The 56,365-nt window shown below is 62.8% G+C and carries 53 protein-coding genes, 1 tRNA gene and 1 pseudogene (1 of these 55 running past the window's edge); 30 read left to right on the top strand and 25 right to left on the bottom strand.

From position 1 onward, the window contains the following. The 6 genes from rpoB (MEMAR_RS01430) to MEMAR_RS01455 all read left to right on the top strand — a co-directional run. A protein-coding gene (gene rpoB, locus MEMAR_RS01430; RefSeq protein WP_011843154.1) for a DNA-directed RNA polymerase subunit B crosses the window boundary here: on the top strand, positions 1–666 show its 3' portion. The gene continues 1,149 nt to the left of window position 1, outside the view; the window shows 666 of its 1,815 coding nt (coding positions 1,150–1,815); its start codon lies off the left edge, out of view; the stop codon is at positions 664–666. Positions 667–687: 21 nt separating this feature from the next. After that, complete coding sequence (locus tag MEMAR_RS01435) at positions 688–3,336, top strand: DNA-directed RNA polymerase subunit A' (protein WP_011843155.1); 2,649 nt, start codon at positions 688–690, stop codon at positions 3,334–3,336. An 8-nt stretch (positions 3,337–3,344) separates the two neighbouring features. Further along, complete coding sequence (rpoA2, locus tag MEMAR_RS01440; protein ID WP_394295774.1) at positions 3,345–4,505, top strand: DNA-directed RNA polymerase subunit A''; 1,161 nt, start codon at positions 3,345–3,347, stop codon at positions 4,503–4,505. Positions 4,506–4,516: 11 nt separating this feature from the next. After that, a complete protein-coding gene (locus tag MEMAR_RS01445; RefSeq protein ID WP_011843157.1) occupies positions 4,517–4,804 on the top strand; it encodes a 50S ribosomal protein L30e in 288 nt (95 codons plus the stop codon). Between the two features lie 3 nt (positions 4,805–4,807). Further along, positions 4,808–5,257, top strand: a complete 450-nt coding sequence (locus MEMAR_RS01450; protein WP_011843158.1) for a NusA-like transcription termination signal-binding factor — start codon at positions 4,808–4,810, stop codon at positions 5,255–5,257. Positions 5,258–5,518: 261 nt separating this feature from the next. Further along, positions 5,519–6,886 carry a hypothetical protein gene (locus tag MEMAR_RS01455; RefSeq protein WP_143706293.1) on the top strand — a complete coding sequence of 456 codons (1,368 nt, stop codon included), beginning with the start codon at positions 5,519–5,521 and terminating at the stop codon, positions 6,884–6,886. A 61-nt stretch (positions 6,887–6,947) separates the two neighbouring features. Here the strand turns inward: MEMAR_RS01455 and MEMAR_RS01460 are convergent, their stop codons facing one another. The 3 genes and pseudogenes from MEMAR_RS01460 to MEMAR_RS12605 all read right to left on the bottom strand — a co-directional run. Further along, positions 6,948–7,985, bottom strand: coding sequence for a DUF1786 domain-containing protein (locus MEMAR_RS01460; protein WP_011843160.1), 1,038 nt, complete (start codon positions 7,983–7,985; stop codon positions 6,948–6,950). A gap of 212 nt (positions 7,986–8,197) precedes the next feature. Further along, positions 8,198–10,168 carry an anaerobic ribonucleoside-triphosphate reductase gene (gene nrdD, locus MEMAR_RS01465; protein WP_011843161.1) on the bottom strand — a complete coding sequence of 657 codons (1,971 nt, stop codon included), beginning with the start codon at positions 10,166–10,168 and terminating at the stop codon, positions 8,198–8,200. A 10-nt stretch (positions 10,169–10,178) separates the two neighbouring features. Continuing rightward, positions 10,179–10,529, bottom strand: a pseudogene (locus MEMAR_RS12605) (nucleotide-binding protein); the annotation flags it as partial. A 313-nt stretch (positions 10,530–10,842) separates the two neighbouring features. On the opposite strand from MEMAR_RS12605, the gene MEMAR_RS01470 reads away from it, so the two are divergent. Both MEMAR_RS01470 and MEMAR_RS01475 read left to right on the top strand, forming a co-directional pair. After that, entirely contained in the window at positions 10,843–11,247 is a 405-nt protein-coding gene (locus MEMAR_RS01470) for a roadblock/LC7 domain-containing protein (RefSeq protein ID WP_245526628.1), read from the top strand. After that, positions 11,247–11,882: a response regulator gene (locus MEMAR_RS01475; RefSeq protein ID WP_011843150.1), complete on the top strand. Its 636-nt coding sequence runs from the start codon at positions 11,247–11,249 to the stop codon at positions 11,880–11,882. Before MEMAR_RS01470 ends, MEMAR_RS01475 begins: the two co-directional genes overlap by 1 nt. An 83-nt stretch (positions 11,883–11,965) precedes the next feature. Here the strand turns inward: MEMAR_RS01475 and MEMAR_RS01480 are convergent, their stop codons facing one another. Further along, a complete protein-coding gene (locus MEMAR_RS01480) occupies positions 11,966–12,397 on the bottom strand; it encodes a phosphate-starvation-inducible PsiE family protein (RefSeq protein ID WP_011843151.1) in 432 nt (143 codons plus the stop codon). A 189-nt stretch (positions 12,398–12,586) separates the two neighbouring features. Here MEMAR_RS01480 and MEMAR_RS01485 point away from each other — a divergent pair. The 9 genes from MEMAR_RS01485 (at position 12,587) to MEMAR_RS01525 (ending at position 22,606) form a co-directional block, all read left to right on the top strand. Continuing rightward, positions 12,587–12,660 (top strand) — tRNA-Lys (locus MEMAR_RS01485). A gap of 78 nt (positions 12,661–12,738) precedes the next feature. Further along, complete coding sequence (locus tag MEMAR_RS01490) at positions 12,739–12,990, top strand: DNA-directed RNA polymerase subunit H (RefSeq protein ID WP_011843152.1); 252 nt, start codon at positions 12,739–12,741, stop codon at positions 12,988–12,990. A gap of 43 nt (positions 12,991–13,033) precedes the next feature. Then, entirely contained in the window at positions 13,034–14,575 is a 1,542-nt protein-coding gene (locus MEMAR_RS01495) for a DNA-directed RNA polymerase subunit B'' (RefSeq protein ID WP_011843153.1), read from the top strand. Further along, entirely contained in the window at positions 14,572–16,386 is a 1,815-nt protein-coding gene (rpoB, locus tag MEMAR_RS01500; protein WP_011843154.1) for a DNA-directed RNA polymerase subunit B, read from the top strand. Before MEMAR_RS01495 ends, rpoB (MEMAR_RS01500) begins: the two co-directional genes overlap by 4 nt. Positions 16,387–16,407: 21 nt before the next feature. Further along, a complete protein-coding gene (locus MEMAR_RS01505; RefSeq protein WP_011843155.1) occupies positions 16,408–19,056 on the top strand; it encodes a DNA-directed RNA polymerase subunit A' in 2,649 nt (882 codons plus the stop codon). Positions 19,057–19,064: 8 nt separating this feature from the next. Further along, the gene (gene rpoA2 / locus MEMAR_RS01510) at positions 19,065–20,225 is read left to right on the top strand and encodes a DNA-directed RNA polymerase subunit A'' (RefSeq protein WP_394295774.1); all 1,161 of its coding nucleotides are present in this window, start codon (positions 19,065–19,067) and stop codon (positions 20,223–20,225) included. 11 nt (positions 20,226–20,236) lie between these two features. After that, the gene (locus MEMAR_RS01515) at positions 20,237–20,524 is read left to right on the top strand and encodes a 50S ribosomal protein L30e (protein ID WP_011843157.1); all 288 of its coding nucleotides are present in this window, start codon (positions 20,237–20,239) and stop codon (positions 20,522–20,524) included. A gap of 3 nt (positions 20,525–20,527) precedes the next feature. After that, on the top strand, positions 20,528–20,977 hold the full coding sequence (locus tag MEMAR_RS01520) for a NusA-like transcription termination signal-binding factor (protein WP_011843158.1): 450 nt from the start codon (positions 20,528–20,530) through the stop codon (positions 20,975–20,977). Positions 20,978–21,238: 261 nt separating this feature from the next. Continuing rightward, a complete protein-coding gene (locus tag MEMAR_RS01525; RefSeq protein WP_143706293.1) occupies positions 21,239–22,606 on the top strand; it encodes a hypothetical protein in 1,368 nt (455 codons plus the stop codon). 61 nt (positions 22,607–22,667) lie between these two features. Here the strand turns inward: MEMAR_RS01525 and MEMAR_RS01530 are convergent, their stop codons facing one another. The 3 genes from MEMAR_RS01530 to MEMAR_RS01540 form a co-directional block, all read right to left on the bottom strand. Next, on the bottom strand, positions 22,668–23,705 hold the full coding sequence (locus MEMAR_RS01530; RefSeq protein ID WP_011843160.1) for a DUF1786 domain-containing protein: 1,038 nt from the start codon (positions 23,703–23,705) through the stop codon (positions 22,668–22,670). A gap of 212 nt (positions 23,706–23,917) precedes the next feature. Continuing rightward, positions 23,918–26,113, bottom strand: coding sequence for an anaerobic ribonucleoside-triphosphate reductase (gene nrdD / locus MEMAR_RS01535; protein WP_011843163.1), 2,196 nt, complete (start codon positions 26,111–26,113; stop codon positions 23,918–23,920). Further along, positions 26,110–26,385: a glutaredoxin family protein gene (locus tag MEMAR_RS01540; RefSeq protein WP_342606855.1), complete on the bottom strand. Its 276-nt coding sequence runs from the start codon at positions 26,383–26,385 to the stop codon at positions 26,110–26,112. The genes nrdD (MEMAR_RS01535) and MEMAR_RS01540 overlap by 4 nt, the downstream gene beginning before the upstream one ends. 228 nt (positions 26,386–26,613) lie before the next feature. Here MEMAR_RS01540 and thpR point away from each other — a divergent pair, with 228 nt between their 5' ends. Next, positions 26,614–27,153: an RNA 2',3'-cyclic phosphodiesterase gene (gene thpR, locus MEMAR_RS01545; RefSeq protein WP_011843165.1), complete on the top strand. Its 540-nt coding sequence runs from the start codon at positions 26,614–26,616 to the stop codon at positions 27,151–27,153. Further along, positions 27,150–28,523, top strand: a complete 1,374-nt coding sequence (gene cca, locus MEMAR_RS01550) for a CCA tRNA nucleotidyltransferase (RefSeq protein ID WP_011843166.1) — start codon at positions 27,150–27,152, stop codon at positions 28,521–28,523. Before thpR ends, cca begins: the two co-directional genes overlap by 4 nt. A 28-nt stretch (positions 28,524–28,551) precedes the next feature. Here cca and MEMAR_RS13275 read toward each other — a convergent pair whose 3' ends face one another. Beyond that, positions 28,552–29,946 (bottom strand): PAS domain S-box protein, encoded by a 1,395-nt coding sequence (locus tag MEMAR_RS13275; RefSeq protein ID WP_011843167.1) that lies wholly within the window; start codon positions 29,944–29,946, stop codon positions 28,552–28,554. Between the two features lie 433 nt (positions 29,947–30,379). Between MEMAR_RS13275 and MEMAR_RS12615 the strand changes: the two genes are divergently transcribed. Beyond that, positions 30,380–30,619, top strand: a complete 240-nt coding sequence (locus tag MEMAR_RS12615) for a hypothetical protein (protein WP_011843168.1) — start codon at positions 30,380–30,382, stop codon at positions 30,617–30,619. A 423-nt stretch (positions 30,620–31,042) separates the two neighbouring features. On the opposite strand, the gene MEMAR_RS01565 is transcribed toward MEMAR_RS12615, so the two are convergent. The 8 genes from MEMAR_RS01565 to MEMAR_RS01600 all read right to left on the bottom strand — a co-directional run bounded on the left by MEMAR_RS01565 (position 31,043) and on the right by MEMAR_RS01600 (position 38,230). Next, positions 31,043–31,792, bottom strand: coding sequence for an ABC transporter permease (locus MEMAR_RS01565; RefSeq protein WP_011843170.1), 750 nt, complete (start codon positions 31,790–31,792; stop codon positions 31,043–31,045). Positions 31,793–31,794: 2 nt separating this feature from the next. Then, a complete protein-coding gene (locus MEMAR_RS01570) occupies positions 31,795–32,814 on the bottom strand; it encodes an ATP-binding cassette domain-containing protein (protein ID WP_011843171.1) in 1,020 nt (339 codons plus the stop codon). 3 nt (positions 32,815–32,817) lie between these two features. Further along, the gene (locus MEMAR_RS01575; protein WP_245526629.1) at positions 32,818–33,090 is read right to left on the bottom strand and encodes an AbrB/MazE/SpoVT family DNA-binding domain-containing protein; all 273 of its coding nucleotides are present in this window, start codon (positions 33,088–33,090) and stop codon (positions 32,818–32,820) included. Next, positions 33,087–33,626, bottom strand: coding sequence for a class I SAM-dependent methyltransferase (locus MEMAR_RS01580; protein ID WP_245526630.1), 540 nt, complete (start codon positions 33,624–33,626; stop codon positions 33,087–33,089). Before MEMAR_RS01580 ends, MEMAR_RS01575 begins: the two co-directional genes overlap by 4 nt. 269 nt (positions 33,627–33,895) lie before the next feature. Next, a complete protein-coding gene (locus MEMAR_RS01585; protein WP_011843174.1) occupies positions 33,896–34,915 on the bottom strand; it encodes a Coenzyme F420 hydrogenase/dehydrogenase, beta subunit C-terminal domain in 1,020 nt (339 codons plus the stop codon). A 5-nt stretch (positions 34,916–34,920) separates the two neighbouring features. Continuing rightward, positions 34,921–35,658 carry a GltB/FmdC/FwdC-like GXGXG domain-containing protein gene (locus MEMAR_RS01590; protein WP_011843175.1) on the bottom strand — a complete coding sequence of 246 codons (738 nt, stop codon included), beginning with the start codon at positions 35,656–35,658 and terminating at the stop codon, positions 34,921–34,923. Between the two features lie 5 nt (positions 35,659–35,663). After that, complete coding sequence (locus tag MEMAR_RS01595; protein ID WP_011843176.1) at positions 35,664–37,181, bottom strand: glutamate synthase-related protein; 1,518 nt, start codon at positions 37,179–37,181, stop codon at positions 35,664–35,666. Next, positions 37,178–38,230 carry a class II glutamine amidotransferase gene (locus tag MEMAR_RS01600; RefSeq protein ID WP_011843177.1) on the bottom strand — a complete coding sequence of 351 codons (1,053 nt, stop codon included), beginning with the start codon at positions 38,228–38,230 and terminating at the stop codon, positions 37,178–37,180. Before MEMAR_RS01600 ends, MEMAR_RS01595 begins: the two co-directional genes overlap by 4 nt. A gap of 102 nt (positions 38,231–38,332) precedes the next feature. Here MEMAR_RS01600 and MEMAR_RS01605 point away from each other — a divergent pair, with 102 nt between their 5' ends. Then, positions 38,333–39,661, top strand: a complete 1,329-nt coding sequence (locus MEMAR_RS01605) for a glutamine synthetase family protein (protein ID WP_011843178.1) — start codon at positions 38,333–38,335, stop codon at positions 39,659–39,661. Positions 39,662–39,743: 82 nt separating this feature from the next. On the opposite strand, the gene MEMAR_RS01610 is transcribed toward MEMAR_RS01605, so the two are convergent. The 3 genes from MEMAR_RS01610 to MEMAR_RS01620 all read right to left on the bottom strand — a co-directional run bounded on the left by MEMAR_RS01610 (position 39,744) and on the right by MEMAR_RS01620 (position 41,383). Next, the gene (locus MEMAR_RS01610; protein ID WP_011843179.1) at positions 39,744–40,061 is read right to left on the bottom strand and encodes a hypothetical protein; all 318 of its coding nucleotides are present in this window, start codon (positions 40,059–40,061) and stop codon (positions 39,744–39,746) included. A 1-nt stretch (position 40,062) separates the two neighbouring features. Then, complete coding sequence (locus tag MEMAR_RS01615; protein WP_011843180.1) at positions 40,063–40,965, bottom strand: Mrp/NBP35 family ATP-binding protein; 903 nt, start codon at positions 40,963–40,965, stop codon at positions 40,063–40,065. A 139-nt stretch (positions 40,966–41,104) separates the two neighbouring features. After that, on the bottom strand, positions 41,105–41,383 hold the full coding sequence (locus tag MEMAR_RS01620; RefSeq protein ID WP_011843181.1) for a ubiquitin-like small modifier protein 1: 279 nt from the start codon (positions 41,381–41,383) through the stop codon (positions 41,105–41,107). Between the two features lie 187 nt (positions 41,384–41,570). Between MEMAR_RS01620 and MEMAR_RS01625 the strand changes: the two genes are divergently transcribed. After that, positions 41,571–43,370 carry an aldehyde ferredoxin oxidoreductase family protein gene (locus MEMAR_RS01625; protein ID WP_011843182.1) on the top strand — a complete coding sequence of 600 codons (1,800 nt, stop codon included), beginning with the start codon at positions 41,571–41,573 and terminating at the stop codon, positions 43,368–43,370. Positions 43,371–43,376: 6 nt separating this feature from the next. Here the strand turns inward: MEMAR_RS01625 and tsaA are convergent, their stop codons facing one another. Beyond that, positions 43,377–43,814, bottom strand: a complete 438-nt coding sequence (gene tsaA, locus MEMAR_RS01630; protein WP_011843183.1) for a tRNA (N6-threonylcarbamoyladenosine(37)-N6)-methyltransferase TrmO — start codon at positions 43,812–43,814, stop codon at positions 43,377–43,379. A 4-nt stretch (positions 43,815–43,818) separates the two neighbouring features. Next, entirely contained in the window at positions 43,819–44,247 is a 429-nt protein-coding gene (locus MEMAR_RS01635) for a ribonuclease HI family protein (RefSeq protein ID WP_011843184.1), read from the bottom strand. Positions 44,248–44,387: 140 nt separating this feature from the next. On the opposite strand from MEMAR_RS01635, the gene MEMAR_RS01640 reads away from it, so the two are divergent. The 3 genes from MEMAR_RS01640 to MEMAR_RS01650 all read left to right on the top strand — a co-directional run bounded on the left by MEMAR_RS01640 (position 44,388) and on the right by MEMAR_RS01650 (position 46,144). Then, complete coding sequence (locus MEMAR_RS01640) at positions 44,388–45,092, top strand: phosphoribosyltransferase (RefSeq protein ID WP_048063712.1); 705 nt, start codon at positions 44,388–44,390, stop codon at positions 45,090–45,092. A gap of 68 nt (positions 45,093–45,160) precedes the next feature. Beyond that, positions 45,161–45,628, top strand: a complete 468-nt coding sequence (locus MEMAR_RS01645) for a YbhB/YbcL family Raf kinase inhibitor-like protein (RefSeq protein ID WP_011843186.1) — start codon at positions 45,161–45,163, stop codon at positions 45,626–45,628. A gap of 57 nt (positions 45,629–45,685) precedes the next feature. Further along, positions 45,686–46,144: a YbhB/YbcL family Raf kinase inhibitor-like protein gene (locus tag MEMAR_RS01650; RefSeq protein ID WP_011843187.1), complete on the top strand. Its 459-nt coding sequence runs from the start codon at positions 45,686–45,688 to the stop codon at positions 46,142–46,144. A 44-nt stretch (positions 46,145–46,188) separates the two neighbouring features. Here the strand turns inward: MEMAR_RS01650 and MEMAR_RS01655 are convergent, their stop codons facing one another. Beyond that, positions 46,189–46,641 (bottom strand): CBS domain-containing protein, encoded by a 453-nt coding sequence (locus tag MEMAR_RS01655; protein ID WP_011843188.1) that lies wholly within the window; start codon positions 46,639–46,641, stop codon positions 46,189–46,191. Positions 46,642–46,762: 121 nt separating this feature from the next. Between MEMAR_RS01655 and MEMAR_RS01660 the strand changes: the two genes are divergently transcribed. Then, positions 46,763–47,692 carry a DUF475 domain-containing protein gene (locus tag MEMAR_RS01660; protein ID WP_011843189.1) on the top strand — a complete coding sequence of 310 codons (930 nt, stop codon included), beginning with the start codon at positions 46,763–46,765 and terminating at the stop codon, positions 47,690–47,692. Between the two features lie 85 nt (positions 47,693–47,777). Beyond that, positions 47,778–48,353, top strand: coding sequence for a flavin reductase family protein (locus MEMAR_RS01665; RefSeq protein ID WP_011843190.1), 576 nt, complete (start codon positions 47,778–47,780; stop codon positions 48,351–48,353). A 37-nt stretch (positions 48,354–48,390) separates the two neighbouring features. Here MEMAR_RS01665 and MEMAR_RS12875 read toward each other — a convergent pair whose 3' ends face one another. Then, positions 48,391–48,672, bottom strand: coding sequence for a hypothetical protein (locus tag MEMAR_RS12875; protein WP_143706295.1), 282 nt, complete (start codon positions 48,670–48,672; stop codon positions 48,391–48,393). Positions 48,673–48,711: 39 nt separating this feature from the next. Here MEMAR_RS12875 and MEMAR_RS01670 point away from each other — a divergent pair, with 39 nt between their 5' ends. Beyond that, complete coding sequence (locus tag MEMAR_RS01670) at positions 48,712–49,503, top strand: hypothetical protein (protein ID WP_011843192.1); 792 nt, start codon at positions 48,712–48,714, stop codon at positions 49,501–49,503. 26 nt (positions 49,504–49,529) lie between these two features. Here the strand turns inward: MEMAR_RS01670 and MEMAR_RS01675 are convergent, their stop codons facing one another. Further along, positions 49,530–50,648: a TIGR04084 family radical SAM/SPASM domain-containing protein gene (locus MEMAR_RS01675; protein ID WP_011843193.1), complete on the bottom strand. Its 1,119-nt coding sequence runs from the start codon at positions 50,646–50,648 to the stop codon at positions 49,530–49,532. Between the two features lie 98 nt (positions 50,649–50,746). On the opposite strand from MEMAR_RS01675, the gene MEMAR_RS01680 reads away from it, so the two are divergent. Both MEMAR_RS01680 and MEMAR_RS01685 read left to right on the top strand, forming a co-directional pair. After that, complete coding sequence (locus tag MEMAR_RS01680; RefSeq protein ID WP_011843194.1) at positions 50,747–51,082, top strand: cupin domain-containing protein; 336 nt, start codon at positions 50,747–50,749, stop codon at positions 51,080–51,082. 232 nt (positions 51,083–51,314) lie between these two features. Beyond that, on the top strand, positions 51,315–54,074 hold the full coding sequence (locus MEMAR_RS01685; RefSeq protein ID WP_011843195.1) for a cation-translocating P-type ATPase: 2,760 nt from the start codon (positions 51,315–51,317) through the stop codon (positions 54,072–54,074). Here MEMAR_RS01685 and MEMAR_RS01690 read toward each other — a convergent pair. Beyond that, a complete protein-coding gene (locus MEMAR_RS01690) occupies positions 54,032–55,939 on the bottom strand; it encodes a beta-propeller domain-containing protein (RefSeq protein WP_011843196.1) in 1,908 nt (635 codons plus the stop codon). The genes MEMAR_RS01685 and MEMAR_RS01690 overlap by 43 nt on opposite strands. Positions 55,940–56,365 lie beyond the last annotated feature (426 nt).

Here is a 56,365-nt window from a genome sequence, read left to right on the forward strand (position 1 = left end):
TTCACCGAGTCGGGCATGACGCCCGACCTGATCATCAACCCCCACGCCGTCCCGAGCCGTATGACCATCGGGCACATGCTCGAGATGCTGGGCGGCAAGGTCGGCTCGCTCGAAGGGCACCGGATCAACGCGACCGCGTTCCGCGGCGAACGCGAGACGGCTCTGCGGAGTTCACTCAAAGAACTCGGTTTTTCGCACAACGGCCGCGAAGTCATGTACGACGGTATCACCGGCCGGCAGTTTGCGGCCGACATCTACATCGGCGTCATCTACTACCAGAAACTCTACCACATGGTATCGAGTAAGATGCACGCGCGGTCGCGCGGCCCCGTGCAGGTGCTCACCCGCCAGCCGACCGAAGGACGTGCCCGCGAGGGTGGTCTCCGGTTCGGTGAGATGGAGCGGGACGTGATGATCGGCCACGGCGCGGCCATGGCCTTAAAAGAACGTCTCCTCGATGAGTCGGACAAGGTGACCCAGTGGGTCTGCGCGAAGTGCGGTATGGTGGCGATGGTCGACCGGAAGAGGAAGGTGACGCGGTGCCTTGCCTGCGGCGGTGAGACCGATATCTACCCTGTCGAGATGAGCTACGCATTCAAGCTCCTCCTCGACGAGATGAAGAGCATGGGCATCGCTCCCCGCCTGAGACTCGACGATATGGTGTAAGAAAGGGGGCACAATCAAACTATGACCAGTCCAAAACGTGTTGGAAGGATCGAGTTCGGGCTCTTCTCCCCGAAGGAGATCCGCAAGATGAGCGTCCGGAAGATCATCTGGGCGGACACCTATGACGACGACGGGTTTCCCTACCCGCAGGGCCTGATGGACCTGAACCTGGGCGTCATCGACCCCGGTCTCCGGTGCAAGACCTGCGACCAGAAAGCGGCCGATTGTCCGGGCCACTTCGGGCACATCGAACTCGCGAAGCCCGTCATCCACGTCGGCTACACCCGGCTGATCCGGAAACTCCTGCGGGTGACCTGCAGGTCGTGCTCCCGGCTGCTGATGACGTCCGAAGAGGTCGAGAAGATCATCGGACCCGAGGACAGCGAACTCGCGGGCGAGATCGTCTCCGAGAAAGACATCAAGAAAGAACGGGTCTGCCCCCACTGCGGGGAGCAGCAGCTCAAGATCAACTTCGAGAAACCCACCACCTTCTCCGAGGTCTTCGTGGAAGACGGGAGAAAGGTCGAGCACAAGCTGACCCCGGCCGATATCCGGGCACGCCTCGAGCGGATCCCGGACGACGATCTCCGGGCTCTCGGGGTCAACCCGGACGTCGCGCGCCCTGAGTGGACGATCCTCACTGTTCTCCCGGTCCCGCCGGTCACGATGCGGCCCTCGATCATTCTCGAGAACGGGCAGCGGTCCGAGGATGACCTGACCCACAAGCTCGTGGACATCATCAGGATCAACCAGCGGTTCAAGGAGAACCAGGACGCCGGTGCACCCCAGCTGATCATCGAGGATCTCTGGGAACTCCTGCAGTATCACGTCACCACCTACCTCGACAACGAGGTGGCGGGGTGCCCGCCTGCCCGGCACCGGAGCGGTCGGCCCTTAAAGACCCTGTCGCAGCGTCTCAAGGGGAAGGAAGGACGGTTCCGCGGCTCGCTTTCGGGCAAGCGTGTGAACTTCTCCGCTCGTACGGTCATCTCTCCCGATCCGAACCTCTCGATCGGCGAGGTGGGGATACCGCTCGCCATTGCAAACGAGATGACGCTTCCGATAAGGGTGACCACGTTCAACATCGAAGAGATGAGGCAGTATGTCCTGAACGGCCCCGAACGCCCCACCATCCGGTCACCCTGCGGCGCAAACTACGCTATTCGGCCGGACAACAGGAGGATGCGTCTTTCGGACGCGAACCTGGAGACGGTCGCGGAGATGATCGAGCCGGGCTGGACGGTGGAGCGGCAGTTAAAGGATAACGATATCGTTCTCTTCAACCGGCAGCCCTCGCTGCACCGGATGAGCATCATGGCCCACCGGGTCGTCGTGATGGACGGAAAGACGTTCCGGCTGAACCCGGCTGTCTGCCCCCCCTACAACGCCGACTTCGACGGCGACGAGATGAACCTGCATATCCCGCAGACCGAGGAGGCGCGGGCCGAGGCCGAGATCCTGGTCTCGGTGTCGTCGAACATCCTATCGCCGAGGACCGGCGGCCCGATCATCGGGGGTATTCACGACCACATCTCGGGTATCTTTCTCCTGACGCATACCGTCCGCCACTTCAGCAAGGAGGAGGTGCTCTACCTCACCCAGCACCTGCCCGTCGAACACCTGCCCGAGCCGGACCGAATGGACGAGAACGGCAACCCCCTCTGGACGAACAAGCAGGTCTTCTCGCTCGTTCTCCCCGACAACCTGAACATGGTCTTCCAGGCCTCGTCGTGCCAGAACTGCGAGACCTGCAAGCGGGAGATGTGCGAGAACGATGCGTTCGTCCGGGTCGTCAACGGGAACCTGATCACCGGTACCATCGACAAGAAGGGGATCGGCGCGTTCGACGGTCAGATCCTGCACCGGATCATCAGGCAGCACGGCATGAAGCGGGCAGCCCGGTTCATCGACGACGTGACCAAACTCTCGATCCGGGGCATCATGCTCGAAGGGTTCTCGTTCGGTATTGACGACGAAGACCTGACCCGGACGGAGTACGGCCAGATCGACGAGGTGCTCGATGGCGCCATCAGCGATGTCGACCGCCGGATCAAGATCTACAACGAGGGACAGCTCGAACCGATGCCCGGGCGGACGCTTGAAGAGACACTCGAGATGCAGATCATGCAGGTGCTCGGCAAGGCCCGTGACCGCACCGGTGAGATTGCCGGGCGGCATCTCGGGATGGACAACAGTGCCGTGGTGATGGCGGTCTCCGGTGCGCGTGGGTCGATGCTGAACCTGACGCAGATGGCCGGGTGTCTCGGACAGCAGTCCGTTCGTGGCGAGCGAATCATGCGTGGCTACGAGGACCGGACGCTGCCGCACTTCAGGCGGAACGAGCGCGGCGCCGAGGCGCACGGGTTCATCACCAACAGTTACAAGAGCGGTCTCTCTCCCACCGAGTTTTTCTTCCACGCCATCGGTGGGCGTGAGGGTCTTGTGGACACTGCGGTCAGGACGTCGCAGAGCGGGTACCTCCAGCGGCGGATGATCAACGCCCTGCAGGACCTCAAGGTGGCGTACGACGGCACCGTCCGGACGACGGGCGGCCGGATCATCCAGTTCCGCTACGGCGAGGACGGAACCGACCCCGGAAGGAGCAGTTACGGCGCCCCGGTGGACGTGAAGGGTATCATCGAGAGCGTGCTAAAGGAGGAGGTCAAATGAACAGCGATATGGAGCAGCGGATCGATTCCCTCGATCTGCCTTACCGGACGCGGGAAGACCTCAAAGCGAGTCTTGCGGATCGGGACGTCACCGAGGAAGAGTTCGAGCAGATTCTCGAGATGGTCTTTTCGGAGTATCAGAAGAGCCGGATCGAGCCCTGCGAGGCGGTCGGTGTCGTGGCGGCGCAGTCGATCGGCGAGCCCGGCACCCAGATGACGATGCGTACGTTCCACTACGCGGGTGTGGCCGAGATCAACGTTACCCTCGGTCTCCCCCGCCTGATCGAGATCATGGACGCCCGGCGCGAGCCGAGCACCCCCACGATGGCGGTCCACCTGCTGGACGACTGGGCGTTCAACCGCGACCGCGCCCGCGAGGTGAGCTGGCAGATCGAGGCCGCGCCGCTCCACGAGTTCGGGGATATCACCATCGACATGGAGAACATGCAGGTCCTCGTCATGTTGAACAAGGCGGTCTGCGACCGGCGCAAGATCTCGATCGACGAGATCCTCGAGGCGGGGCCGAGGAAGATGCGTGAAAAGCGGCACTTCCGCGACTTCGATGTCGAGGGGGACCCGAAGAGGGCCTCGATCACGTTCACTCCGAAGAACCGGGAGAGCTACCAGAACCTCTTCCAGCTCGCGGAACACGTCCGGCACGTCATCGTCCAGGGTATCGACGATATCGAGCGGGTCGTCGTCAGAAAGGAAGGCGGAGAGTATATCCTTTATACTGAGGGCTCCAACCTAAAAGATGTCTTCGAAGTCGAAGGAGTCGATACCTCCCGCACCCGGAGCAACAACATCAGCGAGATCGCCGATGTGCTCGGTATCGAGGCCGGCCGGAATGCAATCATCCAGGAGGCCTTAAGCACCCTGAACGAACAGGGTATCGGCGTCGATGTCCGTCATATCATGCTCGTCGCGGATATGATGTGCATGGAGGGCGAGGTCAAGCAGATCGGCCGGCACGGTATTGCCGGCGAGAAGGAGAGTGTCCTTTCCCGGGCTGCATTCGAAGTAACGGTCAACCATCTGCTGGATGCTGCAATCGCGAACGAGGTGGACGAATTAAACGGCGTCACCGAGAACGTGATCGTGGGCCAGCCAATCCAGCTTGGCACCGGTGATGTGAAACTCATCGCAAAACCCATAAACTTGAAAATCTAGGAGAAATCATAATGGACTTTAATGCTTCACTACGCAAAGCCGTGAAGACTGGTACCGTGTTCCTGGGCCGAAACAAGACCCGGGAATCCATCGAGGCAGGCAAGGCCAAACTTGTCGTGGTTGCCAGGAACAGCCCGGAATCCGTTAAAAATCTGGTGAATGAGATCGATATCCCTGTCTACGCCTACGAAGGCTCGAGCGTCCAGCTCGGGAAAGCCTGCGGCATGCCGTACGTCGTCAGTGCGCTCGCCGTGATCGAGCCAGGCGAATCCGATATCCTGAGTGCTGCGAGAGTGTAGACGATGCCACAGGTCACGCTGACTGAGGAGTGCATGCGCCTCATCTCCCAGTTCGAGAGCCTTACCGGCGCAGGCAGCCGCGATTGCATCGTCGATAACCGCAACGAGCGGATAATCTTCGTGATCAATCCCGGCGATATGGGACTCGCCATCGGCAAGAGCGGGTCGAGCATCAAGAAGGCTTCCGACGTGATGGGGAAGCGCATCGAGGTCGTGGAATACTCTGCGGACCCGAGCCAGTTCCTCCGGAACTGCTTCCTTCCTGCTCAGGTCACCGGTATCGACTTCGACACGGACGAGGAGGATCAGCAGATCGCCCTTATCGATGTCCGGGACGAGGATCGGGGCCTTGCCATCGGCAAAGCGGGGAAGAATATCTTCAAGGCAAAAGTTCTCGCGCAGCGCCAGCATGACATCGCCGATGTCCAGCTGATGCAGAACGATTCTGCCTGAACACCTTTTTTGAAGTAATCCGGCAACCTCCCCGACGAGGAGTGTCCCGGGGCGGCAGGTAGTATCTCCCGAACAGTTCTCCCGGGGGCGATTTGCGGGGAGGCTTCGAGTGCGCTCCTGCCCGGAAATTATTTATACTGGTATGTGCCCCATGAGATTCCCATGAACGGAGTCCCCGCCCGGATAGTGAAGCCTGCCCTGGCTGCGGCAGAACCGGCGAACAGAGTGCGTGGAGTTCCCGGACCCCGGAGGGCGGCACCGTTGAGGTCTCTTCTCCTCGCTATTGTGGTTCTGGTGCTCTGCATCGGCATGCTCGCTCCTCTTGCATCCGCTCTCCCCGGCTCCGACGAGAACGGCACCGCCGATGCACCGGGCGAGAAGCTTGCCGATAAAAAAGCGCCGATCACGCCTGCAGAGAGCCTGGATCCTGAAGAACAGGACGAAAAGATCCTGTCGAATTCTACCGGGGCGACGGTTGGAAACGGCAACGAGACCGCCGATGCGGAGACGAATGGGACGCTGACGGCAGCGCCGTCCCAGAATGCAACAACCACCACTGAACCCACCGCGACGAAGACCGCCGTTGCCGACGACAAGAAGAAAAAGAAGAGTGCGAACCCGACACCCACCCTGGAGCGGTATGCTCCCCCGCGACCGAGCGCGACGATGGCGAAATCGCACTATTCTCAAGACCGGCCGCTGGTTCAGAGCGACCACCAGATGATCCTCCCTGGATCGTCGTACACCCCCGAGGAGAACGAGACCGGGATACCGTCCGCCGTCGCCGTACCGCGCGACGGCCTGCTCGTCAGGGGTATCGGGGTGCTCCTCGACCGGACACCCGAAGACGTCGTCCTTACCCGGAGCGGGGTGGAGATAGCGAATCTCGACTGGCTGCTCGACCCGGCGATGCGCCTGGGCAGTCGGCACCCGCGGGCGGTCCTGGAGGGGGAGACATTCACCGTCATCGTGACGGTCGAGGCCAGGAACGTGACGGTCACGGAGGAGAACCCTGCCTACGTCGTCCTGGTGCCGCCCCCGGACGAGACCGGGGTCTATGAGATCACGCGGACCCGTGAGTTCCAGACCCTCGGGGACGGGGAACGCGGCGTCTGGGAGTTTACGGTCGTCACCCGTACCGGGAGGCTGACGCTTGCGAACCTCACCCTTCCCGAGGAGCGGCTGGTCACCAACCTGACGTCGAACCCCAACCTCTTCGCCTTCCAGGCATACGCTCTTGCCGGCGACCAGGAGGTGCCTTCATCGGGCTTCTCCGACCCGGTGCTCGCCATCCGGCCTGAGGGGGATGCGGGCGCGGCGGAGGAGTCTTCCCTCCCCGGACTCTACGCGCTTTCGGGCGTCGAGAACTCGACGCTCAGTCCGTCGGAGACGATGGCCGGGGCGTGGGCGCGGGGCGTCGACCACGATGCGATCGTTGCCGCGGCGGTCGGGGACCTCGAGATCTTGAACGGTCTTGGGAAGGAGGAGTTGGCGGCCATTTATGATCTGGAAGGGGGAGGAGAGGGTGGAGCGGGTGGAGACCCGTCTGCATCCTCGCCGTCGATATTCGACCAGATCATGGAGTTCTTCCGGGGGCTGTTCGGGATGAACCAGGAACGTGCTTCGTGAGTGGGGACGGGTACTCCTTTTCCCCGGTTCCTGTCTGGACGCCCGATCAACCTCCGCTCTTTCAGAGCGTCGGTTCTCTGAACCTCTTCCAGAGATACGCGAGCCCGAAGCACCCCGAGAGCATCATGTCCCCGAAGGGCGCCGCCTGGTAGGCCTCCGGCAGCAGCCTGAGCCGGTTCGGGCCGGTGACCGCCACGGCACCCGTGGCGAGGGGCTTTCTGATCGCCGCCCCGTGACCGCCGTCGTCGAAGACTTCCTCCGTGGTCAGGGTGCCGTCGGCGAGCCGCCTGATGTAGTCCTGCAGTTTCGCAGGATCGAGCGCGCCGGTGTGGTGCTCGAAGAGGCCGTGGATCTCCCGTCCTTTCAGGGTGAAGCAGAGGGTGTGCCCGTTCCCGGCGTTGACGAGGGTCACCCCGGTCTTTGCCATGCGCCGAACCTGCGGGTCGCAGAGCGCCCCGATGAGGGCGGCCGGCCCGGTGTCGGTGACGAACGCTCCCGGTGCCTGGCTCAGGACAGCCTGCATCCGGGTCATATCGGCGATTGGGGGGTCGCTCGCGAGCGAGAGGAGGTCCCAATCCCCGGCGTCCAGTCGCTCCCGCATCAGTTCGAACCGGTGGATGCGGTTGCTCCGGTGCGGGGAGTAGCCGTGATCCTGGACCGCTATCGCCACGTTCTGTGGGTAGTCCACGCCGAAGAGGGAGAGCGCCTGCCTGAGTTCCGGTTCCATATAGTCGGTGGTGCGGACGACCGCCGCGTCTCCCGGAGGGGCAGTGCGGATCTCAACTCCAAGCGCCCGCACCCGTTCCGGGTCGTCGTGGAGGGTCAGAGCGGCCTTGGGCGTGGCGTAGACCGGGAGATCTGCCGCCAGGTGCTTCCGTATCGCGCCGGTGTTCGCGCCGCCGCCCATCAGGTACCCGTCCAGGAAGACCGGGCGCCCCGCCCGGGTCGCCTCCCGGATCTTCGCCGCCGCCACCACGGTCGGGGAGGGGAGGACCAGTTTGATGCTGTTCTCGACCGCCCGGCCGGGCTCGTAGACCAGGATGTCCTGGGTGCCCCTGCCGACATCGATGGCAAGGAGCGGGGTTTTGAGATCGATCATGGGTGTGCCTCACGCGCTGCCGCTACGTCGTGCCGGCAGCTCCTACATTAAGTTTTGCTGCGAAGCAAAAAAAGGTGCTCTGCGAAATGCTTTACACAATTTCGCGCGAAGTTTCGTGGCCCTCGTGTGAGATCGTATCGCTATCTGCACCCGTTAACTCACGCGAAGTGCGAGCGCAGCGAGCTTGAGCACTGAAGGTGTGATGATCCCGGTCAGGCACCTGCCCGGTCTGCCGCCGGAGAGGTGCCGGCCGTCTTCCCCGTGTCGGGGCGCGCCGGTTTTAGTTCCCGGTACTCCTTCAGGGAAACCGTGAGATCCCGGGTGAAGGCGAAGTAGCCGATCTGCGTCGTCCGGCAGAGGTTCATCGCCATCTCCATCAGTCCGCGGGGGTCGGGGCGCGCCTCCCCGAGCCATACGTGGAAGATGTTTCCGCCGTCCACGATGGGGAAGAAGATGTGCTCGATCTCGATCCGTTTCGTGAGCGGAACGGGGGCTCCCGGGGCGATATGCGTCCCGTTGGTGTAGTAGATGGGGAGGTCGAGCGTCGTGCCGAGCGTATCGAGCGCCGCATCGGCGTCGCCCTTGACGACCCGGATGGCGTGGTCGCGGAACCGCTCGTCGAGGAGGTCCGCGACGGCAAACCGCTGCCCGGTTGTCTCTGCCGGGGTGCGGGCGAGGGCGATCGTCATGTTGTGCTTCTGCGAGAGTTCACGGGCGTACATCTCGAGTTCGGTCATTGCCCGGACGGCGAGACGGAACGCGTCGCGCGACTCATGGAGCTGGTGACCGGTGAAGTGCTGCACCATCTCGTTGACGCCGACCACGCCGATGGTGTAGACGAGCCCCTCGAGATCCACGGCAACCGCGCCGCGTTCGCCGGTGTTCGGGTCCTTCGGGCGCTGCATCGCAAACGGCATCCGGCCGTTTGTCCGGATGTGAGACATCCAGCGGCGCTTGATCCGGAAGAGTTCGACGGCGGTATCCATGAGCGCCTTCAGTTCGGCAAAGAGCCGTTCCTGGTCGCCCTCCGCCTTGTACGCCGCCCGTGGGCAGTTGATGGACATCACCATCCATGACCCCATCGAGAAGTGCTTCCCTTCCCGGAAGTAGAGTTTGTCCTCGAACTCGTCGTCCTCGTCGGCGAGGGAGGAGAACTGGTAGGCACAGCATTGATAGCACGAGATCCCCTCGCCGGCGCCCCGGTAGGGAGGGATCTGATTGTCGTAGTAGGGGGTGCCGTATTTGGACGCGAGTTCGAACGTCATCAGGTAGAGGTCCTGGTAGGTCGGGAGGTCGGGGTGCTCGCGGTTGAACTCCTCGTCCTCGTTAAGGAAGTCGGGCTCGATGCTGATCTCGGGTTTCGGGAAGGAGAAGGGCTTGCCCCAGTAGTCCCCCTCGAGCATCACCTCCATCAGCGCCTTGAAGAGGAGCCGGACCTCCCGTTCGAACTCGTTGTAGGTCCGGAGCGGTGCCTGTTCTCCGTTCCAGACCTTGCCGCGGTAGACGCAGGGCTTGTCCTTCCAGAGGGTGGGGACGCCCGGGGAGAGCTGGACCGACGAGAAGACCACCTGGCCGCCGCGGGCGACCATCATCTGGGTCATCTCGTAGACGAACATCTGCATCAGCTGCTTGATCTCCTCGTAGTCCATCCCCTCGAAGAAGGGCGCCATGAACGTGAGGAAGTTGTAGTAGCCCTGGCCGCCGGCGAAGTTCGTCTGGGCGGAGCCGAGCGCCTTGACCGCGTGGAGGACCGCCACCTCGGCCCTCTTCGCGGGGCCGGCGACCGAGGCCTTCGTCCCGTTCCCATCAGGCATCAGGCCGTAGTAGAGGAAGTAGCGCAGGTCCCAATCCTGGCAAAACGGGCGGGTCCCGAAGTACTCCAGGTCGTGGATGTGGAGATCGCCGCGGAGGTGGTGGTCCGCAAGGTCCGGGGGGAGCTGCAGGAGGTACTGCTCCTTGCTGATCTTGTCCGCCTTCTTCTTGTGGGATGTCTCGGCGTTCTCCTGGAGGTTGGCGTTGTCGTGCGCCTCGAATCCCCGTCCCACATCGATGAGGTGCGCGTCGAAGACCGGGGTTCCCACCCGGGTGCAGACGTTGCGGTAGGGGACGAGGCCGCGCTCGAGGAGCGTCATGTTGACGATCTCGCGGATGAGGGGGCCGGAGAGCGACTGGAGGCCCAGCATCTGGATCTTCCTCGAGAAGAAGGAAATCACAACGGTCGGTGAGATCGCACATCACGTCTCTAAGCCGTTCCGGGTTCGCGTTCTGGAACCCCTGGAGCGAAAGGCCGCTGGGTACTACCTTGAGACCGTACGGCCCCACGTACATTGCATCCTGGATTGACGCCGTCCCTGCCAGAACCTCGTGGAGCGTGATCGGGGTCTCTGCAAGCCCCAATACCAGCCCGAGATTGGCCATCCCGACATCCGTATCGACGATACACGTTTCCCTGCCATGCTGAGCCAGTGCTGTTCCCAGGTTTGCGGTAACGGTCGTCTTCCCGGTTCCGCCTTTTCCGGAGGCGATAGTGTAGGCCCTGATCATCCAAACCCGTCTCAAGGATAGATCGTAGTTTTCAAACATAAACTTATTTATTTGCCCCTCTAGCTTGGAGGAGATAAATGCAATTTTTGAAGGTGGAAATACTTTTTCTCGGAAAAGCCTGAATGGAAAATGTCTGGAGCTTTTCCATGGCCTGATTTCACGATTATATCGCGGGCCTGGTCGAGTTGCGGCAACCGGAGTTCTTCGTTTCAGGGACTGCGATTCCCTATTGGGCGTGGTAAAAGCGAGTTGGCAAAGTGGTTCGATGCAATGCAGATTCGATATTCATATATGATGCGACGCAGATACCTCAATGAGATATCTCGGGGTTAATCTGATGAGCCGTCATCCCTTCATGGAAGAGAGTGCCCAAAGGCACATCGATGAGATCCAGTCCGTTGTCGGTGTTGCTGCATGCGCTCTCGTATCCAGTGAAGGCAGAATTTTGGGTAAACGCTTCCCGGAAGGTGACCTCACATCGTCGCTCTGCGCAGCAATGTGCGCAACGGTCCTCGCATCGGCAGAGGCGGCCTGCGGCAGCGTCAACATGGAGCGCCCGTTCCTGGTCACCGTTACCTCAGCCGACGCTACAATCCTCATCGTGAGCGTCGGGGAGGCCGCCCTGATCACAGCGGTAATTGATAAGTCAGCGGATCTACCCACAGTACAGAGACAGTTATTGGATATAGCAGTCAGGATCGGAGAGGAGGAGGCATGATGTATACGATATTGGTTGTCGACGATAGCCCCATGATCGTCGACGTTTTTGTTACCATGCTGGAGCGTGGCGGCTATCGGCCGATCACCGCTTTCAGTGGCGAGGAGTGTCTTGAGGCCCTGAATGCGACCCCTCCTGACCTGGTACTTCTGGATATCATGATGGAGCCGATGGACGGCTGGGAGACGCTCGAGCGGATCAAGACCGACCCCGCAACGCGGGATATCCCCGTCCTCATGCTGACCGCAAAACCTCTCACGCCCGAAGAGGCGAACGAATACGGTTCCTACATAGAGGACTATATCCTCAAGCCCACCACCCATCACCAGCTCTACGAGGCCATCGAGCACGTGCTGGCGCGCCGGCACTCCATCGCCGCCGACATCGAGCGGGCGCGCGAAGCCGGCGTGGACTCGCACCTCGTCGACGAGTACGAACGTCTCGCAAAAAGCGTCGATATCAACCGCCGCCTCTTAAAGATTTTAGAGACCACTTACAGCATCAAGGATGCCCGGGCGGGCATGGGCGAGGACATCACGAGGGCCATAAAGAGCATGGCGGTGAGCATCAAGATTCAGGAAGAGCGGCTGAATCAGGTTCGCAACCAGTTTGAAGAGCTCTTCGTGGCGCGTTGATCGTCCTCGCTCTCAACATCGAAGTTTTTGCGTCCTGTTCGGGCTCGATCGCTTCGGATCCCTGCTCCCGCCCTTTTCTGTCCTTAGTAGCCATCTGCGCGTTCCCGCTTCCCGATATAGACGATCGCGGTCGTCAGCACGAGGATCGCCGCGAGTGTCATCCCGATATCGATGGGTTCGACGGGTTCGACCCCGAAGGTCAGCACCCGCCGCACCATTGCGGTGATGCCTGCAATCAGGATCGGCGTCACGAGCACTTTGTTGGTTCTGAAATACGCCGTCACCGTCTCCAGGATCTCAACGATGATGAGGGTCAGAAGGAGCGCGTGCAGCACCCCGAGTATGCCCTGCGTCATGTCTTCGGCGTGAATGAGCGCCGCTACCTGGAGAACGACATCATAGAACGAGAAGATCGCGAGCAGGGAGAGCGAGATGGCGATGAGCAGGTATATGCCCAGCGTTACCCATGATATGGCGGATATGGCCTTATCTGCATGGGATTTAGAGGGAATCATGGGGCACCCTGATCCGGGGAATACGTATATAAACAGGATGTTCGAGGAGCATTAAACATTCCGGTAGGTCTGCAGTGGGTTGATAATTGAAAGGTTTATATCGTTAGACTGCGAATGATATGATACGCCTGCAAGTAAGTTATTTATACTATTCTCGCATTGTAATAATGCTGGATGGCAGTACGCGCGGGGTCTATAGCTCAGTTAGGTAGAGCGCCTGGCTTTTAACCAGGTGGTCGGGGGTTCAAATCCCCTTGGGCCCGTTGCCATGGGCGATGTCTATGGATTTTAACAAGGTGATGTATCTGATACGCAACTTTTTCGTCGGTGAGGTGTAGGTGATGGGGACTTCACTTGACGTACTCAATCATGAGATGGTTCCGGACCATCAGATTATGGGCGAAGAAGAGGTCGCCGACCTTCTTGCGACGTACCATATAACTCTAGAGCAATTGCCGAAAATCTACCACGACGATCCTGCAGTGAAGGCTATCGGGGGCGAGGTCGGGAACGTCATCCGGATCGTTCGCGACAGTCGCACCGCGGGCAGAGCCGAAGCCTACAGGCTCGTTGTGAAGAGACCGAAGAAATAAATTCAGAGGCCGGGAGCTGATCCATCTGTTAGATAGAAGTGTTTTGTCGAGAGCATATTTTGCGCGGGAGCACGTAGCGCGCCACCAGTTAGACTCTTATAACAATTTCCTCCTGCACAACCTTCAGAAAGTCGTCGACGAGCAGCGCGTCATCGAGACCGATATCGAGACTCGGGGGAAAGGAAAGGAGGCTGTATGGGTTGAACTGGGCAAGGTCGAGGTGAAAAAACCTCTTGTCCGTGAAGCGGACGGATCGCAGTCCGAACTCTTCCCGAGCGAGGCGCGCCTGAGAAACCTCACCTATGCGGCGCCCATTCAACTCGAGATGACGCTTGTCCAGGGCGAAGAAGCGCAGGACCCGATCGTCACCACTATCGGGCAGTTGCCGGTGATGGTGGGGTCGGCCGCCTGCAACCTCTACAACATGAGCGACCCCGAGCGGATCGAGCACGGCGAAGATCCCCTCGATCCAGGCGGCTACTTCGTCGTCAACGGCACGGAACGGGTGCTGATGACGCTCGAGGATCTCGCCTCGAACAAGATCATGACCGAGTTCACCGAGCGATACAACGAGCGGATCTACGTGGCGAAGGTCTTCTCGCAGTACCGGGGCTACCGCGCGCTCGTGATCGTCGAGAGGAACAGGAAGAACCTGCTCGAGGTCTCGTTCCCTTCGGTCGCCGGGCACCTCCGCTTCATCGACCTGATGCGGGCGCTGGGGCTGCAGGGCGACCACGACATCGTGGAGGCGGTTTCGACCGACGAGGAGATCCTCACCTTCATGATGCAGAACCTTGAAGAGGGCGAGTGCGACACCGTCGACGAAGGCGTCATGTACGTCGGGAAAAAACTCGCACCCAACCAGACCCGGGACTACCAGCGGAAACGTGCGGAGTTCGTTCTGGACAACTACCTCCTCCCGCACTTAAACTACCTGATGCCGGTGGGCCTGAAGGAGGAAGACCCCGGATACCGGACGGCAGTCGAGGGCGTCCGCCTCGCAAAGGCGCACTTCCTCGGCCGCATGGCCGAGGCCTGTTTCGACCTGGTGCTCGATCGGCGCCGGATCGACGACAAGGACCACTACTCGAACAAGCGGCTGAAACTTGCCGGCGACCTGATGGAAGACCTCTTCCGGATCTCACTCAACCGCTTAACGAGGGACGTGAAGTACCAGCTCGAGCGGGCCAGCATGCGCCACCGCGACCTCTCGATCGGGACCGCCGTGCGCGCGGACGTCCTGACCGAGCGGCTGCTGCACCCGCTTGCCACCGGCAACTGGGTGGGCGGGCGCACCGGCGTCTCGCAGCTCCTCGACCGCGTGGATCACATGGCGGTGCTCTCGCACCTTCGCCGTGTAATCTCGCCTCTCTCCCGCTCGCAGCCTCACTTCGAGGCCCGTGACCTGCACCCCACCCAGTGGGGGCGGATCTGTCCGAGCGAGACGCCTGAGGGACCGAACTGTGGACTGGTGAAGAACTTCGCCCAGATGGTCGAGATCAGCAAGGGTGTAATCAACGAAGAGGAAGTGAAGAACATTCTGTACGATATGGGCGTCATCGCCCTCCGGAGAGAGACGGCATGAGACAGTCACGTGTCTTCGTTGACGGAGCCCTTATCGGGCTTGTGGACGACCCGCGGGAACTGGTCGAGCGGATGCGCGAAATGCGCCGGCACGGCGAGATCTCCTCCGAGGTCAACGTATCCTACAAGGACTTCAACAACGACGTCATCATCCATACCGATCGCGGCAGGGCACGCCGGCCGCTGATCGTGGTCAAAGGCGGTGTTCCGCAGGTAACCGACGACGATATCGAGCGTCTCCGAAACGGCGAGACAATCTTCGAGGACGTGGCGCGGAAGGGCGCGATCGAGTTCGTCGACGCCGAAGAGGAGGAAGACCTCTTCATCGCCATCAACGAGGCGGACCTCACCCCCGAGCACACGCATCTCGAGATCGATCCCTCGCTCATCCTGGGTATCGGTGCGGCGCACGTCCCGTTCCCCGAGCACAACGCCAGTCCCCGTGTCACCATGGGTGCCGGGATGGTCAAGCAGGCGCTCGGCTTTGCGGCATCGAACATGAAACTCCGCCCCGACACCCGGGGACACATGCTCCACTACGGCCAGAAGCCGCTCACCTTCACCCAGACATCCGATGTGATCGGCTCCGACGATCGGCCCGCGGGCCAGAACTTCGTCGTCGCCATCATCTCGTATGAAGGGTTCAACATTGAGGATGCGCTGATCATCAACAAGGCCTCCATCGACCGCGGCCTCGGGCGTTCGCACTTCTTCCGCACCTACGACGGCGAAGAGCGGCGATACCCCGGCGGCCAGGTCGACCGGATCGAGATCCCGGACGAAGAGGTCTCCGGCGCGCACGGTGCCGAGTTCTACGCGAACCTGGACATCGACGGCGTCATCAACCCCGAGACGGTCGTCCGCGAGAAAGACGTGCTGATCGGCAAGACCTCCCCGCCCCGGTTCCTCGAAGAGCCTACGAGCGAGTTGATCGCCGTCGAAAAACGGCGCGACACCTCGGTCACGATGCGGAGCAACGAGCACGGTATCGTGGACACCGTCATCATCACCGAGGGCGAGAACTCCTCGCGCCTGGTGAAGGTCAGGACCCGTGACCTCCGGGTGCCGGAGGTCGGCGACAAGTTCGCTTCCCGGCACGGTCAGAAGGGCGTCATCGGGCTGATCCAGCCTTCGGCGGATATGCCGTTCACCGAGTCGGGCATGACGCCCGACCTGATCATCAACCCCCACGCCGTCCCGAGCCGTATGACCATCGGGCACATGCTCGAGATGCTGGGCGGCAAGGTCGGCTCGCTCGAAGGGCACCGGATCAACGCGACCGCGTTCCGCGGCGAACGCGAGACGGCTCTGCGGAGTTCACTCAAAGAACTCGGTTTTTCGCACAACGGCCGCGAAGTCATGTACGACGGTATCACCGGCCGGCAGTTTGCGGCCGACATCTACATCGGCGTCATCTACTACCAGAAACTCTACCACATGGTATCGAGTAAGATGCACGCGCGGTCGCGCGGCCCCGTGCAGGTGCTCACCCGCCAGCCGACCGAAGGACGTGCCCGCGAGGGTGGTCTCCGGTTCGGTGAGATGGAGCGGGACGTGATGATCGGCCACGGCGCGGCCATGGCCTTAAAAGAACGTCTCCTCGATGAGTCGGACAAGGTGACCCAGTGGGTCTGCGCGAAGTGCGGTATGGTGGCGATGGTCGACCGGAAGAGGAAGGTGACGCGGTGCCTTGCCTGCGGCGGTGAGACCGATATCTACCCTGTCGAGATGAGCTACGCATTCAAGCTCCTCCTCGACGAGATGAAGAGCATGGGCATCGCTCCCCGCCTGAGACTCGACGATATGGTGTAAGAAAGGGGGCACAATCAAACTATGACCAGTCCAAAACGTGTTGGAAGGATCGAGTTCGGGCTCTTCTCCCCGAAGGAGATCCGCAAGATGAGCGTCCGGAAGATCATCTGGGCGGACACCTATGACGACGACGGGTTTCCCTACCCGCAGGGCCTGATGGACCTGAACCTGGGCGTCATCGACCCCGGTCTCCGGTGCAAGACCTGCGACCAGAAAGCGGCCGATTGTCCGGGCCACTTCGGGCACATCGAACTCGCGAAGCCCGTCATCCACGTCGGCTACACCCGGCTGATCCGGAAACTCCTGCGGGTGACCTGCAGGTCGTGCTCCCGGCTGCTGATGACGTCCGAAGAGGTCGAGAAGATCATCGGACCCGAGGACAGCGAACTCGCGGGCGAGATCGTCTCCGAGAAAGACATCAAGAAAGAACGGGTCTGCCCCCACTGCGGGGAGCAGCAGCTCAAGATCAACTTCGAGAAACCCACCACCTTCTCCGAGGTCTTCGTGGAAGACGGGAGAAAGGTCGAGCACAAGCTGACCCCGGCCGATATCCGGGCACGCCTCGAGCGGATCCCGGACGACGATCTCCGGGCTCTCGGGGTCAACCCGGACGTCGCGCGCCCTGAGTGGACGATCCTCACTGTTCTCCCGGTCCCGCCGGTCACGATGCGGCCCTCGATCATTCTCGAGAACGGGCAGCGGTCCGAGGATGACCTGACCCACAAGCTCGTGGACATCATCAGGATCAACCAGCGGTTCAAGGAGAACCAGGACGCCGGTGCACCCCAGCTGATCATCGAGGATCTCTGGGAACTCCTGCAGTATCACGTCACCACCTACCTCGACAACGAGGTGGCGGGGTGCCCGCCTGCCCGGCACCGGAGCGGTCGGCCCTTAAAGACCCTGTCGCAGCGTCTCAAGGGGAAGGAAGGACGGTTCCGCGGCTCGCTTTCGGGCAAGCGTGTGAACTTCTCCGCTCGTACGGTCATCTCTCCCGATCCGAACCTCTCGATCGGCGAGGTGGGGATACCGCTCGCCATTGCAAACGAGATGACGCTTCCGATAAGGGTGACCACGTTCAACATCGAAGAGATGAGGCAGTATGTCCTGAACGGCCCCGAACGCCCCACCATCCGGTCACCCTGCGGCGCAAACTACGCTATTCGGCCGGACAACAGGAGGATGCGTCTTTCGGACGCGAACCTGGAGACGGTCGCGGAGATGATCGAGCCGGGCTGGACGGTGGAGCGGCAGTTAAAGGATAACGATATCGTTCTCTTCAACCGGCAGCCCTCGCTGCACCGGATGAGCATCATGGCCCACCGGGTCGTCGTGATGGACGGAAAGACGTTCCGGCTGAACCCGGCTGTCTGCCCCCCCTACAACGCCGACTTCGACGGCGACGAGATGAACCTGCATATCCCGCAGACCGAGGAGGCGCGGGCCGAGGCCGAGATCCTGGTCTCGGTGTCGTCGAACATCCTATCGCCGAGGACCGGCGGCCCGATCATCGGGGGTATTCACGACCACATCTCGGGTATCTTTCTCCTGACGCATACCGTCCGCCACTTCAGCAAGGAGGAGGTGCTCTACCTCACCCAGCACCTGCCCGTCGAACACCTGCCCGAGCCGGACCGAATGGACGAGAACGGCAACCCCCTCTGGACGAACAAGCAGGTCTTCTCGCTCGTTCTCCCCGACAACCTGAACATGGTCTTCCAGGCCTCGTCGTGCCAGAACTGCGAGACCTGCAAGCGGGAGATGTGCGAGAACGATGCGTTCGTCCGGGTCGTCAACGGGAACCTGATCACCGGTACCATCGACAAGAAGGGGATCGGCGCGTTCGACGGTCAGATCCTGCACCGGATCATCAGGCAGCACGGCATGAAGCGGGCAGCCCGGTTCATCGACGACGTGACCAAACTCTCGATCCGGGGCATCATGCTCGAAGGGTTCTCGTTCGGTATTGACGACGAAGACCTGACCCGGACGGAGTACGGCCAGATCGACGAGGTGCTCGATGGCGCCATCAGCGATGTCGACCGCCGGATCAAGATCTACAACGAGGGACAGCTCGAACCGATGCCCGGGCGGACGCTTGAAGAGACACTCGAGATGCAGATCATGCAGGTGCTCGGCAAGGCCCGTGACCGCACCGGTGAGATTGCCGGGCGGCATCTCGGGATGGACAACAGTGCCGTGGTGATGGCGGTCTCCGGTGCGCGTGGGTCGATGCTGAACCTGACGCAGATGGCCGGGTGTCTCGGACAGCAGTCCGTTCGTGGCGAGCGAATCATGCGTGGCTACGAGGACCGGACGCTGCCGCACTTCAGGCGGAACGAGCGCGGCGCCGAGGCGCACGGGTTCATCACCAACAGTTACAAGAGCGGTCTCTCTCCCACCGAGTTTTTCTTCCACGCCATCGGTGGGCGTGAGGGTCTTGTGGACACTGCGGTCAGGACGTCGCAGAGCGGGTACCTCCAGCGGCGGATGATCAACGCCCTGCAGGACCTCAAGGTGGCGTACGACGGCACCGTCCGGACGACGGGCGGCCGGATCATCCAGTTCCGCTACGGCGAGGACGGAACCGACCCCGGAAGGAGCAGTTACGGCGCCCCGGTGGACGTGAAGGGTATCATCGAGAGCGTGCTAAAGGAGGAGGTCAAATGAACAGCGATATGGAGCAGCGGATCGATTCCCTCGATCTGCCTTACCGGACGCGGGAAGACCTCAAAGCGAGTCTTGCGGATCGGGACGTCACCGAGGAAGAGTTCGAGCAGATTCTCGAGATGGTCTTTTCGGAGTATCAGAAGAGCCGGATCGAGCCCTGCGAGGCGGTCGGTGTCGTGGCGGCGCAGTCGATCGGCGAGCCCGGCACCCAGATGACGATGCGTACGTTCCACTACGCGGGTGTGGCCGAGATCAACGTTACCCTCGGTCTCCCCCGCCTGATCGAGATCATGGACGCCCGGCGCGAGCCGAGCACCCCCACGATGGCGGTCCACCTGCTGGACGACTGGGCGTTCAACCGCGACCGCGCCCGCGAGGTGAGCTGGCAGATCGAGGCCGCGCCGCTCCACGAGTTCGGGGATATCACCATCGACATGGAGAACATGCAGGTCCTCGTCATGTTGAACAAGGCGGTCTGCGACCGGCGCAAGATCTCGATCGACGAGATCCTCGAGGCGGGGCCGAGGAAGATGCGTGAAAAGCGGCACTTCCGCGACTTCGATGTCGAGGGGGACCCGAAGAGGGCCTCGATCACGTTCACTCCGAAGAACCGGGAGAGCTACCAGAACCTCTTCCAGCTCGCGGAACACGTCCGGCACGTCATCGTCCAGGGTATCGACGATATCGAGCGGGTCGTCGTCAGAAAGGAAGGCGGAGAGTATATCCTTTATACTGAGGGCTCCAACCTAAAAGATGTCTTCGAAGTCGAAGGAGTCGATACCTCCCGCACCCGGAGCAACAACATCAGCGAGATCGCCGATGTGCTCGGTATCGAGGCCGGCCGGAATGCAATCATCCAGGAGGCCTTAAGCACCCTGAACGAACAGGGTATCGGCGTCGATGTCCGTCATATCATGCTCGTCGCGGATATGATGTGCATGGAGGGCGAGGTCAAGCAGATCGGCCGGCACGGTATTGCCGGCGAGAAGGAGAGTGTCCTTTCCCGGGCTGCATTCGAAGTAACGGTCAACCATCTGCTGGATGCTGCAATCGCGAACGAGGTGGACGAATTAAACGGCGTCACCGAGAACGTGATCGTGGGCCAGCCAATCCAGCTTGGCACCGGTGATGTGAAACTCATCGCAAAACCCATAAACTTGAAAATCTAGGAGAAATCATAATGGACTTTAATGCTTCACTACGCAAAGCCGTGAAGACTGGTACCGTGTTCCTGGGCCGAAACAAGACCCGGGAATCCATCGAGGCAGGCAAGGCCAAACTTGTCGTGGTTGCCAGGAACAGCCCGGAATCCGTTAAAAATCTGGTGAATGAGATCGATATCCCTGTCTACGCCTACGAAGGCTCGAGCGTCCAGCTCGGGAAAGCCTGCGGCATGCCGTACGTCGTCAGTGCGCTCGCCGTGATCGAGCCAGGCGAATCCGATATCCTGAGTGCTGCGAGAGTGTAGACGATGCCACAGGTCACGCTGACTGAGGAGTGCATGCGCCTCATCTCCCAGTTCGAGAGCCTTACCGGCGCAGGCAGCCGCGATTGCATCGTCGATAACCGCAACGAGCGGATAATCTTCGTGATCAATCCCGGCGATATGGGACTCGCCATCGGCAAGAGCGGGTCGAGCATCAAGAAGGCTTCCGACGTGATGGGGAAGCGCATCGAGGTCGTGGAATACTCTGCGGACCCGAGCCAGTTCCTCCGGAACTGCTTCCTTCCTGCTCAGGTCACCGGTATCGACTTCGACACGGACGAGGAGGATCAGCAGATCGCCCTTATCGATGTCCGGGACGAGGATCGGGGCCTTGCCATCGGCAAAGCGGGGAAGAATATCTTCAAGGCAAAAGTTCTCGCGCAGCGCCAGCATGACATCGCCGATGTCCAGCTGATGCAGAACGATTCTGCCTGAACACCTTTTTTGAAGTAATCCGGCAACCTCCCCGACGAGGAGTGTCCCGGGGCGGCAGGTAGTATCTCCCGAACAGTTCTCCCGGGGGCGATTTGCGGGGAGGCTTCGAGTGCGCTCCTGCCCGGAAATTATTTATACTGGTATGTGCCCCATGAGATTCCCATGAACGGAGTCCCCGCCCGGATAGTGAAGCCTGCCCTGGCTGCGGCAGAACCGGCGAACAGAGTGCGTGGAGTTCCCGGACCCCGGAGGGCGGCACCGTTGAGGTCTCTTCTCCTCGCTATTGTGGTTCTGGTGCTCTGCATCGGCATGCTCGCTCCTCTTGCATCCGCTCTCCCCGGCTCCGACGAGAACGGCACCGCCGATGCACCGGGCGAGAAGCTTGCCGATAAAAAAGCGCCGATCACGCCTGCAGAGAGCCTGGATCCTGAAGAACAGGACGAAAAGATCCTGTCGAATTCTACCGGGGCGACGGTTGGAAACGGCAACGAGACCGCCGATGCGGAGACGAATGGGACGCTGACGGCAGCGCCGTCCCAGAATGCAACAACCACCACTGAACCCACCGCGACGAAGACCGCCGTTGCCGACGACAAGAAGAAAAAGAAGAGTGCGAACCCGACACCCACCCTGGAGCGGTATGCTCCCCCGCGACCGAGCGCGACGATGGCGAAATCGCACTATTCTCAAGACCGGCCGCTGGTTCAGAGCGACCACCAGATGATCCTCCCTGGATCGTCGTACACCCCCGAGGAGAACGAGACCGGGATACCGTCCGCCGTCGCCGTACCGCGCGACGGCCTGCTCGTCAGGGGTATCGGGGTGCTCCTCGACCGGACACCCGAAGACGTCGTCCTTACCCGGAGCGGGGTGGAGATAGCGAATCTCGACTGGCTGCTCGACCCGGCGATGCGCCTGGGCAGTCGGCACCCGCGGGCGGTCCTGGAGGGGGAGACATTCACCGTCATCGTGACGGTCGAGGCCAGGAACGTGACGGTCACGGAGGAGAACCCTGCCTACGTCGTCCTGGTGCCGCCCCCGGACGAGACCGGGGTCTATGAGATCACGCGGACCCGTGAGTTCCAGACCCTCGGGGACGGGGAACGCGGCGTCTGGGAGTTTACGGTCGTCACCCGTACCGGGAGGCTGACGCTTGCGAACCTCACCCTTCCCGAGGAGCGGCTGGTCACCAACCTGACGTCGAACCCCAACCTCTTCGCCTTCCAGGCATACGCTCTTGCCGGCGACCAGGAGGTGCCTTCATCGGGCTTCTCCGACCCGGTGCTCGCCATCCGGCCTGAGGGGGATGCGGGCGCGGCGGAGGAGTCTTCCCTCCCCGGACTCTACGCGCTTTCGGGCGTCGAGAACTCGACGCTCAGTCCGTCGGAGACGATGGCCGGGGCGTGGGCGCGGGGCGTCGACCACGATGCGATCGTTGCCGCGGCGGTCGGGGACCTCGAGATCTTGAACGGTCTTGGGAAGGAGGAGTTGGCGGCCATTTATGATCTGGAAGGGGGAGGAGAGGGTGGAGCGGGTGGAGACCCGTCTGCATCCTCGCCGTCGATATTCGACCAGATCATGGAGTTCTTCCGGGGGCTGTTCGGGATGAACCAGGAACGTGCTTCGTGAGTGGGGACGGGTACTCCTTTTCCCCGGTTCCTGTCTGGACGCCCGATCAACCTCCGCTCTTTCAGAGCGTCGGTTCTCTGAACCTCTTCCAGAGATACGCGAGCCCGAAGCACCCCGAGAGCATCATGTCCCCGAAGGGCGCCGCCTGGTAGGCCTCCGGCAGCAGCCTGAGCCGGTTCGGGCCGGTGACCGCCACGGCACCCGTGGCGAGGGGCTTTCTGATCGCCGCCCCGTGACCGCCGTCGTCGAAGACTTCCTCCGTGGTCAGGGTGCCGTCGGCGAGCCGCCTGATGTAGTCCTGCAGTTTCGCAGGATCGAGCGCGCCGGTGTGGTGCTCGAAGAGGCCGTGGATCTCCCGTCCTTTCAGGGTGAAGCAGAGGGTGTGCCCGTTCCCGGCGTTGACGAGGGTCACCCCGGTCTTTGCCATGCGCCGAACCTGCGGGTCGCAGAGCGCCCCGATGAGGGCGGCCGGCCCGGTGTCGGTGACGAACGCTCCCGGTGCCTGGCTCAGGACAGCCTGCATCCGGGTCATATCGGCGATTGGGGGGTCGCTCGCGAGCGAGAGGAGGTCCCAATCCCCGGCGTCCAGTCGCTCCCGCATCAGTTCGAACCGGTGGATGCGGTTGCTCCGGTGCGGGGAGTAGCCGTGATCCTGGACCGCTATCGCCACGTTCTGTGGGTAGTCCACGCCGAAGAGGGAGAGCGCCTGCCTGAGTTCCGGTTCCATATAGTCGGTGGTGCGGACGACCGCCGCGTCTCCCGGAGGGGCAGTGCGGATCTCAACTCCAAGCGCCCGCACCCGTTCCGGGTCGTCGTGGAGGGTCAGAGCGGCCTTGGGCGTGGCGTAGACCGGGAGATCTGCCGCCAGGTGCTTCCGTATCGCGCCGGTGTTCGCGCCGCCGCCCATCAGGTACCCGTCCAGGAAGACCGGGCGCCCCGCCCGGGTCGCCTCCCGGATCTTCGCCGCCGCCACCACGGTCGGGGAGGGGAGGACCAGTTTGATGCTGTTCTCGACCGCCCGGCCGGGCTCGTAGACCAGGATGTCCTGGGTGCCCCTGCCGACATCGATGGCAAGGAGCGGGGTTTTGAGATCGATCATGGGTGTGCCTCACGCGCTGCCGCTACGTCGTGCCGGCAGCTCCTACATTAAGTTTTGCTGCGAAGCAAAAAAAGGTGCTCTGCGAAATGCTTTACACAATTTCGCGCGAAGTTTCGTGGCCCTCGTGTGAGATCGTATCGCTATCTGCACCCGTTAACTCACGCGAAGTGCGAGCGCAGCGAGCTTGAGCACTGAAGGTGTGATGATCCCGGTCAGGCACCTGCCCGGTCTGCCGCCGGAGAGGTGCCGGCCGTCTTCCCCGTGTCGGGGCGCGCCGGTTTTAGTTCCCGGTACTCCTTCAGGGAAACCGTGAGATCCCGGGTGAAGGCGAAGTAGCCGATCTGCGTCGTCCGGCAGAGGTTCATCGCCATCTCCATCAGTCCGCGGGGGTCGGGGCGCGCCTCCCCGAGCCATACGTGGAAGATGTTTCCGCCGTCCACGATGGGGAAGAAGATGTGCTCGATCTCGATCCGTTTCGTGAGCGGAACGGGGGCTCCCGGGGCGATATGCGTCCCGTTGGTGTAGTAGATGGGGAGGTCGAGCGTCGTGCCGAGCGTATCGAGCGCCGCATCGGCGTCGCCCTTGACGACCCGGATGGCGTGGTCGCGGAACCGCTCGTCGAGGAGGTCCGCGACGGCAAACCGCTGCCCGGTTGTCTCTGCCGGGGTGCGGGCGAGGGCGATCGTCATGTTGTGCTTCTGCGAGAGTTCACGGGCGTACATCTCGAGTTCGGTCATTGCCCGGACGGCGAGACGGAACGCGTCGCGCGACTCATGGAGCTGGTGACCGGTGAAGTGCTGCACCATCTCGTTGACGCCGACCACGCCGATGGTGTAGACGAGCCCCTCGAGATCCACGGCAACCGCGCCGCGTTCGCCGGTGTTCGGGTCCTTCGGGCGCTGCATCGCAAACGGCATCCGGCCGTTTGTCCGGATGTGAGACATCCAGCGGCGCTTGATCCGGAAGAGTTCGACGGCGGTATCCATGAGCGCCTTCAGTTCGGCAAAGAGCCGTTCCTGGTCGCCCTCCGCCTTGTACGCCGCCCGTGGGCAGTTGATGGACATCACCATCCATGACCCCATCGAGAAGTGCTTCCCTTCCCGGAAGTAGAGTTTGTCCTCGAACTCGTCGTCCTCGTCGGCGAGGGAGGAGAACTGGTAGGCACAGCATTGATAGCACGAGATCCCCTCGCCGGCGCCCCGGTAGGGAGGGATCTGATTGTCGTAGTAGGGGGTGCCGTATTTGGACGCGAGTTCGAACGTCATCAGGTAGAGGTCCTGGTAGGTCGGGAGGTCGGGGTGCTCGCGGTTGAACTCCTCGTCCTCGTTAAGGAAGTCGGGCTCGATGCTGATCTCGGGTTTCGGGAAGGAGAAGGGCTTGCCCCAGTAGTCCCCCTCGAGCATCACCTCCATCAGCGCCTTGAAGAGGAGCCGGACCTCCCGTTCGAACTCGTTGTAGGTCCGGAGCGGTGCCTGTTCTCCGTTCCAGACCTTGCCGCGGTAGACGCAGGGCTTGTCCTTCCAGAGGGTGGGGACGCCCGGGGAGAGCTGGACCGACGAGAAGACCACCTGGCCGCCGCGGGCGACCATCATCTGGGTCATCTCGTAGACGAACATCTGCATCAGCTGCTTGATCTCCTCGTAGTCCATCCCCTCGAAGAAGGGCGCCATGAACGTGAGGAAGTTGTAGTAGCCCTGGCCGCCGGCGAAGTTCGTCTGGGCGGAGCCGAGCGCCTTGACCGCGTGGAGGACCGCCACCTCGGCCCTCTTCGCGGGGCCGGCGACCGAGGCCTTCGTCCCGTTCCCATCAGGCATCAGGCCGTAGTAGAGGAAGTAGCGCAGGTCCCAATCCTGGCAAAACGGGCGGGTCCCGAAGTACTCCAGGTCGTGGATGTGGAGATCGCCGCGGAGGTGGTGGTCCGCAAGGTCCGGGGGGAGCTGCAGGAGGTACTGCTCCTTGCTGATCTTGTCCGCCTTCTTCTTGTGGGATGTCTCGGCGTTCTCCTGGAGGTTGGCGTTGTCGTGCGCCTCGAATCCCCGTCCCACATCGATGAGGTGCGCGTCGAAGACCGGGGTTCCCACCCGGGTGCAGACGTTGCGGTAGGGGACGAGGCCGCGCTCGAGGAGCGTCATGTTGACGATCTCGCGGATGAGGGGGCCGGAGAGCGACTGGAGGCCCAGCATCTGGATCTTCCTCTCGACCCGCCGGGCGATATCCTTCGCCGTCTCCTCGTCGGCCCCCTCGTAGCCGTAGAAGACCTCGACAAGCCGGCTCTCCTCCAGGATCTGTTTGACGATCCGGTTCCGGTTCCAGTCGAGGAGGTAGCCGCGGGAGGTCCGGACCTTTGGGAACGTCGGGACGAACTCCCCGAATAGAGTCGCTTGTGTCGACTTGCGGGTCAACCTCATGCCTCCGCGATCAGATCGGCGACAAGGTTTTCCTGGAACGCGCCTCCGCTAAAGAGTTCGGCGGATGTATAGAATGCGTCGCCCTTCTGCAGGACCGGCGCTTCCTGAACGAATACGCCGTTTATGCGGAGTTCTGTCAGCGCTTCGGCTGACGCCATGTCGCATTCAACGAAAGGGACGCCTCTGGAAGCCAGGAACTCTTTGAGTATTTCGCAATTCGGGCAGAATTCCAGTGTGTATACGGTGAATTGCGCTGTATCGGAAATGGTAATACCCCCGGATTATTCGGTCACTATGTTTTCGTTTTGCACGGTTATAACAGATCTCATTCTATGCGGAGCGCTGCTTCTCATCCGGGTGCATATTCCCGTGCCCCCGGTGCGGATACCCAAAAAACTCCCGGCGGCCGGACTCCCTAACCGCCTTCCGCTGCGTGCCGACGCTAAAGCCTCCGCCGGACAATCACCATTTTGTAGGGTGAAGCACGATAGTACGGTAGTATGGTCAGGACGTTCGTTGCAATCGATCTGCCGGAGGAGATCCGGGAGCGCGCCCGTGAGTCCCAGGAGATCCTGAGACGGTCGTCCGGGCGGCTCGCGATCGTCGACCCTGCAAACCTCCATCTTACGGTGAAATTCCTCGGGGAGGTCGATCCGGCGCAGGTCGATCCGGTTGTCGAGGCGCTCCGGGCCGTCCACGCCGACCCCTTCAGCCTGACGGTCGGGTACGCGGTCTGCAATCCGCCGCGGAAGCCGCGGGTGATCTGGTGCGATGTCACGGACGGCGGGGAGAGCGCCGTCCTCGCCCGGCAGGTGGATGCACTCCTTGCGCCGCTCGGGTTCCCCCGGGAGACGCGTCCTTTCCGCCCTCACGTGACCCTTGCCCGGGTAAAAGAGTTCCACCCCTCGCAGTGCCGGGAGGCGGCATCCACCCCGCGCGAACCGCTCGGGACCTGCCGGGTGACAGGCATCAAACTCAAGAAGAGCACGCTGACGCCCCGCGGTTCGATCTACGAAGACCTTGCGGAGGTCGTGTTTTGACCCGGTGCCCCTGCGAGGAAGAGGTGCTCAACAGGATCCGCCCCACGCCAGAAGAGCGGACCTACGTCCGTACGATGGGACAGCAACTGATCGAGGCGGTGGAGCGTTCGGGAAAGGCGAAGGCGATGATGGTGGGCTCGGTCGCCCGCGACACCTTCGTCCGCGGCGACCGGGATCTCGATATATTCATGCTCTTCGATCCCGCTCTCTCCCGGGAGGAACTGCAGGAGCAGGGTCTGTCCCTCGCGCACCGGATCGCGGAGGAGTTCGGTGCGACCTGGCGCGAGAAGTACGCGGAGCACCCTTACGTCAACGCGACGATCGATTCGCTGGACATCGATCTCGTCCCCTGCTACGCCGTCGCGAGCGCCACCGAGATCAAGAGCGCCGTGGACCGGACGCCGTTTCACACCCGCTATATCCTCGGCCACATCGGCGGCTACGCCGACGACGTCCTCCTCTTCAAACAGTTCGCGAAGTCGGGCGGGGTCTACGGCTCGGATCACATGACCGAAGGGTTCTCCGGCTACCTCTGCGAGATCCTGACGATCCACTACGGGGGGTTCCACCCGCTTCTTCGCGCCGCCGCCTGCTGGAAGCCCGGAGAGGTGATCGACATCGAGAGACACGGGACGAAGGAGTTCGAGGATCCGCTCGTCGTCATCGATCCGGTCGACCCGGAAAGAAACGTGGCGGCGGCGCTCTCGCTCTCGCGGATGTTCGAGTTCGTGGAACTCGCCCGCGGCTACCTCGCCGAGCCGTCGGAAGCGTTCTTCTGCCGGCCCCCCTCCCCGCCGCTCACCCGGGAGATCTTCGCCCGCCTCCTCTCCGCGCGGGGGACGCATCTCTTCTCCATCGCGTTTGCAACGCCGGAATACACCCCCGATACGGTGGTCCCCCAGCTCAGGAAATCCGCCGAATCGATCCGGGAACTCCTGGAGCGGAGCGGTTTTCCGGTCAACCGCATCGACGTCTGCATGGGAAAAGAGCGGTGCATGCTCCTCTTCGAGCTGATGGCCGATACCGTCCCGGTGGTGCGCCGGCATATCGGCCCGCCGCTCTCGACACGGGAGAACGCCGAGAAGTTCCTCGCGAAGTATGTCCGGGAAGAGGTCTTCGCCGGCCCCTACGTGGAGGACGGCCGCTACGTGGTGGAAGTCCCTCGCACGTTCACCCGGGCCGTCGACCTGCTGCGGTCGAAGACGCTCTTAGACGTGGCGCTCGGCAAGCACGTCCGCCGCTCGATGAAGCAGGGCTGGACGGTGAAGGCCGGTGCTGAGTGCTGGGACGAGGAGTTTGCCGTCTTCGTCTCCAGGTTCCTCGACCGGGCATCGCCGGTTGTGAGGATCAAGAGGCTGACGGGGAAGTAAGGGTCTGCCGGCCCGCTTCCGGCGTCTCTCAACCGATCAGGGGAACCCTGCACCCCTGCACGTCGCCATCGGCTGGAGCCCCCGGTTCGTCCCGGACGACTTTTTGCAGCGTGAACCGAAACGCCGCCCCCGCTTCCGTGGTGCCCGGCACCCGGTCGTCCACCCAGATCCGGCCGCCGTAACGTTCGATGAGCACCTGCACGAGGAAGAGGCCGAGCCCTTCGCCGACGCCTCTCCTCCTCTTCTCGTAGCGGTGGAAGATCTCGCGCTTCTGATCGTCCGGAACCCCCGGGCCGGTGTCCTCGACCGAGATCCGGACGAACCCGTCTTCGTCTTCCACGCGGACGGTAATCTCGACGCCGGACCCGCCGAACTTGACGGCGTTGCCGATGAGGTTAGAAAAAACCTCTGAGAGGAGATCGTCGGCCAGCACCTGGCGGTCGACCGCCTCGTAATGGATGGCAATTTCGGGGAACTGTGCGATCTCATCGCGGATAACCGTGTCCAGATCCACGCGCTTGTGCCCGCCGGACGGCTGGTGGATTCGCCGGATTGTCGAGACGTTGCCCAGGATCTCGATGCTCTTTCTGATACTCCGCTGGAGTTTCTCCATGTACGTCCGCGAATCGCCGTCCAGGGTCTCGATGAGCAGTTCGGTGTAGAGGTTCGCGACATTCTCGGTGTTGCGGATGTCGTGCGTGAGGATGTCCAGGTAGAGGTTCGCCTCGCGGTTCGCACTGTCGAGTTCCCGGTGGAGCCGGGCAAGGTCTTCTGTGTGGCGCTGGAGCGCTTCTTCTGTCTGCTTTCGCTCGGTGATATCGGTAAACATGGCAAAGGATCCGGCGAACCTGCCGTCCTCGTCCTTCCTGGCGGTTGCGGAGACCAGCACCCAGCGTGCGCTGCCGTCCCGGTGCCTGAGACGGCACTCGTACCTGCCGTCGAGGCCCTGCTCTCTTGCCGCCATGCGGTTCCGGTGCGCGTCGAGTTCCTCGGCAAACAGGAAGTCGGTTAGCGGCCGGCCGAGCATCTCCTCGACCGAATAACCGAGCATGCCGGCCATGGTGCGGTTGGCGTAGGTGATCATATAACGGCTGTCTATCTGGAGGATGCCCTCGTTTGCCATCTCCACGATGGAGCGGAATTTCTCCTCGCTCTTTTGCAGGGCCTCTCCGGTCACCCTGCGCTCGTTTGCTTCGGCGGTCAGCATTAGAAGGAGGGTCTGCTGTTTGCGAAAGACGAAGTAAGCGGCGGTCACGGCCAGCAGGGTGGTGAAGAGGACGGTATGCATGTGCGAATCCGCGAGCGTCATGTTCGGGTAGAAGTAGTCCTTCATGGACTGGTAGACACTCATCAGGACGAATGCGAATACGCCCACCTTTCCAAGCGTGAGGTAGAGGTTGACTGGCTGGGACTCCTTGCTCATACGCACCCCGGGCAGATGCGGGACGGGATCTGCTGCATGCTATGGTAACCCCGGTCTGTGGGGGTTTCGTGCAATGCCGCGCCTGGTGAAACCAGCGGTCGGAAACTCTCTTTGGCCGGCCGGTTTCCGCATACAACGGCCGGAGCCTGAGCAAATGCAGCAGCCCGATTGCCGATTGCATTCTCCCCCACGATACAATAAATCTTCCCGACCGTGCAGGTGTTCACACCTCTCTCCCGGAAAAACCGTTGCGCCCGCCCGGTACCCCGGTGCATTTCCGATCCGTATATTACGTCGAGGTGCAATTCTCCGGCACGGGAACATACGTTAAGCTCGTCGGTTTCGGCATCCTCACCTGGCTCCTCCCTTTCCTCCTCTCGCTCCCCCTCTATTCGTCGGAGGGCGTCCGCTCTACAACATCTTCCTGTTCAAGTTGGTCCTGCTCGTCTTCTCGGCCGCGCTCGGGACCTTCCTCATTCTGGTCTACTTCAGGGACGTGCAGGACCGTTTCGTCCGGGAAGGCGCCCTGCTCGGCGGCGTATGGCTCCTGATCAACCGGGCGCTCGACGCCGCCGTCCTCCTGCCCCTCTTGGGGATGGACGCCGGCACCTACATGGGAGAGATCGGGCTTTGTTACCTCATGATCCCGATCATCGCCCTCGGGATCGGGTAGGCGGCCGAGCAGGCTGTGTGGGTTGCGACGGTCCGTTAGGACCGGAGTTTGAGCACCGTAGGTGTGGGTTGCGACGGTCCGTTAGGACCGGAGTTTGAGCACCGTAGGTGTGGGTTGCGACGGTCCGTTAGGACCGGAGTTTGAGCACCGTAGGTGTGGGTTGCGACGGTCCGTTAGGACCGGAGTTTGAGCACCGTAGGTGTGGGTTGCGACGGTCCGTTAGGACCGGAGTTTGAGCACCGTAGGTGTGGGTTGCGACGGTCCGTTAGGACCGGAGTTTGAGCACCGTAGGTGTGGGTTGCGACTGCCGTCCCGGCAGGAGCATGAGAAACCCGAAGGTCTTCGAGTTGCGACTGCCGTCCCGGCAGGAGCATGAGAAACCCGAAGGGTTTCGAGTGGGGGTAACCTTCCGGCACCCGCACTTCACGTCTGGATCTTCCGGAAGAGGTACGCCCCGGCGACGGTCATGAGCACGGCGCAGGCGGCCATGACGGCGAGGCTCGCGAGCGGGTGAATCTGGGCGGTGCCCGAGAGGCCGTAACGGATGCCCTCGACGCCGTAGGTCAGGGGGTCGGCAAGCGTCAGCGGCCGGAGCCAATCGGGCAGGCTGTTGATGGGGAAGAGCGCCCCGGAAAGCCCGAAGATCGGGAAGATCACGAAGTTCATGATGAGCTGGAAGCCGTGCATGTCCTCCATCCTCGATGCAATCGCGATCCCGAACGCGGTGAAGGTCACGCCGATCAGCGCCATGAACCCGACGGCGACCAGGAACCCGCTGATGCCGGCGGGCTGGAGCCCGATGAAGAGCGCGAACACCATCAGGATCAGCCCCTGGATGACCGCCGTCGTCGCTCCCCCGAGCGTCTGGCCGATCATGATCTCGAGCCGCGAGACCGGGGCGACGAGCGTCTCTTTCAGAAACCCGAACTGTTTGTCCCAGATGATCTGGATCCCTGAAAAGACCGAGGTGAAGAGGACGCTCATCGCCACGATGCCGGGGATGATGAACTCCAGGTAGCCTTCCTCCACGCCAGGAATGCTGACGATCGAGTTCAGCCCGAACCCGAGCACCAGCATGAAGAAGAGGGGCATCCCGAGGCTGCCGACGATCCTGCTCTTTGAGCGCAGGTAGCGCTTGACGTTCCGCAGCCAGATGGTATAGACGATATCCACGCTTACCGCCTCCTTGCCCGCTGGAACATCCGTATCGTCTCTTTGCCGTCCGCCTCCTCGTCCCGGATCGTCCTCCCCGTGTAGTGCAGGAAGACGTCCTCGAGCGTCGGCTTTCTTACCGAGAGGGAGGTGATGCCGACGCCGCTCTGGTGGATGGCGGTCACGATCCCGGGGATGTGCCGGTCGGCCTCCTGCAGGCGGATCGTCACCGAGCCGTCGTGCCGCTCGATCCCGGAGACCCATGGGGCGGTCAGGATCTCGGCGATTGCCCCGGGATCGGGCGAGGTTATGGTGACGACGTCGCCGCCGATGGAGGCCTTCAGGTTCTCCGCGGTGTCGAGCGCGACGATCGTCCCGCGGTCGATGATCGCGATGCGGTCGCAGAGCCGGTCGGCCTCCTCCATGTAGTGGGTGGTGAGGATGATGGTGATGCCCTTCTCGTCGTTCAACCGCGCGATATACTCCCAGAGGTGGTTTCGCGTCTGCGGGTCGAGGCCGAGGGTGGGTTCGTCCAGGAAGAGCACCTTCGGCTCGTGGAGCAGTCCCCGGGCGATCTCGAGTCGTCGGCGCATGCCGCCCGAGTAGGTCTTGACGAGGTCGTCTTTCCGGTCGGCAAGCCCGACGAGAGTCAGGAGTTCGCCGATACGCCGGCGGCGCTCCTCCCCGCTGATCCGGTAGAGGCGGCCGTGGAAGTCCATGTTCTCGTACGCCGTCAGTTCTTCGTCCAGGCTCTGGTCCTGGAAGACGATCCCGATGGACTTGCGGACATCGTCTTCCCGCGTCACGACATCGTGGCCGTTGACCGTCGCCGTGCCCGAGGTGGGTTTCTGCATCGTCGAGAGCATGGAGATGGTCGTGGTTTTTCCCGCTCCGTTCGGGCCGAGGAGCCCGAAGATCTCGCCGCTCGCGATGGAAAACGAGATGCCGTCGACGGCGACGAGATCGCCGAAGGATTTCGTCAGGTTGCGGGCATCTATGGCCTGATCCGGGGTTCGCTGAAGCGGTGTGGTAGAGCAGTCCATTCTTCACTCCTCCGGCGGCTCCTCGGGTTCAACCTCGAACATCCGGAGCATCTCCTCTGCTATCCGCCGGAATTTATCCGCTTTGACGACGGCAAGCCCGCGCCCCTCGTCGCCGAGAACCATCAGCGTGTCGCCGGGCTTGATATCGAAGATCTCGCGCGCTTCTTTCGGGATGACAATCTGGCCGCGTTCGCCGACCTTGACCGTCCCGAAGATGTGTTTTCTGCCGCTGTGGTCGTGGCGGTGGTGGTGGTTGTGGAACATAGCTTCTGTCACCTCATCGGTGTGTTTCCCGACAGCAGCCGGCATCGCAGGTATTCTCCGGTCTCCGCTTCGATCGACCATACCCCGGAATCCAGGAGCGCCCGGCGCGTCTTCTCACGCGATTGGTGCCCGTCGTCCAGGACCAGGGTGCCGTCCGGTTTCGTGATCCGCCGGAGTTCTGCGAGGAACGCTTCCGGCCGTTCCACCAAGTGGAACATGTCGAGGGCGTAGACGAGGTCTGCAGCCGCATCGGGGAGGGTCGAGTCGTAGCCATTCGCAAGGACGGGGATGACGTTTCTGAGCCCTTCCTTGCGGCTCCGGTGGGAGACGGCCTTGACGGCCAGTTCGTGGACGTCCACCGCGTAGACGGTGCCGGCCGCACCGACGAGCCCGGACGCCCCTTTGACGTAGCTCCCCGGGCCGCAGCCGTAATCCACGACAGTCATGCCTTCCCTGATCCCGAACTCCGTAAGCAGTCTTGCCGGAGGCCTGAAGTGATCCCTGATGCGTATGGTAAGCGACATCAGCCGGAAGTAGAGATCCGGCACCCGGTCTGCTTGTTCTGCGGAATTATGTGCCGATTCGCTCCCCGGTGCGGGCTCCGGCATGTCTTTGTGCAATTGACGCAATATCCTCGCCCACAAATCAAACAATTCATACAAGTATGATTTTTCATACTATATGAACCTCTTGACCGTGCGCATCTCCCCATGCCCCTGGGCGTTACGGCGGGCCCGGAAACGCCGTTACCTCCCGGTATCGTGTTGAATGACCGGAAGCCGAACTGCGCGTGGTTCTGGGTGCGGTGAAAAAAGTGTTATTCCTGCCGGCGCTGCGCTTTCCGCGCGGCCAGCTGCTCGATGACGGGGAGATCGACGGCGCTGCCGGTCGCGAGTTTTCCCTGCCAGACCGCACGGTCGACGAACCCTCTTCCGATGTCGTTACGGATGACGAGCGTCGTGTACCCGTCCGGCGACCCGACGGCACCCGCGGAGACGTCCGCGTTCACCGCCGTAAAGTCGTTGCAGACCCGGCATCCGGGGCGGACGGACTCCTCTAGCTCTGCGAGGGGGATGGAGATGTGCCGCTCGTCCTGCAGGTAGACGTCCAGTTTGCCCTTGATGTCCAGATGGCGGATCTCCCAGGGCTCGATCTTCTTCTCGGACTGCAGTTTCCCCTCGACCAGTTTCGCGTAGTCGAAGGTCTCCGTGCAGAAGAGGCCGATCACGAGCCGGATCGCCTTCGCGTAGGGCCGGAGGAGTTCGTGGTCGCTCGCCCGGATCGCCTGGGTCGCCCGCGCCACGCAGGGCACGCCCACGACGGCGACGCGGCGGTACTTCCGGGTGACCACGGCTTCCTTGAGGGACGCAAGGAGCGGCACCCACCAGGAGTAGCGGCTCCCGGCGTGCTGGACGAGTTCCTCTGAGGAGGTGATCACCGCAGACGACGGTTTCATCGTCCAGGGGTCTCTCGTCACGGTGACGACCGCATCGATAAGTCCTTCATCGAGCGCGTTGACGAGGATCGCCGTCACCGCGCCGCCGCTCTGTTTGCGCTCAACCGGGAAGACCGCCCGGGCTGCGACGATATCCTCGTACGGTCCGAGCATCTTCCCCTGCGCCGCGAGGTCGACCCGCGGACAGGCTGCGTAGCACGCCCCGCAGGGCACGCCGTCGTTCTCGGCCTTGCAGTAGCCGATGTTCACCGGCGTATCGGTGTTCCCCGGCTCGAACCGGAGGGCATCCGCCGGGCAGACCGCCACGCACGCCCCGCACCCGGAGCAGAGTTCTGTATCCCAGACCTCCGACTTCAGGTCTTTGAATGTCTTCATCTCCATGCCTATCACTCCCACGTATACTTCCCGGCAAAGGGCCTTGCGCTCGCAGGGACGATCCGGGTGTAGTTCGCCTTTACGAGCGGCTCCGCATCGAGCCCGAAGTCGGCTGCAAACTCCCGGATGACCGGGGCGATCCGTGCCCTGTCCTCATCGGTGACCGGCAGTTTCTTTGCCCCTGCAGCGAGGCAGGCGTCATCCACGTCTCCGCGGATGACGATCTCGCCGCCGTGGATCCCGCTCCCGATCTCCCGGGCTTTCATGGCCCCGTCGAGACCGAGGACGACGAGAAGGCCGCCTGCCATGTACTCGCCGAGGAACGTCTGTGCCGACCCTCCGACGACCAGTATGGGCCGCTGCGTCTCGTACTGCTTCATGTGGATCCCGCCCCGGTAGCCGATGTCTCCACGGACGAAGACCTTGCCGCCCCGCATGCTGTGCGCCACCGCGTCGCCGGCGCTCCCGTGGATCACCACTTTCCCGGAATCCATCGTGTTGCCGGGCGCATGTTCCGCGTTGCCGTCGACGATGACGGTCGGCCCGCTCATGAACATGGCGAGATCCCCGCCTGCGACGCCGTTAACCCGGATCGTGGCGTTCCCGCGGAGACCGTCGCCGATGAACCGCTGCCCGAGGACGTTGTCGACGACGATCTCGTCGGCCCCGTCCTCGATAGCCTTCCGGATCTGCTGGTTTAAGGGAGTATAATGTACTCCCTTCGCGTCGATCGTGACCTGTTTTGCCATTTTGCTCACGCTCCCACCGACTTGACGTCGAGAATTTCGAGGAGCCCCTCGTCAAGCATGTAGCCCCGGAGCCGGTCGCGGTTGCCGCGCAGGCTCTCGATGCTGTTGATACCGGCCGCGCCCATCAGTTCGGTGATCTCGAGCGTCCAGGCGTGGATCAGGTTCGCCACCTGTTTCGATGCCACGTCGGGGTCCAGCCGCGCCACGAGGTCCGGGCGCTGGGTGGCGATTCCCCAGGGACAGAGGCCCTGGTAGCAGTTCCCACAGACGCGGCATCCCATCGCTGCAAGCGCAGCAGTGGCGATGTACACGGCATCGGCGCCGAGGGCAATCGCCTTTACGACATCGGTGCTCTCCCGGATGCTGCCGCAGGCGATGAGGGAGACCTCGTTCCTGAGGCCCTGCTTGCGGAGTTCCCTGTCGGCGGTCGCGATGGCGACCTCGATCGGGATACCGACGTGGTCGCGGAAGACCCGCGGTGCCGCGCCGGTGCCGCCCCGGAACCCGTCGATGGCGATGGCGTCCACCCCGGACCGGGCAACGGCCGCGACGTTCTCGGCGTTGTTGTTGACGGCGGCGATCTTCGCAAAGATCGGTTTCTTCCGCTCCGTCGCTTCCTTGACGGAGTTGACGAGCTGGGGGAGATCCTCGATGCCGTAGATGTCGTGGTGCGGCGCGGGGCTGATCGCGTCGCTACCCTCGGGGATCATCCTTGTTCTGGAGACATCCGCACTCACCTTCTCACCCGGGAGGTGCCCGCCGATGCCGGGTTTTGCGCCCTGTCCGAGTTTGAGCTCGATAGCGGCGCCCCGCTCCAGGTAATCGATGTTCACGCCGAACCGCCCGGACGCGACCTGGACGATCATCCGGTCCTGGTAGGGGTAGAGACCGGGATGCAGTCCGCCCTCGCCGGTACCCATGAAGGTGCCGGTCTCCTTTGCTGCCCGGGCCATTGCCACGTGGGCGTTGAGGCTGAGCGCACCGTAGCTCATGTGGCCGAGCATGATCGGCGTCTCGAGCATGAGGTTCGGCGTGAGTTCCGTGGAGAGTTCGACGTCGCCGTTCGGCTTCTGCCGGAACTCCAGCTTCGACGGTTTCTTCCCGAGGTAGGTCCGGAGCTCGACGGGCTCGCGGAGCGGATCGGTCGGGGGCGTGGTCACCTGGCAGGCGTCCAGCATCAGGTGGTCGAAGATGATCGGGAGGTTCGAGACGCTGCCCATCCCGGCGAGGATGATCTTCCCCGTCCGGGCCTGGTTGTAGATCGACTCCCTGACCGACCTGGTCCAGACCGGGTGGCTCCGGTAGTCGCAGGGATGCTCCTGGAGCATGATGGCGTCCCGGGGACAGTAGGTGAGGCACCGGTGACAGGCGGTGCAGTTCCGGGAGTTGATGAGGATCCGGTTGCCGTCCCACCGGAAGACGCCGTAGGAGCAGTTCTCGACGCAGCGTCCGCATTCCATGCACTGCTCGCGGTCGATGCTGATCCGGTACCGGAGCGGCATGCTCCCGAAGTTGCTGCTCATGGGGCAACCCTCCCGATCACCGGCTCGCCTGCAGCCGGTCTCCTGATCGACTCGACGCAGGGCTCCATGGCGCGGATCGCCGTCTCTTCGCTTGCGATGTAGAGGCGGTCGCCGCACTCGCCGACGACCATCGGCCGGAGTTTGCCCCGGTCGGTGAACCCGATCATCGTATCGGGGTTTGCGGCCACGACGGTGAACGGCCCGTTCATCGTCGCAGAGCCGTAGGCGAACCGGAGGGCACGATTCAGGTTCTGCTCGGCTTCGGGCATCCCGTCGATCTCATCCCAGTAGGGCGGGGCGAGCGCGCGGATGGCGAGGTCGATTCCAAGACCGTGCTTGCGCGTCAGAAGGTCGATTAAGTAGGCGATGACCTCGCTGTCGGTGCCGGTCGAGCAGTTGTAGCCGAAACTTTCGACGTAGCGCCGGTTGGCCCCGTAGGTGGTGATCTTTCCGTTCTCCACGACACTCCAGTCGTGCAGGTTGAACGGGTCGGGCCGCTCCCACAACTCAGGGTTGCTTGTCGCGTAGCGGTTGTGCGCGAGCCAGATGTAGCCCTCGTAGTCCTGGATGCGGTAGTAGTCCGCCACGTCTTCCGGCCAGCCACTGGCCTTGAAAAGGCCGACGTTCTTGCCGGACGAGACGATCTCGGCACCGTTCGCACTCGCGTTGATCTGCATCACGATACTCGTGACGACGTCCTTCTCCGGCGACGCGCTTCCCGGAGCAAGGGAAGCGTCGGGCTTGAAGAAGTAACGCCAGGGGGTGCAGTTAACCTTGAGATTCGGCTGGTCGCAGGTGGGGATCGCCTCGTCGTGTTCGATCGTTCCCCACTGCTCCAGTGTTGCATCGACAACCGCTTTGCTCTTGCCAGGATTGTCGAAGAAGACGTGGAGCGCGTAGCAGTCCCGGTAGTCGGGGTAGATGCCGTAGGCGACGTACCCCGCCCCCTCGCCGCTGCCGCGCTCATTCATTATGGAGAGGGCTTCCCGGATGCCGGAACCATCCATCATCTGGCGCCTCTTATCCATTACACCAAAAATGCCGCACATGGTTACCTCGGTGAATACGTTCTGTTGCCGTTTTCTAGAACTCTGCCCGGGAATATTTGTGTCAATAGGTATTTATTTCATCGGATAGAAGAAGACTTCCACATGTCCCGTGACGCCACTTCTGCAATGCTCGAGCGCATCGAACAGGATAACGTCAGATTCCTCCGTCTTCAATTTACCGACCTCCTGGGCATGCCCAAAAATGTCGCGATCCCGGTGAAGCAGGCCGAGAAGGCACTGACCACCGGCATCGGGTTCGACGGGTCGTCGATCGAGGGGTTCGTCCGGATCGAGGAGTCCGATATGGTGCTCAAACCCGACCTCTCGACCTACACCCTCCTGCCATGGAGGTCCGGGGACTACGCGGAGGCGCGTTTCGTCTGCGATGTCTACAAGGCCAGCGGCAAACCGTTCGAAGGCGACCCGCGCTACGTGCTCCGGCGGGCGATGGAGGACGCGGCGAAGGACGGCTACGTCTTCAACACCGGCCCGGAACTGGAGTTCTTCCTCTTCCGGATGCACGAGGGGCGGCCGACGACGCAGTTCCAGGACGTCGGCGGCTACTTCGACCTCGCGCCGACCGATCTTGCGGAAGACGTCCGGCGCGAGATCATCCTCGCGCTCACCGAGATGGGGTTCGAGATCGAAGCGTCGCACCACGAGGTCGCCGAGAGCCAGCACGAGATCGACTTCAAGTACAGCGACGCGCTGCATACGGCCGACAACGTCATCTCCTTCAAGTTCGCCGCGAAGACGATTGCGCTGATGCGCGGCCTGCACGCATCCTTCATGGCAAAGCCCATCTACGGCATCTGCGGGAGCGGAATGCACACCAACTGCTCGCTCGCGAAGAACGATAAGAACGCGTTCTACGACCCCGAAGCGCCGCTCCAGCTCTCCAGGACCTGCATGCACTTCATTGGCGGGCTGCTCAAACACGCAAAGGCGATCACCCGGCTCGCGAACCCGACGGTCAACTCTTACAAACGGCTCGTCCCGGGCTATGAAGCGCCCTGCTACGTCAGCTGGAGCGCCGGCAACCGTTCCGCCCTGGTCCGGGTTCCGTCGCCCCGCGGCAACAGCACCCGGGTCGAGTTCCGCAGCCCCGACCCGACCTGCAACCCCTACCTCGCCTTCGCCGCGATGCTCACCGCCGGAATGGAGGGCGTCCGGGAGAGGATCGAGCCGCCGGTAGGCGTCGATACAAATATCTACCATATGTCCGTCGAGGAGCGGAAAGGCGCCGGGATCGAGACGCTGCCCGGAGACCTTTACGAGGCGAACCAGGCCCTGCTCGCCGACGATCTCATCTGCAGGGCGTTCGGCTCCCACGTCGTCGAGGCGCTCACGAGCGTTGCCGAAGCCGAGTGGGACGCCTACCGGACGGCTGTCCACCCCTGGGAACTCGACCGGTACCTGGCGACCTACTGAACTCTTTTTTTTGGCGGATTGCTGCCGCCTCTTTGTGGTGTAAAAAAGCAGGGCTTCTATGATCTTTTCGGGCAGGCTGGCCTCAGCAGCACTGCTGTTTGCCGTCTTCCTCCCCCTCGAGGAGGAGTTTGCCGAAGAGCACCCGCTCGATCGTCGCGGCCACGTACTTCATCCGCTGAGCCGTCTCCATGTCCTCGTAGCGGTGGATGTCGGCGTAGACCTGCAGGCGGACGAGGCCAAACCGGAGGCGGTCGAGATCGTCGTCCCCGAGTTCCGAGGCCTCGCGGTAGATGGGCTCGAGCAGGAAGGGGAACTCCTCGAACTCTTCGAGCGCCTCGACGACCCGCGCGAAGACCGGGAGGCCCTCCCCCCGGCCGGCAAGAATCCTCGAGTAATCCATGTTACTCCTCGATCTGGTCTACCAGAGCCTGCATGATGGCGTCGAAACTCTTCCAGGTCGGGCTCTCTTCTGCTCCGGCCTTGCGGATGATGAACGGCCTTCCTTCGTCCGCTGCCTTGCGCATCTCGGGGTCGAGCGGGATGGAGCCGAGGAAGGGCACCCCGAGTTGCTCCGCCTCTTTCTTGCCGCCGCCCCTGCCGAAGATATCGATCTCCTCCTTGCAGTGAGGGCAGACAAAGCCGCTCATGTTCTCGACGATCCCGAGCACCCGGAGTTCGAGTTTCTTGATGAACTCGGCCGCCTTGCTCGAGTCGAGGACCGCGACGTCCTGCGGGGTGGTGACGATGACCGCGCCTGCGATGTTCGGGGCGAGCTGCGCGACGGTGAGCGCTTCGTCGCCGGTGCCGGGAGGAAGGTCGACGATCAGGTAGTCGAGGTCGCCCCAGTTGACGTCCTCGAGGAACTGCCGGATGACCGTCATCTTCATCGGTCCGCGCCAGATCACGGGAGTGTTGCGCTCCGGGAGGAGGAACGCCATGGAGATGACCGCGAGGTTGCCGGTGACCTTGACCGGTTCGATGATCTTCCCGTCGTAGGACTGGAGGCGGGCTTCCTCGATCCCGAGCATCTTCGGGATGTCCGGGCCGTGGATGTCGAGGTCGATGAGTCCCGTATTAAAGCCGCGGTTGGCGAGGGCGTAGGCGAGGTTTGCCGAGACCGTGCTCTTCCCGACGCCGCCTTTCCCCGAGAGGACGAGGACGACGTGCTTGACGCTGACATCGGCCTTCGGTGGGAGGCCCTTTTGGGCGTCCGCATTTCTCGGGTCGTCGCATTTGGTCGTAGACGGGCAGCTGGAGCAGTTCCCGGTGCAGGTTTCCTTATTGGGTTCGTTCGTTTGAGTCATAGGAAGTATCCTCTGCGGTTATACTATCCTTCTAGAGAAGGATCTAAAGCTACTATATATTAACGGTAAACGGCACAAAAAGGTATAGTTTATGGCAATTTGTCCCGATCAGCCGCCGGGGCGCTGTTTCGCGCGTGGATTACCCTCCGCCGGCGGGAGGGAAAAGGGCGACGGTATCGCTGTCTTCGAGGGGCGTTTCGAGACCTCCGCTGAAGTGAATGTTCCTGCCGTTCGTTAAGATGTTGACGTAGGGCGCGAGTTCCCCGGCGGAGGTGAAGAGGGCGTCGCCGAGCCCGGGATGCCGTGTGGAGAGATGGTCGAGCAGGTCGCCGACCGTCGATCCGCCGGGGAGTTTTACATCATACTCCGCCGGAATGATCTCCCGGAGCATCGCAAACGCCCTGACTTTCACCCGCATGCAGCCCCCTCTGTCCGTGCAGCCATCCTGTACATCCGGGTGGCGGGGGCGGGCTTATTGGTATCGCTCCCGAAGTGGGTGCCGGGATCGGATGTTATTTCTTTCACTCTAAAGTTAATGTTGCCCCGAATTGACGATCCGACAGCCTTATTAGCCCGGAGCGAAGCCTGTAGCCTGGTGACAACCTATGAACGGCTATGCAGGAAAGATCCTCCACGTCGACCTCGCGAGAGAACAGACGATGGAGGAGCCGTTTCCCGAAGAGTGGAAGCGGGCGTACATCGGCGGGAGGGGGCTCGGGGTTCGCATCATAGGCGACCTGGTGAACCCGGGCAGCGATCCTCTCGGCGCTGAGAACGTGCTGGTCTTCGCCACCGGGCCGGTTGCGGGGAGCGGCCTCCCGCTGGGATCCCGGTACGACGTCGTCACGAAGTCGCCGCTGACCGGGACACTGACCAGCGCCAACTCCGGCGGGAAGTTCGGCACCAGCATGAAACGTGCGGGCTACGATGCGGTGGTGATCCGGGGGCGGGCACAGAGACCCGTCTACCTCCTCCTCGACGACGGGCACGCGGAGGTCCGGGATGCTTCAGAACTGTGGGGGCTGACGACGAGCGAGACAACCTCTGCTATCCAGAACGATCTCAACGACCCGGGCGCGAGCGTGGCCTGCATCGGCCCCGCCGGCGAGCGCCTCGTCCGGATCGCCGGCGTCATCAACGAGACCTCGCGGGCCGCAGGGCGCGGGGGTGTCGGTGCCGCGATGGGCTCGAAGAACCTCAAAGCCCTCGCCGCCCGGGGGAGCGGCCGGTGCACCGTCGCCGATCGCGACCGGTTCCTCGCCCTTAAATCAGATATCGCCGAGAAGATCCGGGAGAATGCCATCTCGGGCGGCGGGCTGCCCCGGTTCGGGACGGCGGTCCTCGTGAACATCATCAACGAGAACTACATCCTCCCGGTCCGGAACTTCCAGATCGCACACTTCCCCGCAGCGGAGAACGTCTCGGGGGAGCGGATGGCCGATACCATCCTCACCGGAAAGATGGGATGCCAGGGCTGCGTCATCCAGTGCGGCCGCGACGTCGAGGTCGAAGGGAAGCGGACGGCAGGCCCCGAGTACGAGACGATCTGGGCGTTCGGCCCCGACTGCGGGATCGATGACCTTGCGGCCGTTGTGAAGGCGAACAATCTCTGCAACGACCTCGGTCTCGATACGATCTCCACCGGATCGACGATCGCCTGCGCCATGGAACTCTCGGAGAAGGGCTACATCGACGAAGAGGTCCGGTTCGGCGACGCAGAGCAGATGCTCGACCTCGTCCACCGGATCGGCTACCGCGACGGCATCGGCGACGAACTCGCCGAAGGATCCTTCCGCTTCGCAAGGAGGCACGGGCACCCGGAACTCTCCATGAGCGTCAAACGGCAGGAACTCCCTGCTTACGACCCGCGGGGGCTGCAGGGGCACGGTCTTGCCTACGCCACCTCGGTCCGGGGCGGCGATCATGTCTACGCCTACCTGATCGCCCCCGAAGTGCTCGGGTCGCCGGAGAAACTCGACCCCTACTCGAGTGAGGGAAAAGCCGTCTGGACGAAGACGTTCCAGGACCTCACCGCCTTCATCGACTCATCGGGAAGCTGTCTCTTCACCTCGTTCCCGCTCGGGGCGGCAGACTACGGCGCGATGGTCTCGGCGGTCACCGGCTACGATATCGATGCCGGCGAGGTGCTCCGGATCGGCGAGCGGATCTGGAACCTGCAGAAGGTCTTCAACATAAGAGCCGGGTGCACCCGGGAGGACGACACCCTGCCGCCGCGTCTCCTCCGGGAGCCGCTTACCGAAGGCGCCCCGAAAGGCCGGGTCTGGGAGCGGGAGCCTCTTCTCGACGAGTACTACCGGGTCCGGGGATGGGACCGGGAAGGCCGTCCCACGCCGGAGAAACTCCGCGACCTCGGGATCGGCGAGGAGGCGGTGGCCGCGCCGTGACCTCCCCTATTTTTTGATGTGCCATCCGCCCGTCGCCTCGGGGATACAGTCGATCTCCGGGGAGTAGGGTTTGATGTCCAGCACCGGTGTCCCGTCCAGAGCGTCGAGCCCCCTGACCACCAGAACGTTGCCCTCCCGCCGGACGAGGTCGACGATCCCGAGGCCGATCGGGTTCGGCCGGGCGGGCGAGCGGGTGGAGAAGACTCCTCGCTCCCTTGTCTCGCCCGGCGGTTTCGCGAAGAGCAGTCCGCGTTCCGCCCGGTCGAGCCAGTAGAGGATGATGAGGTGGCTGCTCCGCTCCAGGCCTTCGAGCCCCGGGACGTAGGCGTCGAGGACGTGGATCTCCGCGACGGTATCCGCGAGGCGGCCCTGCCGGGGGGCGTCGCCCCGCTCCCGGTAGGGTGACCGGACGGCGCCGATGGGGATGCACTCGATTGCAGTCATGCCGCTATCGCCTCCCCCGTCTCTCTGCATCGAGCGTCTCGTTGCAGAGGCGGTCCGCGACCTGGATGCAGGGGTGCTCCCGCGGAACGCTCTCGAACCTGACCTCCGCGAAATGGCGCATCCGCCGCCGCACCTCCTCGGCGAGACCGGCAAGGTGCTCTTTGGTGATGCGGTACCGGCCGGTGAGCTGGCGCACGACCAGTTCCGAGTCCGACCTGACCTCGAGCCTGCCGCCCGTGAACTCCCGTGCGGCGTCAAGACCGTTGATGACGGCATGATACTCGGCCACGTTGTTGGTCGCGGTTCCGATGTAGCCGGAACGGCCGGCCACGACGGAGCCGTCCCGCACGATCACGTATGCCCAGGCGGCGTCTCCGGGATTCCCCCGTGAAGCGCCGTCGGTATACAGCGTCACCGCATCGGTTTTTGTCACCGAAGCCCCCTCCGGTCTGTCTCTCTCCAGATCATCTCTGGGTTGATCATCGATCTTTTGGGAGTTATTGGTATCGTTCCCCGGAGCAGGCGGCCCGCCACCGCAAAAAGTTAATATCCCGGCGCAGTAAATGCGGGCCCATGCTGGATTCGGGCCGGATCATTGAGGACAGAGCGATGCGCGACAGGTTGAGCGTTTTTGAGAACCGGACCGATGCCGGGAGGCAACTCGCGGCGCCCCTCTCGTCGCTCGAGATGGCTGCCGAGCCGGTGATCTGCGCCATTCCTGCCGGGGGAGTGCCGCCGGGGCTTGAGGTGGCGCGGGCCTTGAAGGCCCCGCTCCGGATGGCGGTGGTGCGGAAGGTACAGGTTCCCTGGGACCCGGAGGCCGGGTTCGGGGCCGTGACCTGGAACGGGCGAGTCTTTTTGAATCAGCCCCTCATGAGCGCTCTCGACCTCTCGGAAACCGAAGTGAACGCCGCCGTCGCGAAAGCTAAAAAGAACGTGGAAGAACGAATAGAAAAGTTCGCCGGCGGCCGGGAGGAGCCGGGGATCAGGGACCAGACCGCGATCCTGATCGACGACGGCCTCGCAACCGGGTATACGATGTTCGCCGCAATCGAGGCTGCCCGCGCCGGCTCCCCCCGCGAGATCATCGTGGCGGTTCCCACCGGATCGCTCCACGCCGTCAACTTCATAGCCCGGAAGGTGGATCTCGTCGTCTGCTTAAACGTCAGAACCAGCCCCACCTTTGCGGTGGCGCAGGCATACGAGCGGTGGCACGATATCACCGACCAGGAGGTGCAGGAACTGCTGATCCAGGCCCGGGACATGGGGCTCTTCTGAGGGCCGCGGTACGGCGGTGGAACGCTTAACGGTGATACTTTTTTATTGGCCTGCGCCGAAAATCCCGCATGAATCCCGGCATAGCAAACCTGATCGTCTCCCTCCGCTCGGCGGAGCTTCCCGTCTGGAACACCTGTGACGGCCCCGACCTCTCGCCAGAACTGAGGGTCCGTGGTCTAACGGATGAAATGCTGTCGATGGCGGTCTTTGCGCTGAACCCCTTCGAACCCGGGTGCTCCTTTACGACCTGGATCATCTGGAATCTCTCGCCGTCACCCCTGGTCCCGGAGGGCATCCCGCCGCAGGATGTCGTGACGGCTCCGGTGGATGCCGTTCAGGGGACGAACGACTACGGGAGCATCGGGTGGCGCGGCCCCTGTCCTCCTCCGGGCGAGACGCACCGCTGCCTCTTCAAGGTCTACGGGCTCGATGCCATGCTCGATATCGCGCCCGGCACAGGCAAACACGACGTCATCGATGCGATGCGGGGGCACGTCCTCGGGTTCGGCGAGACCGCCGCCATGTACTCCCGGTGACCGCACGCACCATTTTTATACCATGGTTTTCGAAGGTGGGTGTCGACGGAGCCTGGCATGACGCAAAAACTGGTAGTAAACCTGGATTTCGAAGAGTTCCCCGAGGAATACACCTGCAGGGGAGCGAACCGGTCGCCCCCTATCCGGGTCGAAGGGATTCTCCCGAACATCAAGTCGCTCGCGATCCTTGCGACGACGAGCCCCGAGGAAGGGCCGTCGAAAGTGGCATGGGTTCTCTGGAACCTTCCTGCCGTTCCCCTGATTCCCGAAGGGTTTCCGGAAGGGGAGGTGGTGGAGTCGCCGCTCCATGCCGTGCAGGGCACGAATGATTTCGGTACCTCCGGTTACCGGGGGCCCTGCCCGGAGGCCGGAAAGGCCGAAGCCTACCTCTTCCGGGTCTACGCGCTCGACGTCGATCTTGCGCTCGCGCCCGGGGCGACCTGGGAGGAGATGGTTCGGGCGATGAACGGGTCGCTGAACCAGTCCGGGGAGGCTATTGTCTTCGCCATGGGGTAGGGGGCCGAACGTGAGGCCTGCACCAAAAAGAGGGTGCCGGCCCCCTACATGGGTATGGGAGCGCCTGCTTCCTGCATGGGGGGGCTTTGTTTCTCGATATTCTTTGCGATAGCGGCCATCTCCTCCCCGAGCATCCGGACGATGTCGTCCATCGTGACGATCCCGATCAATCTCCCGGCATCGTCGACGATCGGCATCCTCCGGATACCCTCGTTGGTCATCTTCTGGATGGCTTCATAGATCCCCATACTGTCCTGGAACGTGATCACGTCCCGGGTCAGGATCTCGCTCGCCCGGACCTCGCCCGGGTTCTTCTCCTGCGCCATGACCCGGACTGCGAGATCGCGGTCGGTCAGTATGCCGGTGGGCCGGTTATCGCCGGTTACGACGACGACGCTTCCGACGTTCTTCTCCCCCATGATCTTCGCCACCTCCACCGCCGGCGTGTCCGGCGAGACGGCGACCACCTGCTCGCGGCAGCACTTCACAAGTCCCATATACGTTTCCTCCGTTGCGACGACTGACTCATGCCGGTATGGTATATGAACGTAACCCGCATCCGCCGGCCCGGTCTCTTCACCTTAAATACAATCGACGACAGAACCTACATCACACAAAATGGACTGGCTGCTGATCGTTCTCACCGTAGCGGGTCTCTCGGTCTTCGAGATCGTCTCAAGCATCGATAATGCCATCATCAACGCCGACGTTCTCGCGACGATGGGGGAGAAAGCCCGCAGGTGGTTCCTTTTATGGGGCCTGATCGCAGCGGTCTTCGTCGTCCGCGGGCTCCTGCCATGGCTGATCGTCTGGGCGACGAACCCGTCGCTCGGCCCTGTCGATGCGCTGCTCGCGACGTTCTCAAGCGATCCGGCGGTTACGGCCGCCATCGAGGAGTCGGCCCCGATCCTCCTGATCTTCGGAGGGACGTTCCTCGTCTTCCTCTTCTTCCACTGGCTCTTCGCGGAGGAGAAGACCTGCGGGCTCCGGAGCGAACGGTTCTTCTCCCGGCAGAGCGTCTGGTTCTACGCCGTCGTCTCGGTTCTGCTTGCGATCCTTGTCTGGTTCGCCCTCCAGATCAACGTCATGATGGGGTTCGCGGCCGTGCTCGGCTCGACCGCCTTCTTCATCGTCCACGGGTTCAGGCAGAACGCCGAGGTGCAGGAGGCCCGGCTCCGGAGGCCCGGTATGTCGGACCTCTCGAAGATCGCCTACCTCGAAGTCCTCGACGCAACCTTCTCGATCGACGGCGTCATCGGTGCGTTCGCCTTCACCCTCTCGGTTCCGCTCATCCTGATAGGCAACGGCATCGGGGCGGTCGTGGTCAGGGAACTGACCGTCCGCGGCGTCGACCGGATCAGGAGTTACTGTTTCCTCAAGAACGGGGCGATGTATTCCATCCTGGTGCTCGGGACGATCATGCTCGCGGACAGTTTCGGGTTCCATATCCCCGCCTGGCTCTCGCCGGTGGCGACGTTCGCCATCGTCGGCTATTTCCTCTACCGCTCGGTGCAGGAGCAGAAGACGGGGCCGGCGGGCGCCGCGTGACCAGCCCCCCCTCTCTCCTGTTCTTCCCGTCCGGCGTATAGGGTTTGAAAAGGTTTATCCGGCTCCGGGTACGAATCGTACCCCCATGACGAAGCGATCGATTGGCCCAAGGACTCTTCTCTATCCTCACCCCGACCTGATCATCGGAACCTACGACGCTTCCGGCCGTCCGGATGCCATGGCCGCGGCGTGGGGCGGCATCTGCTCGTCCCGCCCGCCGTCGGTGGCGGTCTCGGTGCAGAAGGCCCGGCAGACCTACGCAAACCTGGTGGAGCAGCGCGAGTTCACGATCAGCATCCCCTCGACGGACTACGTCCGGGAAGCGGACTACTTCGGCATCGTCTCCGGCCGGGACGAGGACAAGTTCGCCGCGACCAACCTGACGCCGGTAAAGAGCGATCTGGTGAACGCTCCGTACGTCGGGGAGTTCCCGGTCGTCCTCGAGTGCCGGCTCCTCCAGACGGTCGAGATCGGCGTGCACACCCAGTTCATCGGGGAGATCCTGGACGTGAAGGTGGAAGAGAGCGTCCTCGGGGAGGACGGCAAGCCCGATATCGAGAAGCTCCGGCCGTTTGCCTACGACTCGATGCGGCAGGAATACTATGGGTTCGGGAAGGTGCTCGCGAAGGCCTTCTCTGCGGGCAAAGAGTTCAAAAAATAATTTTTTTCCTGAGCGGATGCACCGCCGGGCAGATCCGTCACCGCCGCCGATCCCGCTTCGCCTCGACCCACCGCTTTCTCTTCCCGCACCGTTCGCACCGCTGCTCCCACTCGATGACATTCGAGGAGTATTCGTCGTATCCCCGCTTCCTGCCCCACCGGTGGAGCCCGATTCTGCAGAGGATCTGTCCGATGGCCGTCATGGGTGTCTGCAAGTAGTCTTCCTCCGGACGGATGAATGTTGGCTTCTCCCTCTGGTGAGCCGCTCCTGTGTCGATGCTCTCTCCAGGGACGTCCGGGAAGGTTTTTATTGGATACAAAACGATCTTCTAGAATCGGAAACCATAACGGGTGATCCTATGGCGTTTATTTACTACGGGCAGGGAGTATCGTCTCTTTACGGCGATTTCGTGGAACGGCTGATGTCGCAGCTCGCGCTCAGGGGCACGGAGATCACGCACCAGAATATCGGGGATGCGTCTTCGAGGATGGATGTCCGGCATACCGGCGAAGAGGGGCACATGGAGATCACGGTCGACCGCGAGAACGTCCGGGTGAGTTACACCGTCGACCGGGAGCGCAAAGAGGTCAAGAAAGGGATCGCGGGAGCCATTGCCGGGGCGGGCCTCGGCGGTCTCCTTGGGGGCATCGTACGAGGCGACAGGGATGTCAGCGACGTCATCGGTGGTGCTCTCGGCGGTGCGGCGGCCGGCGGGGCGTATGGGGCCTATGACGGCTACGAGTCCTCACGCGAGGATAGGACGGCGTTCGCCGAGGTGCTCGCGCAGGCGGTCAAAGACGTCGAGGACGAACTCCAGTCGATCATCGAAGGGCAGGAGGAGGCCCGCGAGGCGCTCCGCGAGCGCGGACGACAGAAGCGGGAGGAGGATGCGGCCCGGACCGAAGAGTTGCGGGAACTCCTTGAAGAACTCTACGGCGATCTCCTCGCCGTCCAGGAAGAGGTCGAGATTGCGGCAGCCGAGGGACAGGACGTCAAAAAGTCCCGGACGCGGACGGACCGGGCAGAAACCCTCTACCAGGAAGCGGAAGTGGCGCTCAACGACGGCAACCACGCCATCGTGAAGGCGAAGGCGAAGGCCGCCCGGGCGATGGTGGACGGCGCCCGGGAACTCCTTGACGCCGCCGAATAAGGTTCGGTCTCTCCAGAACTCTTTTTTCAGGGTATAATCTCGCAGCTGTTGTACTTCCGGTGAGCGAAGTCCTCCATCCGGACTCTCCCGTCGCGGATGAGGGCCCGGATCTCGGGGAGCGCCGCCGAGAGCGCGGAATAGAGGTTCCTGACCGTCCCGCAGACGATCCGCCGCCCTTCCTCCGGCCAGGGGTTGGTGATGTTCGAGTAGAGGCATCGGCCGCCGCAGAAGTCGCGGATATCGCACGCCGTGCAGGCACCCCCGACGTCCGTCACCGGGAGGCGGAGGGGGTCTGCGGTGGCGATGTGCCCGGCGTAGTAGTCCTTCATTCCGACCATGATCGGGCAGGGGACGATATGCCCGTCGGTCATAATGCTGTAGTTCGCGTGGCCGCACCCGCACCGGAGCACGCTCGGCCGCGATAACAGCATATCCTCCACCGGGTCGATGAAGGGGTACCATCGGAGCACCCGGCCATCGTCGCGCATCGTCTCGACCCAGTACTCGACGAGCGACCGGATGCCGGGGTTGTAACTCCTCTCTACCCACGCGGCGTAATCCCGCAGGTGGTAATCGTTCCAGAAGTTCGCGTCCATCTGCCAGTGGACGGCCGGAAAGGAGAACAAGTCGTTCTCCGTGAGGTAGCGGACGGCCTCCACGATATCGGTATCCTCGGTCACCGTCATCCGGGCGATCAGTTCGCCGGAAAATTCGCCTGCCATGAGGCCCTGAAGGTTTCCAATGATCCGCTCAAACGTCCTCTCCCCGCGGTGGGCATCGGTGAGTTCCTCCGGGCCGTCGATCGAGACCAGGATCGTGTCGAAACGGTTCACGGTTCCGGGTTCGAGACGGTCGAGGAGGATGCCGTTGGTGTGCAGGATCAGCGCCGATACCGGGGCGTCGCGGGCGATCTCACGGACGAGGTCGGCGGCGAGGAGGGGTTCCCCGCCGTAGAAGGTCAGCACGGCGTCGGGATCCTTTTCGAGGAACCGGTAGAGGTCGGCGAGGTTGATATCGAGGTCGACCGGAAGGTCTTCGTCGACGGCGATATCGGGCAGTTCCGGCGGTTCGACGGTGAACGCTTTGCCGCGGCAGTAGGTGCAGCAGAGGTTGCAGTTGTCGGTCAGGATGAGGTGGTAATACACGGAGGGTCTCTTACTATTTTGTGGGCCGGGTGAAAAAAAGGTGAGGATGTAGCCCCTCCCCCGCAAGACAGAATACCGTGCAGTGAGAACGGACTCCTATGCCTGAAGCAAAGAAAGAGAACCTCGCCGAGCAGGTCATCGATCCCCGCGACCTCGTCGCCTACCAGCCCGGTTCGATCGTCAGCCGGATGCTCGTCTACACGAAGGCCGGTACGATCACGATCTTCGCCTTCGACGCGGGCGAAGGCCTCTCGGAGCACACCGCGCCTTACGACGCCGTCCTCCAGGTCATCGACGGGGAGGCCCTTATCACCATCGCAGGCAAGGAGTATCCGATGAAGACAGGCGACCTGATCATCATGCCGGCCGAAATTCCCCACGCTGTCCACACCGTCACGCGGTTCAAGATGATGCTGACGATGATTCATGCCTGATCCGCCGGGAGGAAGCGTCTGTTGGTCACCGTCTGCAATTATTTATATGCGGGTGACAGATCCCTTTCCTGGCATATTCCGGGAGATCGCTATCGATGGCATTCCAGACTTCGCCGGGTGAAACGGTTTCACCGACCGGCCCTGTCTCCTTCGACACCGCACCTCCGGCCCGGTTGGGTGTCCGTTCTCCCGACATCTGCACCCTGCAACGCACACTCCGTGAGATGATCGTATGGACACACCCCTCTCCCCCGAAGAGTCCCGGACGACGGCATGGCACGCCCTTCCGGTGGACGACGCAGCCCGGCGGCTCGCATCGGCGGCCGGGGGCCTCACGGACGAAGAGGTCGCTCGCCGGAAGGAGGTCTTCGGGGCGAACGCCCTCCCGCAGAAGCGGCCTCCGACGGTGCTCGAGATCTTCCTCCGCCAGTTCACGAGCCCGCTCATCTACGTGCTCCTTGCTGCGGGGATCATCTCCGTCCTCTTCGTCGACCTCACCGACGCGGCCTTCATCTTCATCGTCATCCTGGTGAACGCCGTCGTTGGGACGTTCCAGGAGGTGAAAGCGGAGCGGAGCGCAACGGCGCTGCAGCAGATGCTCAAGATCCATGCACGGGTGCGGCGGGACGGCCGCGAGGCGACCGTACCGGCAGAAGACCTGGTTCCCGGCGACCGCGTCGTCCTGGAGTCGGGCGACCGCGTCCCCGCCGACGTCCGTGTCATAAGGGCACGGTCTCTCACCGTCGACGAGTCCCTCCTGACCGGCGAGTCCCACGCGGTCGGGAAGAACACCGATCCCGTGGATGTGTCCCTGCCTCTCGGCGACCGCCAGAGTATGCTTTACGCCGGCAGCACCGTCATGACCGGCCGGAGCACGGGAATTGTGGTCGCGACCGGCCAGAACACCGAGATCGGGCAGATTGCCGAGACGGTCACGGCGTCGGAGGCGGGCAAACCTCCGCTCGTCATCCGCATGGAAGACTTCTCCAAAAAGATCAGCATCGCCGTCCTTGCCGCCACCGGGGTGCTTGCGATCATCGTCCTCGGCCAGGGGGTGCCCCCCATTGAGGTTTTCTTCCTCGCCGTCGCCCTCGCGGTCTCGGCGATCCCCGAAGGCCTGCCGATCGCCCTGACCGTCGCGCTCTCGATTGCAGCGTCACGGATGGCCGGGCGAAACGTCATCGTCCGGTTCCTCGCCGCCGTGGAGAGCCTCGGGAGCTGCACGCTGATCGCGAGCGACAAGACCGGCACCCTCACCGTGAACCAGCAGACCGCCCGGGTCGTCGCCCTGCCCACGGGCGAAATGTTCTCGGTCACCGGGGCCGGGTACGCGGGTGAGGGAGAGGTTCTCGACGGGAGCGGCGGTCCGGTCGCCGGCTCCGTCCGTGACCGGGTAGAAAGCCTGGCCCGGGCCGCGACGATCAGCAACGAGGCCGCCCTGGAGCGGACCGACGAAGGGGAGTGGGCGTACCAGGGTGACGCGATCGACGTGGCGTTCCTCGCGCTCACCTACAAGCTGGGGCTCGATCCCGCCGGTATCCGCGAGAGCGCGCCCGCCGTCGCCGAGATCCCTTTCGAGTCCGAGCGCCGGTATGCCGCCGTCTGGTACCGGGAGGGCGGGGAGACCCTGGTGGCGGTCAAGGGGGCCGTCGAGACCGTTCTCCCGTTCTGCCGGACGATGACCGCAGCAGGGGGGGGAGGGAGCGTGCCCCTCGACCCGGACCGCGTGCAGGAGGACCTCGAGACCCTCACCTCCCGCGGCTACCGGGTCCTTGCCGTGGCCCGGGGTCGGGCGGAAGGAGAGGTCTCCGCGGAGAACCCAAAGGTCCCTCCCCTCGAGCTCCTCGGCCTGGTCGGGTTCATCGACCCGATCCGACCCGACGTGCCCGACGCCGTGCGGCGGTGCCGCGACGCCGGGGTCGACGTGGTGATGGTGACGGGGGACCATCCCGCAACGGCTTTCGCCATCGCGCGGGAACTCAAGATCACGGACTCCCCCGACAGGGTCGTCACCGGCGCGGAACTGGGCGATGACGAGGTTTCGACATTCTTGGAGTTCATCGACCGGGTGCAGGGTGCCCGGGTCTTTGCCCGGGTGACGCCGCTGCAGAAACTCCGGATCGTCGAGGCCTACCGGGAGAGCGGGGCATACGTCGCGGTCACCGGGGACGGGGTCAACGATGCGCCGGCGCTCCGGAGCGCGAACATCGGGGTCGCGATGGGTTCCGGGACCGACGTTGCCAAGGATACGGCGTCGCTGATCGTCACCGACGACGACTTCGCCTCGATCGTCGCCGGGATCGAGGAGGGGCGGTATGCCTACGACAACGTCCGCAAAGTCGTCTACCTCCTGATCTCGACCGGATTTGCGGAGGTCCTCCTCTTCATGCTCGCCCTCCTCATAGGCCTGCCGCTGCCTATCCTCGCGGTCCAGCTCCTCTGGCTGAACCTGATGACGAACGGCATCCAGGACGTGGCGCTGGCGTTCGAGGGCGGAGACCCCCGCGTCATGAACCGGCCGCCGCGAAGGCCGGAGGAGGGGATCTTCAACCGGCTGATGATCGAGGAGACAGTCATCTCCGGCGTGGCAATCGCTCTCGTCGCGCTCGGTGCCTGGTACTGGCTCCTTTCAAACGGGTGGGACGAGTTCGCGGCCCGGAACCTCATCGTCCTGCTGGTGGTGCTCTTCGAGAACTTCCATGTCTTCAACTGCCGGTCGGAGTACTTCTCCGCGTTCCGTGTCCCCATCAGCCGCAACTACTTCCTGATTGCCGGCGTCGTTGCCGCGCAGGGCATCCACATCCTCGCGCTCTACGTCCCCTTCCTTCAGGACGTCCTCCAGCTGCAGCCCGTCTCCCTGGTCGAGTGGCTTTCGCTGCTCGCCCTGGCCTCCTCGGTCGTGATCGTGATGGAGGTCTTCAAGGCGGTCCGGAGACACCGCCCTCCTGTTCACCGGACCGGGACAGGGGTCGGGGAGGCCCCCCACCGGTAGGGGAGGAAGACCTCGTTCACCCGGCTGCCGTCGGCAAGATCGGTCATGACGATGCTTCTTGCCGAGACGGTGTAGAGGGTGTCGTCCATGAAGAGCGATCGCCGCACGGCGTCGGGCGAGTCCCAGGTGTATGGGGAACCTTTCTCCGCGTGGGCGACCGTGCCCTGCAGGACGAACCCTTCTGCCGGGTTCACCCGGTATACGTAAGCCCCCTGCCAGGCCGCGGTGCCGTAGGAGCCGGGGTACTTCGATTCGGAGTTCTCCACCCGTTTTATCTCGCTCACCGGGATGACGAGGAGGTCCTTCTCTTTCACAAAGAGGAAGGCCTTGTGGTCGCGGAGAGCCTCCGAGTCGGTTCCGGGCTCCCCGATCACGACGTCGTGGATCAGGATCGGGTTATTCACGTCCGAGACGTCGAAGAGCGCGATCTTGAGCCCCTCCACCGAGACACCGCCCCAATCGTTCTCGCTCGTCTCTTTGCCGATGCCGACGATGTGGTCGCCGTCATAGGGGTGGAGGTAATCGGAGTAGCCGGGGATCTTGAGTTTCCCGAGGATGCCGGGGTGTTTCGGGTCCGAGAGATCGATGACGAAGAGGGGATCGATCCGCTTGAACGTCACGAGATACAGCCGGTCGCCGACGAACCGGGCGGCGTAGATCCGCTCGTCCGGCGCGATGTGTTCGAGCGTCCCGATGACATCCATTGCGGGGTCGAGAACGTAGACGTTGTTGTACTGGACCGACCCCTCACGCGTCCAGCCCTCGACGGTCGTCGCAACCCGGAGGTTCTCCCCGTACTCGTCGAGCGAGAACTGGTTCAAGAGGTGTCCGGGAACCCTGCCCATGGCCTCATACTCGATCCTTCCGTCGTCGATCGCGAACCGGTGGACGATCGTCTCCTCCCGGCTGCCGGTGTAGTCGGGCGCCGTTCGGGGGGTTCCCATGTGGCGGTAGCCGATGTAGAGGTTCTTCTGCGACGCAAAGAGGGTGGTGTCGTAACCGAGGAGGAACGTCTCGGCGTCGGGACTGACCCTGTCGTTTTTGACGGAGAAGGCGCTTGCGGTGTAGAAGACGTAGTTCTGCAGCGGAGTCCCGGGGCGATAGACGTCAGGCAGGATGGGCTCGCCGCTGTCCGTCCGCACCTCGGGGAGGACGATCTCGTCCCGTATCCAGACGGGAGCCTCCCGCGTGACGACGTAGACGTTGTCCCTGATCATCCGGGCGTCGTAGTAACTGCCGGTGAAGGTCCGGGTCCGGACCAGTTCGGGATCGCTCCGATCGCCGATGTCGTAGATGTAGGCGTGCGTCACCGCCCGCTGGACGGGGACGGGTGTTACACTCCCTTTCACGGTGGTCATTATCTCTTCCGTTCCGGTGGCAAAGATCGTCAGGCGGTCGCCTGCAAGGAAGAGCGCCGTCGGGAATCCTTCGATCCGGGTTTCGGAGACGATTCTGGCATCCTCTGCCGGGAACGCTTCGAGGATCGCAAGTGTCTCGCCCGATATGACGTAGATGTATCTTCCGTCGTTCTTCAGGAAGTCGGCCTCATCGACACCCTCTACCTGCACGTTCGTGGTCGAGTAGTCGCGTGCGGCCGACGGGGCGGGCGGCGCACTCGTCGGTGCAGGCGCGTCCATGGCGGTCTCCTGTCTGCCGGTCCCCGTCATCCAGGGGTAGCCGTTACCGCTCCTCACTCCCTGCGCGTGTTCCTTCAAGAACGCTTCGATCTCTTCTTTCGACGAAAACTTCAGCAAATCTCCCTGGGTCTCCTCCCCGCCGCCCTCCGACGCGAGGGCGGTCCCGATGATCGCGGCGATCACGAGACACCCGAGGACGGCCACCAGCACCGCGTTTCGGTTCCACATATCCGTTCACCTTCCGATAGAGGGAGATGCACGTCCCTATGCTTCAGGTTTGCGTAACCTACGAATATTTTCGAAGTCTTCGGGTGATGCGAAGTGCGACCTCCCCTGCGGGGAGGGAGCTTGAGCACCGGTAGGAACGACGTTCCATGGGAATGCGACGGGCCGGAAGGCCAGAGCTTGAGCACCGTCGGGTGCGAACGGAGTTCGAGCACCGGAGGTGCGAGATGCGTGGGCAGGAACGTGAGCACCGCAGGTGGGAAGAACGCGAAATTCGGTAGAAAGGTGAAAAATTCCCCTTCGCGGCTTCGCGTTCTTCGCGTGAAGTTCTGTCGATATCCCCCAATTCACTCACGCGAAGCCGCGAAGGACGCGAAGTTTGGCCTAATTACCTGTAACCCCCCTTCGCACCTTCGGTGCTCACGCGAA

Origin of the sequence: Methanoculleus marisnigri JR1 (genome assembly GCF_000015825.1) — an archaeon.
Taxonomy (GTDB): Archaea; Halobacteriota; Methanomicrobia; order Methanomicrobiales; family Methanoculleaceae; genus Methanoculleus; species Methanoculleus marisnigri.

What these genes read in the sequence shown, in the direction of transcription:
- MEMAR_RS01470 (WP_245526628.1), top strand. Translation starts at nt 10,843, where the DNA reads ATGAGATATCTCGGGGTTAATCTGATGAGCCGTCATCCCTTCATGGAA.
- MEMAR_RS01515 (WP_011843157.1), top strand. Translation starts at nt 20,237, where the DNA reads ATGGACTTTAATGCTTCACTACGCAAAGCCGTGAAGACTGGTACCGTG.
- MEMAR_RS01590 (WP_011843175.1), bottom strand. Translation starts at nt 35,658, where the DNA reads ATGGCAAAACAGGTCACGATCGACGCGAAGGGAGTACATTATACTCCC.
- MEMAR_RS01505 (WP_011843155.1), top strand. Translation starts at nt 16,408, where the DNA reads ATGACCAGTCCAAAACGTGTTGGAAGGATCGAGTTCGGGCTCTTCTCC.
- MEMAR_RS01445 (WP_011843157.1), top strand. Translation starts at nt 4,517, where the DNA reads ATGGACTTTAATGCTTCACTACGCAAAGCCGTGAAGACTGGTACCGTG.
- rpoA2 (WP_394295774.1), top strand. Translation starts at nt 3,345, where the DNA reads ATGGAGCAGCGGATCGATTCCCTCGATCTGCCTTACCGGACGCGGGAA.
- MEMAR_RS01605 (WP_011843178.1), top strand. Translation starts at nt 38,333, where the DNA reads ATGTCCCGTGACGCCACTTCTGCAATGCTCGAGCGCATCGAACAGGAT.
- rpoA2 (WP_394295774.1), top strand. Translation starts at nt 19,065, where the DNA reads ATGGAGCAGCGGATCGATTCCCTCGATCTGCCTTACCGGACGCGGGAA.
- nrdD (WP_011843163.1), bottom strand. Translation starts at nt 26,113, where the DNA reads ATGAGGTTGACCCGCAAGTCGACACAAGCGACTCTATTCGGGGAGTTC.
- MEMAR_RS01475 (WP_011843150.1), top strand. Translation starts at nt 11,247, where the DNA reads ATGTATACGATATTGGTTGTCGACGATAGCCCCATGATCGTCGACGTT.
- MEMAR_RS01610 (WP_011843179.1), bottom strand. Translation starts at nt 40,061, where the DNA reads ATGGATTACTCGAGGATTCTTGCCGGCCGGGGGGAGGGCCTCCCGGTC.
- thpR (WP_011843165.1), top strand. Translation starts at nt 26,614, where the DNA reads ATGGTCAGGACGTTCGTTGCAATCGATCTGCCGGAGGAGATCCGGGAG.
- MEMAR_RS01680 (WP_011843194.1), top strand. Translation starts at nt 50,747, where the DNA reads ATGCCTGAAGCAAAGAAAGAGAACCTCGCCGAGCAGGTCATCGATCCC.
- MEMAR_RS01585 (WP_011843174.1), bottom strand. Translation starts at nt 34,915, where the DNA reads ATGGAGATGAAGACATTCAAAGACCTGAAGTCGGAGGTCTGGGATACA.
- MEMAR_RS01490 (WP_011843152.1), top strand. Translation starts at nt 12,739, where the DNA reads ATGGGGACTTCACTTGACGTACTCAATCATGAGATGGTTCCGGACCAT.
- MEMAR_RS01435 (WP_011843155.1), top strand. Translation starts at nt 688, where the DNA reads ATGACCAGTCCAAAACGTGTTGGAAGGATCGAGTTCGGGCTCTTCTCC.
- MEMAR_RS01480 (WP_011843151.1), bottom strand. Translation starts at nt 12,397, where the DNA reads ATGATTCCCTCTAAATCCCATGCAGATAAGGCCATATCCGCCATATCA.
- nrdD (WP_011843161.1), bottom strand. Translation starts at nt 10,168, where the DNA reads ATGCTGGGCCTCCAGTCGCTCTCCGGCCCCCTCATCCGCGAGATCGTC.
- MEMAR_RS01665 (WP_011843190.1), top strand. Translation starts at nt 47,778, where the DNA reads ATGACGAAGCGATCGATTGGCCCAAGGACTCTTCTCTATCCTCACCCC.
- MEMAR_RS01600 (WP_011843177.1), bottom strand. Translation starts at nt 38,230, where the DNA reads ATGTGCGGCATTTTTGGTGTAATGGATAAGAGGCGCCAGATGATGGAT.
- MEMAR_RS01640 (WP_048063712.1), top strand. Translation starts at nt 44,388, where the DNA reads ATGCTGGATTCGGGCCGGATCATTGAGGACAGAGCGATGCGCGACAGG.
- MEMAR_RS01685 (WP_011843195.1), top strand. Translation starts at nt 51,315, where the DNA reads ATGGACACACCCCTCTCCCCCGAAGAGTCCCGGACGACGGCATGGCAC.
- MEMAR_RS01650 (WP_011843187.1), top strand. Translation starts at nt 45,686, where the DNA reads ATGACGCAAAAACTGGTAGTAAACCTGGATTTCGAAGAGTTCCCCGAG.
- MEMAR_RS01615 (WP_011843180.1), bottom strand. Translation starts at nt 40,965, where the DNA reads ATGACTCAAACGAACGAACCCAATAAGGAAACCTGCACCGGGAACTGC.
- MEMAR_RS01645 (WP_011843186.1), top strand. Translation starts at nt 45,161, where the DNA reads ATGAATCCCGGCATAGCAAACCTGATCGTCTCCCTCCGCTCGGCGGAG.
- MEMAR_RS01460 (WP_011843160.1), bottom strand. Translation starts at nt 7,985, where the DNA reads ATGATCGATCTCAAAACCCCGCTCCTTGCCATCGATGTCGGCAGGGGC.
- MEMAR_RS13275 (WP_011843167.1), bottom strand. Translation starts at nt 29,946, where the DNA reads ATGAGCAAGGAGTCCCAGCCAGTCAACCTCTACCTCACGCTTGGAAAG.
- MEMAR_RS01655 (WP_011843188.1), bottom strand. Translation starts at nt 46,641, where the DNA reads ATGGGACTTGTGAAGTGCTGCCGCGAGCAGGTGGTCGCCGTCTCGCCG.
- rpoB (WP_011843154.1), top strand. Translation starts at nt 14,572, where the DNA reads ATGAGACAGTCACGTGTCTTCGTTGACGGAGCCCTTATCGGGCTTGTG.
- MEMAR_RS01660 (WP_011843189.1), top strand. Translation starts at nt 46,763, where the DNA reads ATGGACTGGCTGCTGATCGTTCTCACCGTAGCGGGTCTCTCGGTCTTC.
- MEMAR_RS01570 (WP_011843171.1), bottom strand. Translation starts at nt 32,814, where the DNA reads ATGGACTGCTCTACCACACCGCTTCAGCGAACCCCGGATCAGGCCATA.
- MEMAR_RS01520 (WP_011843158.1), top strand. Translation starts at nt 20,528, where the DNA reads ATGCCACAGGTCACGCTGACTGAGGAGTGCATGCGCCTCATCTCCCAG.
- MEMAR_RS01530 (WP_011843160.1), bottom strand. Translation starts at nt 23,705, where the DNA reads ATGATCGATCTCAAAACCCCGCTCCTTGCCATCGATGTCGGCAGGGGC.
- MEMAR_RS01620 (WP_011843181.1), bottom strand. Translation starts at nt 41,383, where the DNA reads ATGCGGGTGAAAGTCAGGGCGTTTGCGATGCTCCGGGAGATCATTCCG.
- MEMAR_RS01690 (WP_011843196.1), bottom strand. Translation starts at nt 55,939, where the DNA reads ATGTGGAACCGAAACGCGGTGCTGGTGGCCGTCCTCGGGTGTCTCGTG.
- MEMAR_RS01670 (WP_011843192.1), top strand. Translation starts at nt 48,712, where the DNA reads ATGGCGTTTATTTACTACGGGCAGGGAGTATCGTCTCTTTACGGCGAT.
- MEMAR_RS01625 (WP_011843182.1), top strand. Translation starts at nt 41,571, where the DNA reads ATGAACGGCTATGCAGGAAAGATCCTCCACGTCGACCTCGCGAGAGAA.
- MEMAR_RS01450 (WP_011843158.1), top strand. Translation starts at nt 4,808, where the DNA reads ATGCCACAGGTCACGCTGACTGAGGAGTGCATGCGCCTCATCTCCCAG.
- MEMAR_RS01595 (WP_011843176.1), bottom strand. Translation starts at nt 37,181, where the DNA reads ATGAGCAGCAACTTCGGGAGCATGCCGCTCCGGTACCGGATCAGCATC.
- tsaA (WP_011843183.1), bottom strand. Translation starts at nt 43,814, where the DNA reads ATGACTGCAATCGAGTGCATCCCCATCGGCGCCGTCCGGTCACCCTAC.